Genomic DNA, 55,774 nt, shown 5'->3' with positions numbered 1-55,774 from the left:
GTAAGAGTGCGTTTTGACTCTTTAGTTGCTCGACTCGGCCAATCAGCAGTTCGAGTCTGGCCATCAGCGCTTGCAGGTCGGTGTCTTCCATTGTGTCCACGTGTTCGTCTGATGGGGATAGCTGGCGGACAGCCTTTAATAGTCTTGGCGAGTCTGTCGATGTAGGATACAAGGCCTTCATTCTAGACATAGCGCCGTCTGGCGCCTAGCTGCCCATGACCATTGCGAATTCCCCGTACCAAGCCTTTGCCACCCTGCTGACCTCCAGCGGCCACAACGTCTCGCCTGCCGAACTGCACGGCGTGCTGCTCGGACGCAGTTGCGCCGGTGCCGGCTTCGATAACGAAGGCTGGTTGATCGACGCCGCCGAACTGCTCGAAGGCGACATCCAGGACAACGTCCGCAACGCCCTGATCGGCCTGCAAGAGATGGTCAAAGGCGAGCTGACCGGCGACGACGTCACTGTCGTTCTGCTGCTGCCGACCGATGATGCGCCACTGGCCGACCGCGCCGCTGCACTGGGCGAATGGTGCCAGGGCTTCCTCAGCGGTTTCGGCCTGAACTGCCGCGACAGCAGCATGCTCAGCACTGAAGCCACCGAAGTGCTGCAGGATCTGGCCGCCATTTCCCAAGTGCAAGATGCCCTCGAAGAATCCGAAGACGGCGAGACCGACTACATGGAAGTCATGGAGTACCTGCGCGTCGCGCCGCTGCTGCTGTTCTCGGAAACCAAGAAAGCCGACGTGCCGCCAGCCGCCAAGCCGTCGCTGCATTAATCGCGTGCCAGGGAAAGCCATCTGCCCATGACCCATATCCCCAAAGCGGAATACAGCCGTCGCCGCAAGGCCCTGATGGCGCAGATGGAACCCAACAGCATCGCGATCCTGCCCGCCGCCGCGGTCGCTATTCGCAACCGCGACGTCGAGCACGTCTACCGTCAGGACAGCGATTTCCAGTACCTCAGCGGGTTTCCCGAGCCGCAAGCCGTCATCGTCTTGATGCCCGGCCGCGAGCACGGCGAGTACGTGCTGTTCTGCCGTGAACGCAACGCCGAACGCGAATTGTGGGACGGCCTGCGCGCAGGGCAGGAAGGCGCGATCCGCGACTTCGGCGCTGACGACGCTTTCCCGATCACCGACATCGACGACATCCTCCCGGGCCTGATCGAAGGCCGCGACCGGGTGTATTCGGCGATGGGCAGCAACCCCGAATTCGATCGCCACCTGATGGACTGGATCAACGTGATCCGCTCTAAAGCGCACCTCGGCGCCCAGCCACCGAACGAATTCGTTGCCCTGGATCATCTGCTCCACGACATGCGTCTGTATAAATCGGCGGCAGAAGTGAAGGTGATGCGTGAAGCCGCACGGATCTCGGCGCAAGCGCATATTCGCGCGATGCAGGCCAGTCGGGCCGGGCTCTACGAGTACAGCCTCGAAGCCGAACTCGATTACGAATTCCGCAAGGGCGGGGCGAAAATGCCTGCCTACGGCTCGATCGTCGCCGCCGGACGCAACAGCTGCATCCTGCATTACCAGCAGAATGACGCGCTGCTCAAGGACGGCGATCTGGTGTTGATCGACGCCGGTTGCGAGATCGACTGCTACGCCAGCGACATCACCCGCACCTGGCCGGTCAACGGCAAGTTTTCACCCGAGCAGAAAGCGATCTATGAGTTGGTTCTGGCCTCGCAGGAAGCCGCGTTCGCCGAAATCGCCCCGAACAAACACTGGAATCAGGCGCACGAGGCCACGGTTCGAGTGATCACCACCGGGTTGGTGAAGCTCGGATTGCTGCAAGGCGAGGTCGACGAGTTGATCGCCAGCGAAGCCTATAAAGCGTTTTACATGCACCGCGCCGGTCACTGGCTGGGCATGGATGTACATGACGTCGGCGAGTACAAGGTCGGCGGCGAATGGCGCGTGCTGGAAGTCGGCATGGCCCTGACGGTTGAGCCGGGCATCTACATCGCTCCGGACAATCAGACCGTCGCGAAAAAGTGGCGCGGCATTGGCGTGCGCATCGAGGACGACGTGGTCGTGACCAAAACAGGCTGTGAAATCCTCACCACCGGCGTACCGAAAACCGTCGCAGAAATCGAAGCGCTGATGGCACAAGCAAGGACCCACGCGGCATGAGTCGAGTCAATCTGGCAATCATCGGTGGCGGTCTGGTCGGCGCCAGTCTGGCGTTGGCTTTGCAGGCCGGGGCCAAGGCCCGTGGCTGGAAAATCGTGCTGATCGAGCCGTTCGCTCCGGGTGACAGCTGGCAGCCGAGCTACGACGCGCGCTCGTCGGCATTGTCCTTCGGTTCGCGGCAGATATATCAACGGTTGGGCGTGTGGCAGGAAATCTCCCGCCGCGCCGAGCCGATCAAACAGATTCACGTGTCTGATCGTGGTCGCTTCTCCACCGCGCGCTTGTCGGCGATGGAAGAGGGCGTGCCGGCACTCGGTTATGTGGTGGAAAACGCCTGGCTCGGCCAGTGCCTGTGGCAGCACATCGATAAAGACGTGATCAGCTGGCGCTGCCCGGCGGAAGTCACGCGCATGGAGCCGTTGCCCGACGGCTATCGCCTGACCCTCAACGATGAAGCCACGCTTGAATGCGACCTTGCGGTGCTCGCCGATGGCGGTCGCTCCGGTCTGCGCGAACAGTTGGGCATCAACGTGCGCAAGCGTCCGTACAATCAGAGCGCGCTGATCGCCAACATCACCCCGAGTGAAGCGCACAACGGCATGGCTTTCGAGCGCTTCACCGACGAAGGGCCGATGGCGCTGCTGCCGCTGCCGGAAAATCGCTGCGCTTTGGTCTGGACCCGTTTGGGTATGGACGCACAGCGTCTGGCCGATTTGAGCGAGCGTGATTTCCTCAGCGAATTGCAGGGCGTGTTCGGTTACCGTCTCGGCACGTTGAAACAGGTTGGCGCACGGCATTTGTATCCGCTGACGCTGGTCGAAGCCGAAGAACAAGTGCGTTCGCATCTGGCCGTGCTCGGCAACGCGGCGCACAGCCTGCACCCGATTGCCGGGCAAGGTTTCAATCTGTCGCTGCGCGATGCCGATGCCTTGGCGGCGGCGCTGTTGACCAGCGACAAACCGTTGGGCGACTTCGCCACGTTGCAGGCGTATCGCGAGCGCCAACGTCTCGATCAGGACCTGACCGTCGGCTTCTCCGATCAGGTCACACGCCTGTTCGGCAGCACGCAGCCGCTGGTTTCGCTGGGGCGCAACATCGGTTTGCTCGGCCTCGATTTGCTGCCGCCGGCCAAGCGCTGGTTTGCCCGTCAGGCCATGGGTTTGGGAACGCGTCCGGATGCTTAAGTGGTTGACGAATAGATTCGGCAAAGCGCGATTGATGCGCTGGGTGATGACGTTCTACCCGCCGTACCTCGGCGCCGGTGTTCGGGTTCGGCACATCAGCGATGACTTTCGCGATGTGCAGGTGTCGATGGGCCTCGGCTGGTACAACCGCAATTACGTCGGCACGCAGTTTGGCGGCAGTTTGTATTCGATGGTCGATCCGTTCTTCATGCTGATGCTCATGGAAAACCTCGGCTCGAAGTACATCGTCTGGGACAAGGCTGCCGACATCGATTTCATCGCGCCGGGCAAAGGCCCGGTGTTCGCCCGGTTCAGCATCGACGAGACACTGCTCGCCGAGATTCGCCGGCAAACCGCCAATGGCGAAAAATACCTGCCGCAGTTGCAGGTCGACATTCATGACGGCGCCGGCAACCTCGTGGCGCGGGTCGGTAAAACCCTTTATGTGCGGCTCAAGCCGCAAGCGAGACAGGCCTAAAGCATGGAAATGCGCGCAGATCTGCTGATTGTCGGAGCCGGAATGGTCGGCAGCGCCCTGGCGTTGGCGTTGCAGGACAGCGGGCTGGAAGTCCTGCTGCTCGACGGCAGCCCGCTGAGCGTCAAACCGTTCGACGCCGAAGCGGCGTTTGAACCGCGAGTCAGCGCGTTGTCGGCTGCCAGCCAGCGCATTCTCGAACGCCTCGGCGTGTGGGACGGCATTGCCAAACGCCGCAGCAGTCCGTACACCGACATGCATGTGTGGGATGGCAGCGGTACCGGGCAGATTCATTTCTCGGCGAGCAGCGTGCACGCCGAGGTGCTCGGCCACATCGTCGAAAACCGTGTGGTGCAGGATGCCTTGCTCGACCGTTTGCACGATTGCGATCTGGGCATGCTGGCTAACGCTCGATTGGAGCAGATGCGTCGCTCGGGCGATGACTGGCTGCTGACGCTGGCCGATGGTCGTCAGTTGCGTGCGCCGCTGGTGATTGCCGCTGACGGTGCCAACTCGGCGGTTCGCCGTTTGACCGGGGTGGCTACTCGCGAGTGGGATTATCTGCATCACGCCATCGTCACTAGTGTGCGCAGCAGCAAACCGCATCAGATGACCGCGTGGCAGCGTTTTACCGATCAAGGGCCGCTGGCATTCCTGCCGCTGGAGCGTGATGGCCAGCAGGATTGGTGCTCGATCGTCTGGTCGACCACGCCGAGCGAGGCTGAACGCCTGATGGCGTTGGATGAAGCGGATTTCTGCCGTGAGCTGGAACGTGCCTTTGAAGGTCGCCTCGGCGAAGTGATCAGTGCTGATCCGCGACTGTGCGTGCCGCTGCGTCAGCGCCACGCCAAACGCTATGTGGCTGAAGGCCTGGCGCTGATCGGCGATGCGGCGCACACCATTCACCCGTTGGCGGGGCAGGGTGTGAACCTCGGTTTCCTTGATGCGGCGGTGCTCGCCGAAGTTCTGTTGCAAGCAGCCGGGCGCGGTGAGCGTTTGGCGGATGTGAAAGTACTGAGCCGTTACGAGCGCCGGCGCATGCCGCATAACCTCGCGTTGATGGCGGCGATGGAAGGGTTTGAGCGGTTGTTTCAGGCGGATCCGTTGCCAGTGCGCTGGCTGAGGAATGCCGGGTTGAAGCTGGTGGAGCAGATGCCGGAGGCGAAAGCATTGTTTGTGCGCGAAGCCCTCGGGTTGACCGGTGATCTTCCGGCCCTCGCCAAAGCCTGACATTTTCGTTGCTGCTGATGGCCTCTTCGCGAGCAAGCTCGCTCCCACAGTGGTCGGTGTGAAACATCAATTTTGTGAACAGCTCAAACCCTGTGGGAGCGAGCTTGCTCGCGAAGGCGTCCAGAATCGACACCACTAATTTCAGCTTATGCAACATCTGGTAACTCCTTCAAAAAGAGTTCGATTGAGGTGGTAAATGTGAGTCCTTATCATTTGGCCCACATTTTCCGACCGAGAGACCACTCCCATGTTGGCACCGAAGCGTCTTCTGACCGCACTGGCCCTGACCCTGATCGGCAGCACAACGGCCCAGGCCGCTGATGAGGTGGTGGTTTACTCTTCGCGCATCGATGAGCTGATCAAGCCGGTCTTCGATGCCTACACCGCCAAGACCGGGGTGAAGATCAAGTTCATCACCGACAAGGAAGCGCCGCTGATGCAGCGCATCAAGGCCGAAGGTGAAAACGCCACCGCCGACCTGTTGCTCACCGTCGATGCCGGCAACCTCTGGCAAGCCGAGCAGATGGGCATTCTCCAGCCGTTCACCTCGAAAACCATCGACGCCAACATTCCCCTGCAATATCGCTCGTCGACTCACGCCTGGACCGGTCTGAGCCTGCGTGCGCGGACCATTGCCTACTCCACCGAACGGGTGAAGCCGGGCGAACTGACCACCTACGAAGCACTGGCCGACAAGAACTGGGAAGGGCGCTTGTGCCTGCGCACGGCGAAGAAGGTTTATAACCAGTCGCTGACCGCGACCATGATCGAAGTCCATGGCGCGGCGAAGACCGAGGAAATCCTCAAGGGCTGGGTCAACAACCTGTCCACCGATGTGTTCTCCGATGACGTAGCGGTGCTCGAAGCGATCAATGCCGGGCAGTGCGACGTGGGCATCGTCAACACCTACTACTACGGTCGCCTGCACAAGCAGAAACCGGAGCTGCCGGTGAAACTGTTCTGGCCGAACCAGGCCGATCGCGGTGTGCACGTGAACCTGTCGGGCATCGGCCTGACCAAGCACGCGCCGCACCCGGAAGCGGCCAAGGCTTTGGTCGAGTGGATGACCACGCCAGAGGCGCAGAAGATCTTCGCTGACGTGAACCAGGAGTTCCCGGCCAACCCGGCGGTGGCGCCTTCGCCAGAAGTGGCGGCGTGGGGCAAGTTCGTAGCCGATACCTTGCCGGTGGAAGTGGCGGGCAAGCGTCAGGCTGAGGCGATCCGGATGATGGATCGGGCGGGTTGGAACTGAGGCTTTTTCGATAAATTTGTCTGCTTCAAGATCCAGCCCCTCACCCCAGCCCTCTTCCCAAGGGAGAGGGGGAAAGGGAGCCGATCTGAGTTAGATTCAAATCCTGAGTTCGACTCGATGTTTCAGGTCGGCGTAATTTCCATAAACTACGCGGTCAGTCCCCTCTCCCCCCGGGAGAGGGCTAGGGTGAGGGCAACAATCCCAACCTGAAACACCCAAACCAAGAACACCCCAATCCCCCCAGAGACCCAAAAGTGGCCCACCCCGCCCAACGCCGCTGGTACCCCATCGTCTTCGCCATCGCCGCGCTGGTGCTCCTGCCCCTGAGCGTTCTGCTGCTCTCCTGGCAAACCATCGACCAGCAAATCTGGTCGCACCTGTGGGAAACCCAGATGCCGCGCCTGCTGGGCAATACCCTGACGCTGGTCGTTGGCGTCGGTGTCGGCGTAACGCTGCTCGGGGTCAGCCTCGCCTGGCTCACCAGCCTCTGCGAGTTCCCCGGGCGGCGATGGCTCGACTGGGCGTTGATGCTGCCGTTCGCCATTCCCGCGTATGTGCTGGCCTTCGTTTTCGTCGGCCTGCTGGATTTCGCCGGCCCGGTGCAAAGCCTGCTGCGCGAATGGTTCGGCACAGGCTTGCGCTTGCCCCGGGTGCGCTCCACCGGCGGGGTGATTATCGTGCTGGTGCTGGTTTTCTACCCGTACGTTTACCTGTTGGCGCGCACCGCGTTTCTCGCGCAGGGCAAAGGCTTGATGGAAGCCGCGCGGGTGCTCGGCCAATCGCCGTGGCAAGCCTTCTGGCGCGTAGCGTTGCCGATGGCGCGGCCGGCGATTGGTGCCGGAGTGGCGCTGGCGCTGATGGAAACCCTCGCCGATTTCGGTGCGGTGTCGGTGTTCAACTTCGACACCTTCACCACCGCGATCTACAAAACCTGGTACGGCTTCTTCAGTCTGCCGAGCGCCGCGCAACTGGCCAGCCTGCTGTTGCTGGTGGTGATGCTGGTGCTGTACGGCGAGCGTCGTGCGCGCGGCGCCAACCGGGCGAGCAACGAACGCCCACGGGTGAAAGCGCTGTATCACCTGCGCGGTCTCAAGGCCTTGGCGGCGATGAGCTGGTGCGGCTTGGTATTCGCCTGCGCCTTCGTCATTCCGGTGCTGCAATTGATCGTCTGGTTCTGGCAGCGCGGCCGTTTCGATCTGGATGAGCGCTACGCCGGGCTGATCCTGCATACCTTGTATCTGGGCGGCATGGCGGCGCTGATTACCGTCAGCGTTGCGCTGTTGCTGGCGTTCGCTCGACGGCTGGCGCCGACGCAGGCGATCAACTCCGGGGTTGGTCTGGCCAATCTTGGCTACGCCTTGCCGGGTTCGGTGCTGGCGGTGTCAATCATGCTGGCATTCAGTTATCTCGATCGCGAGCTGGTGATTCCGTTCTCCACCTGGCTGGGTGGCGCGGGCAGACCGTTGCTGCTTGGCAGTCTGGCGTCGTTGCTGATGGCGTATCTGGTGCGTTTTATTGCCGTGGCGTACGGCCCATTGGAAAGCAGTCTGGCGCGTATACGGCCATCTTTGCCCGAAGCGGCACGTAGCCTCGGTGTCAGTGGGCCGCGACTGTTTTTCAAAGTGTATCTGCCACTGTTGCTGCCCGGCACGCTGAGCGCGGCGTTGCTGGTATTCGTCGATGTACTCAAGGAAATGCCCGCGACCCTGCTGATGCGCCCGTTTGGCTGGGACACGCTGGCGGTGCGGATCTTTGAAATGACCAGCGAAGGCGAATGGGCGCGGGCGTCTTTGCCAGCGCTGACTCTGGTTCTGGTCGGATTGTTACCGGTCATCGGCCTGATTCGCCGCTCCGCCCATCGAAACACTTAGTAGTGAGTCCTGAATCATGCGGCTACAATGCGCGGCATTCGGTGCGGTTCGTCTGACAGATCTTTTCGCTGAAATTGGCTGAAAGCCCTCTATTGCAAGGCTTTCACGCTGTGCAGCGACTGTCCGCACCTTCGCCACGCCCGGAAGGAGAAACCCATGGGACAGCGTACGCCTCTCTATGACCTGCATCTCGCCCTTGGCGCGAAGATGGTCGATTTTGGCGGTTGGGACATGCCCCTGCATTACGGCTCGCAGGTCGAGGAGCACCACGAGGTGCGCCGCGATTGCGGGGTGTTCGATGTATCCCACATGACCGTGATCGATGTCACCGGGCCCCAGGCCAAAGCCTGGCTTCAGTATTTACTGGCCAATGACGTCGATCGCCTGCACCGCCCCGGCCGTGCCTTGTACAGCACCATGCTCAACGCGCGTGGCGGCATCGTCGATGACATGATCGTCTATCGCCTCGACGACGCTTATCGTCTGGTGTTCAACGCCTCCACCCGCGATCAGGATCTGGCCTGGATGAACGCGCAGCGCGGCGATTACGACGTGCAACTGCACGAACGCTCCGAGCTGGCGATGCTCGCCATTCAAGGTCCGCAGGCCCGGCACAAGATTGCCGAACTGGTCACCCAGTCGCGCGCCACGCTGATCCAGCACCTCAAACCCTTCGAAGGCTACACCGACGGCGACTGGTTCATCGCCCGTACCGGTTATACCGGCGAAGATGGTCTGGAAATCTGCCTGCCGGCCAGTCAGGCGCCGGGCTTCTTCAACGATCTGGTCGGTGCCGGCATTTCCCCGATCGGCCTCGGCGCTCGTGACACGCTACGGGTTGAAGCCGGAATGAACCTCTACGGTCAGGACATTCATCAGGACGTTTCGCCACTGGCGTCGAACATGGCCTGGAGCATTGCCTGGGAACCGGCCACGCGCCAGTTCATCGGCCGCGCTGCGCTGGAAGCGGAAAAAGCCGCTGGCGTTGCGCACAAACTGGTCGGTCTGGTGCTGGAAGAGCGCGGTGTTTTGCGCGCTCATCAAGTGGTTCGCATCGCCGATGTTGGCGAAGGGGAGATCACCAGTGGTAGTTTCTCTCCTACGCTAAGCAAATCGATTGCCCTGGCGCGTGTTCCGATGGCCACCGCCGACCGCGCCGAAGTGGAAATCCGTGGCAAGTGGTACCCGGTACGAGTGGTCAAACCGACCTTCGTACGCCATGGCAAAACTTTGATCTAACCTTTTCCGGCGGGCAGACCGCTGACAATTTCTCGAGGACACCGAAGATGAGCGATATCCCTGCCGAACTGCGTTTTGCCGAAAGTCACGAATGGGCACGTCTGGAAGCCGATGGAACCGTCACCGTGGGCATCAGCGATCACGCGCAGGAAGCGCTGGGCGATGTGGTGTTCGTCGAGCTGACCGAAGTGGGCAAGGTGTTCGCTGCCGGTGATCAATCCGGTGTGGTCGAGTCGGTGAAAGCCGCCTCCGACATCTATTCGCCGATCAGCGGTGAAGTCATCGCGATCAACGAAGAGCTGGGCGGCTCGCCCGAGCTGCTGAACTCCGACCCGTACGGAGCGTGGATCTTCAAGATCAAGCCAACCGACAAGGCTGAGCTGGACAAGCTGCTGGATGCTGCAGCGTACAAGACTGCCATCGGCGAGTAAGCGTTAAGCAACACCCCCAAAGCCCCGACTCGTCGGGGCTTTTTCATGGGCGATGATTTTCCCCTGTGGGAGCGAGCAGGCTCGCTCCCACAGGGGGAAAGCGGTTGCTCTGAAAATTGGTGGCGATGTGGGCTGCTATGCTGGTTTGACCGTGTTGCATTGACGCCGAGCGCCAGCCAAGAGAGAGCCCGTCATGTCCCAGTTGCCGTCCCTGAGCCAGTTACGCGATCCCGATGCCTTCCTGCGCCGTCACCTCGGCCCCGATGCCGCCGAGCAGCAGGCGATGCTCGACAGCCTCGGCCTCGGCAGTCGGGTCGAACTGATCGAGCAGACCGTACCGCCGGGCATCCGCCTCAACCGCGCACTCGACCTGCCGCCGGCGCTGGATGAACAAGCCGCACTGGCCAAACTGCGTGGATACGCCGAGCAGAACCAGGTCTGGACCAGCCTGATCGGCATGGGCTACCACGGCACCCTGACGCCGACCGTCATCCTGCGCAATGTGCTGGAAAATCCCGGCTGGTACACCGCGTACACGCCGTATCAACCCGAGATCGCCCAAGGCCGGCTCGAAGCGCTGCTGAATTTCCAGCAACTGACCATCGACCTCACCGGCCTTGAACTGGCCAACGCTTCGCTGCTCGATGAAGCCACGGCCGCTGCCGAAGCCATGGCGCTGGCCAAGCGCGTGGCGAAGTCGAAGAGCAATCTGTTCTTCGTCGATGAGAACTGTCATCCACAAACCATTTCCGTGGTGCAGACCCGCGCCGAAGGTTTCGGCTTCGAGCTGATCATCGACGCTGTGGATAACTTGAAACAGCATCAGGTGTTCGGTGCGTTGCTGCAGTATCCGGACACCCATGGCGAGGTTCGCGATCTGCGACCATTGATCGATCACCTGCATGCGCAACAGGCGCTGGCCTGCGTCGCCACGGATTTGCTGAGTTTGCTGTTGCTGACACCGCCGGGCGAGTTGGGCGCCGATGTGGTGTTCGGTTCCTCCCAGCGCTTCGGCGTGCCGATGGGTTATGGCGGCCCGCACGCAGCGTTCTTTGCCAGTCGCGAGGAATACAAACGGGCGATTCCGGGGCGGATCATCGGCGTGTCGAAAGATGCCCGGGGCAACGTCGCGTTGCGCATGGCATTGCAAACCCGCGAGCAACATATCCGCCGCGAGAAGGCCAATTCGAACATCTGCACTGCACAAGTCCTGCTGGCCAACATCGCCAGTTTTTACGCGGTGTATCACGGGCCGGAAGGGTTGAAACGGATCGCCCAGCGCGTCCATCGACTGACCTGCATTCTGGCGGCGGGACTTGAGCGAAAAGGCATCAACCGGGTCAATGCGCAGTTCTTCGACACGCTGACCCTGGACGTCGGCGGTGCGCAAACCGCGATCATCGAAAGCGCTCAAGCTGCGCAGATCAACCTGCGAATTCTTGGCCGCGGCCGTGTGGGGCTGAGTCTTGATGAGACAACCGATGAAATCACGGTGGCCAAGCTGTTCGATGTCCTGCTCGGTGCCGATCATGGGTTGAACGTTGGTGAGCTTGACGCTGAAACCCTGAGTTCGGGCATCCCCGACAACCTTCAGCGCAAAACCCCGTACCTGCGCCACCCGGTATTCAACGCCCACCACAGCGAAACCGAGATGCTGCGCTATCTCAAGCAACTGGAGAACAAGGATCTGGCGCTCAACCAGTCGATGATCCCGCTGGGCTCCTGCACCATGAAACTCAACGCCACCAGCGAGATGATCCCGATTACCTGGCCGCAATTCGCCAATCTGCATCCGTTCGTACCGAGAGAGCAGGCGGTCGGTTACACGCTGATGATCGAAGAGCTCGAGCGCTGGTTGTGCGCAATTACCGGGTTCGATGCGATCTGCATGCAGCCCAACTCCGGCGCTCAGGGCGAGTACGCCGGGCTGCTGGCGATCCGCAAATATCACGAAAGCCGCCAACAGGGCGCGCGGGACATCTGCCTGATTCCGTCCTCCGCTCATGGCACCAACCCGGCCTCGGCGCAGATGGCCGGGATGCGTGTGGTGATCGTCGAGTGCGACGAGGCCGGCAACGTTGATCTCGATGACTTGAAAGCCAAGGCTGCCGAGGCCGGGGCGAAACTCTCCTGTCTGATGGCGACTTATCCGTCGACCCATGGCGTGTACGAGGAGGGCATCAGCGAGATCTGCGAAGTTATCCACAAGCACGGCGGTCAGGTGTACATGGACGGCGCCAACCTCAATGCGCAGGTCGGGTTGGCGCGGCCGGCGGATATCGGCGCCGACGTGTCGCACATGAACCTGCACAAGACCTTCTGCATTCCCCATGGCGGCGGTGGTCCGGGCATGGGGCCCATTGGTATTCGTGCGCACCTGGCGCCGTTCGTCGCCAATCACCCGGTGGTGCCGATTGACGGACCATTGGCGCAGAACGGCGCCGTTAGCGCGGCACCGTGGGGCAGTGCGAGCATTTTACCGATCAGCTGGATGTACATCGCCATGATGGGCCCGCAACTGGCCGATGCCAGCGAGGTGGCGATTCTCGCGGCGAATTACCTGGCGCAGCATTTATCCGGTGCGTTCCCGGTGTTGTACACCGGGCGCAACGGGCGCGTGGCCCACGAATGCATTCTCGATCTGCGGCCGCTGAAGGCGCTGACCGGGATCAGCGAGGAGGACGTCGCCAAGCGTCTGATGGATTACGGCTTCCATGCACCGACCATGTCATTCCCGGTGCCGGGGACCTTGATGGTCGAGCCGACCGAGAGTGAATCCAAGGCTGAACTGGATCGCTTTATTGGCGCGATGTTGAGCATTCGTGCGGAAATCACCGAAGTGCAGAACGGCAACTGGCCGGCCGAGGACAACCCGCTGAAACGGGCGCCGCATACCTTGGCGGATATCACCGGGGTGTGGGAGCGGCCGTACAGCATCGAGCAGGGCATCACCCCGGATGCGCACACCAAGGCACACAAGTATTGGCCGGCGGTGAATCGGGTGGACAATGTCTACGGCGATCGCAACCTGTTCTGCGCTTGCGTCCCGGTGGACGATTACCGCTGACATTCAGACTGTATGCAGTCCTTGTGGGAGCAAGCTTGCTCGCGAAGACGGCGTGTCAGTCGCCGCATATTTCGGATGTGAAATTGCCTTCGCGAGCAAGCTCGCTCCCACAGGGTTTTGTGCTGGGGTCAGAAGACAGGCAAAAAAATGCCGCTCATTTGAGCGGCATTTTTTGTTACTCGGACGCCACCGCATTCTTCGCCAGAATCGCATTCGCCAATTCCATATCGGTCGCCTGCAGGCCCGGATTGTCAGCGCGGACTTTCTGCATCGCCGCTTCCAGATACGGCCCACGAATACCGCCGTCACTGGCAACAAAACTGCCAGCATCGTCCTGTGCGGCGATGATCAGCTTGTGATCCTTGAAGGTCAGGTAGGTCGAGCCGGTGGTAGCGCCGGACGAGATGACGTTACGCCAAAAGCTGTCCGCCATGGCCGAACCAACGGGAAGGGACAGCAAGGCCAGAGTGGCGACAGCAAGTTTGAGACGCATGATGAGATGACTCCTGGGGGTTAACTACGGCCTTGGATCGCCATTTCCCCGATCCGGTTCCGTGGTGGCTTATTTCTGCTCGCTCTGTGGCGTCACTCGCAACACTTCCTCTACCGTCGTCAGCCCTGCCGCAACCTTCTGCGCGCCGGACAGACGCAGACTGCGCATGCCTTCCTTGAACGCCTGCCGGCGGATTGCGATGAGGTCGGCGTCCGGGGTGATGAACGCCTTGAGACTGTCGCTCAGTTGCATGATTTCGTAGACCCCGGCGCGGCCGCGATAGCCAGTGTCACGGCATTCCACGCAACCGATGGCACGTTGCGCGTTGCCCGGCAGCGGCGCTTGCCATGGGCGGGTCAGGGTTTGCCAGTCTTCTTCTTCGAGCGTCAGCGGCGCCTTGCAATGCGGACACAAGGTGCGCACCAAACGCTGGGCCATCACGCCGAGGACGGTGGCTTTGATCAGGTAATGCGGCACGCCGAGTTCGAGCAAACGGCTGATCGCGCTGGGGGCGTCGTTGGTGTGCAGGGTCGACAGCACCAAGTGCCCGGTCAACGCAGCCTGAATCGCCATTTCAGCGGTCTCCAGATCGCGAATCTCGCCGATCATGATGATGTCCGGGTCTTGCCGCATCAGTGCGCGCACACCGGCGGCGAACGTCAGATCGATGTTGTGTTGCACCTGCATCTGGTTGAACGCCGGTTCGACCATTTCGATCGGGTCTTCGATGGTGCAGAGGTTGACCTCCGGCGTCGCCAGTTTTTTCAGCGTGGTGTACAGCGTGGTGGTCTTGCCCGAGCCGGTCGGCCCGGTGACCAGAATGATGCCGTTGGGCTGGCGGGTCATGTCTTGCCAGCGACGCAGATCATCGGCGCTGAAGCCCAGTTGGTCGAAATCCTTGAGCAACACTTCCGGGTCGAAAATCCGCATGACCATTTTTTCGCCGAACGCCGTCGGCAGTGTTGAAAGCCGTAGTTCAACTTCACCGCCGTCCGGGGTCTTGGTCTTGACCCGGCCGTCCTGGGGTTTGCGTTTTTCGGCGACGTTCATCCGCCCCAGGCTTTTCAGGCGACTGACTATCGCCATGGTCACCTGCGGCGGGAATTGATAGACGTTGTGCAGCACGCCATCGATGCGGAAACGCACGGTGCCTTGCTCACGCCGGGGTTCGATGTGGATATCACTGGCGCGCTGCTGGAAGGCGTACTGGAACAGCCAGTCGACGATGTTGACGATGTGCGCGTCGTTGGCGTCCGGCTCCTGATCGCTGGCGCCGAGGTTGAGCAGTTGTTCGAAATTGCCGAGGTTGCCGCCCTGAGCGTCGGCATTGCTCGCGCCGCTGACCGATTTGGCCAGGCGAAAGAATTCGACGCTGAAACGCTGGATGTCCGCCGGGTTGGCCACCACCCGTTTGATCGGCAGTTTCAACACGTGGGTGAGATCGGCCTCCCAACCGGTGACGTAGGGCTGGGCGCTGGCCACGGTGACCGAATCGCGGTCGACCGCCACGGCGAGAATCCTGTGCCGTTGCGCGAAGGCGTAGGACATCAGTGGGGTGATCGCGGCGACGTTGATCTTCAGCGGGTCGATGCGCAAATACGGCTGGCCGGCCTGCTGCGCCAGCCACAAGGTCAGGCTTTCCAGGTCGAGGTGTTTGCCTGGCCGGCTCAGGTCATCGAGTTGCTGGCTGGCGATGAATTCCAGCGGATGCATCTGACCGTGGGCGGCGTGGCGACGGCGGGCATTCAGCGCCTGCTCCGCCGCGTCCTGGCCGATAAAACCTTGGGCGACCAGTTCACGCAGCACCTCGTTGAGTTCCAGCCAGCGGTCCTGAGTGGCGAGTTGAACGGACATGCGGGCTTCCTTTTGAGCGACAGTGCGCAAAAGGATAGTCGCGGCCCCGCAAACCGTTGGGCCACTACCCGACGAAGCCGTTGCCGGATTTTTCAGCCGGCTGCTTGTGCGCGCGCATTCCAAGCACCGTCGGCGTTTTGCAGGTTCACCGAGCAAACGCTGATCAGGTTGCGAAGTTTTTCCGCGATCACTTGCGCGCGATGCCAGCTCAAGCCACCGATGAGCAGATCAATCGACAGCAGATCGTCCATGCGCTGCACGTTGACCTGTTCAGGCGTGAGGAATTGCAGGGCGAACAGATTCAGCACCCGCACCAGCAAATCCGGTTCGGCCTCGGCGAGGATTTGATACTGCGCCAGGCAATGGACGTTGCTGACGTTCCAGACATCGGCGCGGGTTGGCGGGGTGGTAATGGCTTCGAGGTGCGGCATAACAAGTCTCCAAAATCTCTGGAGGAATTTTTACATTCGGCTTGGGGTATTTCTTGGCTATGATCGGCGTTAATGACGGCTGATCGAAAAGATCAATTCGCATAATCCGGTTATTGAGGTTTTTCTATGCAAAGCGAGTTGGACAGCTACGACCGCAAAATTCTCGCCCTGCTGCAAGAGGACGCATCGCTCTCGAGTGCGCAGATCGCCGAGCAGGTCGGCCTGTCGCAATCGCCGTGCTGGCGGCGGATTCAGCGGATGAAAGAGGAGGGCATCATTCGTGGCCAGGTGACCTTGCTCGATCGCAAGAAGATCGGCCTGAATACGCAGATCTTCGCCGAGATCAAACTCAACGCGCACGGGCGTTCGAACTTCACTGAGTTTACCGAGGCGATTCGCGGCTTTCCGGAAGTGCTGGAGTGTTATGTGCTGATGGGCGCGGTGGATTTTTTGCTGCGGATTGTCGCGGCGGACATCGAGGCGTATGAGCGGTTTTTCTTCGAGAAGCTGTCGCTGGTGCCGGGGATTCAGGAAGTGAATTCGATTGTGGCGCTGTCGGAGATCAAATCCACAACCAGTTTGCCAGTTTGAGGTAAGACGGCTGGCCTCTTCGCGAGCAGGCTCGCTCCCACAAGGGATTGCATTCCAGTGTGGGAGCGAGCCTGCTCGCGAAAGCGGAATTACATGCGCAGGAGCATTTTCCACGCGCGATTCTGATAAACCGCAATCGCCTGCTGCTTGCGTGCGTCGAGCAGTTCGTCAGTGATCGTCGGTTCGTTGGCCAGTTGCGCCAACTTGTTCAGCTCGCCGTACAAGCGATCCATTTCCGGGATCTCCAGCACGTTACGTGCGTGGTGCAGCCAGACCTGAATACGCTCGATTCGCGGCAGTTGCTCAGCCAGATCTTCCGGCTGCTGCTGATAGCGCTGCAATTGCAGGGCCGTGGCTTCTTCGCCCAAGGTACGCGGCAGCCAGCTGTGCAACTGCGCGCCACCCTGACGGTTGCCACGCACGTTACGCTCGGCGGTCCAGATGCGGGCCAGCAACCAGCGTGAAGTGTTCAGCGAGAACAGGCCCCAGCGCGGATCGTCGAGTTCTTCGAGGAACTGCTCCGGCGCGGCTTTGCGTACGTCTTCGTCTTCGATACCGGCCTGGACCAATGGGCGCCAGTCTTCCAGCAACGCATCCAGGGCAGCGCGCAAGTCGTGGGTCGACTGACGCGGTGCGGCCTGGCCGAGGCTGCTGAGCAGGGCGCGCATTTCGGCGAGGTTCTCGACCCAGTCGAGCAGCAGGCGCCAGTGGCCGTTGAAACGGTACTGTTCCGCCAGACGCTGGCTGCTGCCGAGCAAGTGCCAGCTCAGTGCGGCGAAAGCGTCGTCGAGTTGGGTTTCCGCGGTCAACTCCGGCGCCGGCAGGCTCAGCGAATAGCTGTTGGCGTCGTACAGACGATAGCCGCGCTCAGCCTTGCTGATATCGCACGGCATCAGCGCCAGGGTTTCAGCCAGTTCGGCGGCCAGTTCCAGCAGCGCGGCAGGCTCGCCTTCGCGCAGTTCCAGCTCCAGTTCGCAGATTTCTTCTTTCTGTTTGCCGACTACAACGTGGCCCAGATCCAGCGCGGCTTCGATGACCACTTTGGATTTGCCACGGCCCCAGGCGATTTCGGCGCGCTCACGGACGAAATCGGTGGTGAAGATTGGCTTGAGGGTTTTCTTGTCCAGCTCGGCCAGCGACTCGGGCCAGCATTCGCCGTCGAGTTTCTTCACATCGAGCTTGGCTTTCGGCAACTTCCAGTCGTACTCGTTACGCTCGGACAGGCCGGCGACGCTCTGGCCACGGGTCTTGAGGGTCTGAATCACTTCGTCACCGTCCTTGCGCAGGCGCAGGGCGACTTTGGCCTGGGCCAGGTCGCGCTCGGGGGTGTCGAAATACTGGTTCATCAACTCACGGCGTTCCCAGCCACTTTTGTTGCGTTTTTTCAGTAGCGGGTGCTCGCGCAGGGCGGCGAGGGTTTCGCGGCTGACGCGGAGTTTGATTTCGGTTTCTTTCTGCATGGCCGGAAAATCCAGGATCGGGAGCGCAGCCGGGGAATATGTGGCTGCCAAGGCCGTGCAGTGTACAGGACTGATTCGTCCTACGCCCTGCGGCGGTTTATTCCTGACGCCGGATGGTTCTATGATGGACTTCAAATCGGGAGTTGGAGTCAGCGATGCCTTTGCCGTCCATGCAAGACCAGTTCGCTGCGCTGATTGCCGCGCCGTCGGTCAGCTGTACCCAACCGAACCTTGATCAATCCAATCGGGCAGTGATCGATTTGCTCGCCGGCTGGCTGGGGGATCTGGGTTTCAACTGCGATATCCAGCAGGTCAGCCCGGGCAAATTCAACCTGCTCGCCAGCTTCGGCAGCGGCCCCGGCGGGCTGGTGCTGGCCGGGCACAGCGACACGGTGCCGTACGACGATGCCTTGTGGCAGACCGATCCGCTGAAACTCACCGAAGTCGATGGCCGTTGGGTCGGCCTGGGCAGCTGCGACATGAAGGGCTTCTTCGCGCTGATCATCGAAGCGGTGCTGCCGCTGCTCGATCAACCGTTCAAGCAACCGTTGCTGATCCTCGCCACCTGTGATGAAGAAAGCTCGATGTCCGGCGCCCGCGCACTGGCTGAAGCCGGGCGTCCGCTGGGCCGCGCAGCGGTAATCGGTGAGCCGACCGGCCTCAAGCCGATCCGCATGCACAAAGGCATCATGATGGAGCGCATCGACATTCTCGGGCAGAGCGGCCATTCGTCGGATCCGCGCCTGGGCCACAGCGCCCTCGAAGCGATGCACGATGCCATCGGCGAACTGCGCGGTCTGCGCCTGTTGTGGCAGCGTGAATTCAACAACCCGCAGTTCAGCGTGCCGCAGCCGACGATGAACTTCGGCTGCATCCATGGTGGCGACAACCCCAACCGCATCTGCGGCCAGTGTTCTCTGGAGTTTGATCTGCGACCGCTGCCCGGCATGGACCCGAAAGTCCTGCGCGCGGAGATTCTGCGCAAGCTCAACCCGGTGGCCGAGCGGCATCAGGTGAAGATCGATTACAAACCGTTGTTCCCGGAAGTGCCGCCGTTCGAGCAGGATGCAGACGCCGAACTGGTGCGCATCGCCGAAAAGCTCACCGGTCACAGCGCCGAAGCAGTAGCGTTCGGCACCGAAGCGCCTTATCTTCAGCGCCTTGGTTGCGAAACCATCGTGCTCGGCCCCGGCGACATCGCCTGTGCGCATCAGCCCGGCGAATACCTTGAAATGTCACGTTTGCAGCCTACCGTGCATCTATTACGTCAACTGATTGAACATTACTGCCTGACCGCTGACGAACGATGATCCACCCCTGTGGGAGCGAGCCTGCTCGCGAAAGCGCCAGTTCAGACACCTCGATGTCGCCTGATACACCGCTTTCGCGAGCAGGCTCGCTCCCACAGGGGGATGTGTTTTATCCGATCGAACGCTGTAAATTGCCAGCAACCCAACCCGTATTCATGAGGAGAGCGCGCGTGTCGCCAAGCCTGTTCCGACGATAACCATCAGCCCGCTGTGCGTTTTCCGTTTCGCCCCTTTTTCGGCTGCTATTTATTACAGGCCCAGGTTCATGCCCGAATACGTCAATTGGCTTCGTCACGCGTCCCCGTACATCAATGCTCACCGCGATTGCACCTTCGTCGTCATGCTGCCCGGCGACGGCGTGGAGCATCCGAATTTCGGCAACATCGTCCACGACATCGTTCTGCTGCACAGCCTCGGCGTGCGCCTGGTATTGGTACACGGTTCGCGTCCACAGATTGAAACCCGCCTCGCCGCCCGTGGCCTGACCCCGCATTACCACCACGGCATGCGCATCACCGATGCCGCAACCCTGGAATGTGTAATCGATGCAGTGGGTCAGTTGCGCATCGCCATCGAAGCGCGGCTGTCGATGGACATGGCCTCGTCGCCGATGCAGGGCTCGCGTCTGCGCGTGGCCAGCGGCAACCTCGTTACCGCGCGGCCGATCGGCGTGCTCGAAGGCGTCGACTATCACCACACCGGCGAAGTGCGCCGGGTCGACCGCAAGGGCATCAATCGTCTGCTCGATGAGCGTTCCATCGTGCTGCTGTCGCCGCTGGGCTACTCGCCGACCGGTGAAATTTTCAACCTCGCCTGCGAAGACGTCGCCACCCGCGCCGCCATCGATCTGGGTGCCGATAAATTGCTGCTGTTTGGCGCCGACCTCGGTCTTATCGATGAAAACGGCAAACTGGTACGTGAGCTGCGTCCACAACAGGTACCGGCACACTTGCAGCGTTTGGGCAGTAACTATCAGGCAGAACTGCTCGATGCAGCCGCCGAGGCTTGCCGTGGTGGCGTGGCGCGCAGCCATATCGTCAGTTACGCCGAAGATGGCGCGCTGCTGACCGAACTGTTCACCCGTGACGGTGGCGGTACGCTGGTCGCGCAAGAGCAGTTCGAACTGGTCCGCGAGGCGGCGATTGAAGATGTCGGCGGCTTGCTCGACTTGATCAGTCCGCTGGAAGAGCAGGGGATTCTGGTGCGTCGGTCGCGCGAAGTGCTGGAGCGCGAGATCGAGCAGTTCAGCGTGGTCGAGCGTGAAGGCATGATCATCGCTTGTGCGGCGCTGTATCAGATTGCCGATTCCGATGCCGGCGAGTTGGCGTGCCTGGCGGTGAACCCGGAGTATCGCCATGGCGGTCGCGGTGATGAACTGCTGGAACGTATCGAGACCCGCGCACGGGCGCAGGGTTTGAAGACTTTGTTTGTCCTCACCACCCGCACCGCGCACTGGTTCCGCGAACGTGGGTTCGAGCCGAGCAGCGTCGAACGCCTGCCTGCGGCGCGGGCGTCGCTGTACAACTATCAGCGTAATTCGAAGATCTTCGAAAAGACCTTGTAACCGAGTTGCTCCATTCGCGAGCAGGCTCGCTCCCACTCCTGTGGGAGCGAGCCTGCTCGCGAAGCTTTTTACTGGGCGATGAACTTCGCGCTGACATACGGCGAGTAGTCCGGCAGCACCGTCTCAACCTTGCCCTGTTCCTTCAAAAACTTCGCCGTCTCGCCAATCGCCTTCGCCGTGCCGCCGTCCAGCAGCGCCGTGGTTTGCTGCGCCTTGGCATCCGGGAACGCCGAACCCGCGAGCAATTCCGGCACATCGGCGGCATTGGCACCGGTCAGTTTGGCGATTTTCTGCACCGGCTCCGAGTCAGCCGTCCAGCTGTCTTTATGCGCCGCGTAATCGGCAAATGAATCCAGCGTGACCTTGGCGAACTTCGCGACAACGTCAGGATGCTTGTCAGCGAAATCCTTACGCGCGACCCAGACTTCGAAGGTCGGCGTGCCCCACTGGCCGACCTGCGCCGCATCGGTCAGGGTCTTGCCGGTCTTGCGGATCTCCCCCAGCGCCGGCGACCAGACAAACGCGCCATCGATATCGCCACGCTTCCACGCCGCGGCGATCTCTGCCGGTTGCAGGTTCACCACTTTGACTTTCGAGCTATCCAGGCCCCAGTGCTTGAGTGCGCCGAGCAGGCTGTAGTGGGAGGTGGAAACGAAGGGCGTAGCGATGGTCTTGCCGACCAGATCCTGCGGAGTATTGATGCCGCTGCCATTACGCACCACCAAGGCTTCGGCGGCATTGATCTGTGCCGAAACAATGAAGGCCACGATGGGCAGATTGCGTGAAGCGGCGGCGGCCAACGGGCTGGAACCGAGGTTACCGATCTGCACATCGCCGGAAGCGATGGCTGTCACAACTTCCGGGCCGCTGTTGAAGCGGCGCCAGTCGATTTTCTCGCCGATGGTTTTCTCGTAGACGCCGTCAGCCTGGGGGACTTTGCTCGGGTCGATACCGGTTTGATAACCCACGGTGAGGGTGGCGGCATGGGCCGAAAAAGAAATCAGTGCTGACACACAAACTGTAACAAATTGACTAGATAGTGCGCGTTTGGCCATCATGGCGTCGCCTTTTCGATAGGGTTTGACGATTTGGGGTTGCGCCAAAGCTAATCGATATAAAAAAAGGCTAACAAATACCATTTAGGAATGAGCTTAGTCGCCGATACGCTGTATCGCGGCGGAGATGGCACGATAATGGCCATATTCCGAAATGATATGAAAAAGAATGAATAAATTCTTTTTGGGTTTATCAGGAAATCTTTACTCTGCACGGACCAAATCACTGCGATTAGACCTTGGTCGTAGACACACAAGGTTACGATTGACTTGTCAGTCACGGTCTGGCGCTAATCGCGCATCTTAGGACCCAGGGCATCAGACCCCGGGCCAGGAACACAAGAATTAGAAACGAGAGGAGCTTTACATGAACAAGTCCACCTTGGCCCTGGCTGTGGCCGTAGGGGTTATGGCGCAGCAGGCAGGCGCCGCCGGTTTCATCGAAGACAGCAAAGCTACCTTGGGGCTGCGTAACTTCTACATCAACACCGATAACCGTGATGGCGCTGGCGCCAACAAGAACGAAGAGTGGGGCCAAGGCTTCGATCTGCGTTTCATCTCCGGTTACACCCAAGGTACTGTTGGCTTCGGTATCGATGCCATCGGCCTGCTGGGCGTGCGCCTGGATTCGGGCGGCGGCACCAACGGCAACAGCGGCACCGCTTACGGCGGCACTGTGTTCCCTAGCGAGTCCAATGGCAAAGCCGTGGACAACTTCTCCAGCCTGGGTCTGACTGCCAAAGCCAAGATCTCCCAGACCGAACTGAAGCTGGGTACTCTGCAGCCGAAGAACCCGGTCATCGTGACCAACGACGGTCGTCTGCTGCCACAAACCTGGCAGGGTGGCCAGATCACTTCCGGCGAAATCAAGGACCTGACCCTGGTCGGTGGTCAGATCGAAGCCGTGAAAGGTCGTAACTCCAGCAACAACGAGAACCTGTCGATCGGTGGTGCCAACAGCCGTGGCACTGCGTTCCGTGACAGCAACAAGTTCATCTACGCCGGTGGTGACTACAAAATCACCAAGGACCTGACTGCCCAGTACTACTACGGCAACCTGGAAGACTTCTACAAGCAGCACTTCCTGGGTCTGGTTCACAACTGGGCCATCGGCCCGGGCGTATTGAAGTCCGACTTCCGTTACTTCAACAGCTCCGATGACGGCAAGAACGGCACTGATTCGGCTTACTACAGCAGCGGTAACTACACCGGTTTCCGTAACGGTCGTGGCGAAGTCGACAACAACCTGTACAGCGGCCTGTTCCTGTACACCGTTGAAGGTCACACCTTCGGCGGCGGCTACCAGGTTTCCAACGGCAGCAGCGACTTCCCTTGGCTGAACCAGGGCGACGGTTCGTCGAACTACACCATCACCGACATGCAGATTCAGAAGTTCGGTCGTGCCGGTGAGAAAACCTGGCAGGCTCGCTACTCGTATGACTTCGCTAAAGTTGGCGTACCTGGCCTGACCGCCGGTGTCGTTTACCTGAAAGGCGATTCGATCGACACCGTTGGCACCAACGGTCGTGAGAACGCTTCGAACCGTTCCGAGTGGGAACGCGACTTCACCATCGGTTACGTTGTTCCGGAAGGCCCGTTCAAGAACGTCGGCCTGATGTGGAAAAACGCTGTCTGGCGCACCGACCTGCCGAACACCCGTTCGCAGGACGAAAACCGCCTGATCGTCAGCTACTCGATCCCGCTGCTGTAATAGCGCGTCTCGATTCGTTGACGTAAAAAAAGCCCCGTCCGGCATCGCGCCGGACGGGGCTTTTGCGTTTTCGAGTCAGGCCCACCCCCGTAAGCCCTCCCCGAATTTCCCTCTTTACTGCAACTCAAGGCCTTCTCGAACCTTGCGACCGATGTTCGTCGGGATGCCGTTCAGCGTCCAGTGAACAGATGTTTAATATTCACTTATGATCTAGATATCTGATTATTTATTCTTTTTCATGATGGCAAATCCCGAGCTACAGTTGAGGTCTCCAACAACTCATCAGGAGCAGCACCATGAGCCTCAGACTCGGCGACATCGCCCCCGATTTCGAACAGGATTCCAGCGCCGGCAAGATTCGTTTTCACGAATGGCTGGGCGATAGCTGGGGCGTACTGTTCTCCCACCCGGCGGACTTCACCCCGGTGTGCACCACGGAGCTGGGCTTCACCGCCAAGCTCAAGGATGAGTTCAGCAAGCGTGGCGTCAAGGCCATTGCGCTGTCGGTCGACCCGGTGGACTCGCACCACAAGTGGATCGAAGACATCAACGAAACCCAGAACACCATCGTCAACTTCCCGATCCTGGCCGATGCCGATCGCAAGGTCTCGGATCTGTATGACCTGATCCACCCGAACGCCAACGACACGCTGACCGTGCGTTCGCTGTTCGTGATCGATCCGAACAAAAAGATTCGCCTGACCATCACGTATCCGGCGAGCACCGGGCGCAACTTCCACGAGATTCTGCGGGTGATCGATTCGCTGCAGCTCACCGACAACTACAAGGTGGCCACCCCGGCCAACTGGCAGGACGGTGAAGAGGTAGTGATCGTGCCTTCGTTGAAGGACGAGGAAGAGATCAAGCAGCGCTTTCCGAAGGGCTATCGCGCGGTGAAGCCGTACCTGCGCCTGACGCCACAGCCGAACAAGTGATCTCACCGGGCAGATCGTTCCCACGCTCCGCGTGGGAACGATCAGTGGTAGCTACTAAGCAGGGGATTTCAGGCCGTTTCGACGGCCTTTTTTTTCGCCTGAATAAACTCGAATTGCATATCTCTAAAATGCATAACCAAATGAATAAATATGATTTATGGATATATAAATCAGCTGGTAAGGTCACTCCCATCGAAGCGAGATCGCAACCCGCGAATCGCCTGTAACGCTTAAGGAATTGTCTCAATGCTGGTCGTCTCACTCGGTGGCAGTCCCAGCCTGCGCTCCCGTTCCGGGGTGCTGCTGGAACGCTCGCAACGCTGGTTGCAACAGCAAGGGGTGGAAGTGGTGAGTTATCAGGTGCGGGATTTCCCGGCCGAGGATTTGCTCCATGCCCGCTTCGACAGTCCGAAGGTGCTCGACCTGCTGCAACAGATTGAAAACGCTGACGGCCTGCTGATCGCCACACCGGTTTACAAAGCGTCGTTCTCCGGCGCCCTGAAAACCCTGCTGGATCTGCTGCCCGAACGCGCCCTGAACCACAAGATTGTCTTGCCGATGGCTACCGGCGGCAGCATCGCCCACATGCTGGTGGTCGATTACGCGCTCAAGCCTGTGCTGTCGGCATTGAAAGCCCAGGAAATGCTTCAGGGAATTTTCGCCGAGGACAGCCAGATCGCTTACGGCGAAGGCAGTGCCGCCGCACAACTGGCTCCGGCGCTGGAGCAGCGTCTGCATGAAGCGCTCGATCAGTTTGTCGGCGCCATGGCCCGCCGCCCGAAACCCCTGGAACCGGGCCTGTTGAACGAACGTTTGTTGAGTGCTCGCTGGAGCATTTAAGCCTCACCCGAACTTGATGTACTTCACCTTACTCAGCCGCTAACGGCCAAGCAGGTGCAGCCAAAACCCAACAGCAAAAAGGAGAGCGCTATGCGCACTGTATTTTTGCGTCGTGGTCTGGTCGCTCTGTTTGCTGCGGCTGTCACCTTCGGCGCCATCACTCAAGCTCAAGCCGAGACCCTTCGGATCGGTTATCAGAAGTACGGCACGCTGGTGCTGCTCAAAGCCAAAGGCACTTTGGAAAAACGTCTGGCCGCTCAGGGCGTCGACGTGCAATGGACTGAGTTCCCCGGTGGCCCGCAGTTGCTCGAAGGTCTGAACGTCGGCTCGATCGACTTCGGTGTCACTGGCGAAACCCCACCGGTCTTCGCCCAAGCAGCTGGCGCCGATCTGCTTTACGTCGCCTACGAACCGCCTGCGCCGAACAGCGAAGCGATCCTTGTGCCGAAAGACTCGCCGATCAAATCGGTGGCCGATCTCAAAGGCAAGAAAGTCGCCCTGAACAAAGGCTCCAACGTCCACTATCTGCTGGTGCGTGCACTGGAAGACGCCGGCCTCAAATACTCCGACATTCAAACCGTATTCCTGCCACCCGCCGATGCTCGCGCCGCGTTCGAGCGTGGCAGTGTCGACGCCTGGGTCATCTGGGATCCGTACCAGGCCGCCGCCGAGAAACAACTGCAAGCGCACACCCTGCGTGATGGCAAAGGCATCGTCGACAACCACCAGTTCTACCTCGCGACCAAACCTTACGCGCAGAAAAATCCCGAGGTGATCAAGACCCTCGTTGAGGAAGTGCGCGCGGTCGGCGAATGGTCGAAAGCCAATCCTGAAGACGTGACTCAACAAGTCGCGCCACTGCTCGGCCTGCCGGCGGACATCACCCTGACCTCGGTGAAACGCCAAGGCTACGGCGCGTTGTTCCTGACCCCGGAAGTGGTCGCCGCGCAGCAGAAAATCGCTGACACGTTCTTCCAGCTCAAGCTGATTCCCAAGCCGCTGAGCATCAAGGACGTGATCTGGACACCACCGGCCGCTGTGGCTAAAGCGCAGTAATTCGAATTCCTAAGGAGACCACTCCATGAGCCTCAATATCTTCTGGTTCCTGCCCACCCACGGCGACGGCCATTACCTTGGCACCGCCGAAGGCGCGCGCGCCGTCGACCACGGTTATCTGCAACAGGTCGCGCAAGCGGCGGATCGTCTGGGCTTCGGCGGTGTGCTGATTCCTACTGGCCGCTCTTGCGAAGATTCGTGGCTGGTGGCGGCGTCGCTGATCCCGGTGACCCAGCGCCTGAAGTTCCTCGTTGCCCTGCGTCCCGGGATCATTTCCCCGACGGTCGCGGCGCGGCAGGCAGCCACGCTCGATCGTTTGTCCGGCGGTCGTGCTCTGTTCAATCTGGTCACCGGTGGCGACCCCGAAGAATTGGCTGGCGACGGTCTGTTCCTCAGCCACGAAGAGCGCTATCAGGCTTCGGTGGAATTCACCCGCATCTGGCGTCGTGTGCTGGAAGGCGAAACCGTTGATTACGATGGTCAGCACATCAGCGTGAAGGGCGCGAAGTTGCTCTATCCGCCGATCCAGCAACCGCGTCCGCCGCTGTACTTCGGTGGCTCGTCGGAAGCGGCGCAAGATTTGGCCGCTGAACAAGTGGAAATGGTCCTGACCTGGGGCGAGCCACCGGCAGCGGTGTCCGAGAAGATTGCCCAAGTCCGGGCCAAAGCCGCCAAGCTTGGCCGCACCGTGCGCTTCGGTATTCGTCTGCACGTGATCGTCCGTGAAACCAACGCTGAAGCGTGGCAAGCGGCGGATCGTTTGATCTCGCATCTGGATGACGACACCATCGCTCGCGCTCAGGCTTCGCTGGCACGTTTCGATTCGGTCGGCCAGCAACGCATGGCCGCGCTGCATGGCGGTAGCCGCGACAACCTCGAAGTCAGCCCGAACCTGTGGGCCGGCGTCGGTCTGGTGCGCGGCGGTGCCGGTACGGCGCTGGTCGGCGATGGCCCGACCGTCGCAGCGCGCGTGAAGGAATACGCCGATCTGGGCATCGACACGTTCATCTTCTCCGGTTATCCACACCTCGAAGAATCCTATCGCGTCGCCGAACTGCTGTTTCCGCACCTCGACATCGAGCGTCCGGAGCTGCCGAAAAGCGCCGGTTATGTCAGCCCGTTCGGCGAGATGGTCGCCAACGACATTCTTCCCAAAGCCGCGTCGCAGAGCTGAGGCGCGCCATGAAGAAAATCATCCACAGCCTCGCGCCCTGGGCGTTGCCGGTGTTGTTGCTGGCGGTGTGGCAGTTGTCGGTGTCGGCCGGTTGGTTGTCGACGCGGATTCTGCCGGCACCGGTGGCGGTGATCGAAGCCGGCGTGAGCCTGGTGCGCAGCGGCGAAATCTGGACGCACCTGGCGATCAGTGGCTGGCGCGCGGCGCTGGGTTTCACCATCGGCGGCAGCATCGGTCTGGTCTTGGGCTTCATCACCGGCCTGTCGAAATGGGGCGAACGCCTGCTCGACAGCTCGGTGCAGATGATCCGCAACGTGCCGCACCTGGCGCTGATTCCGCTGGTGATCCTCTGGTTCGGCATTGACGAGTCGGCGAAGATTTTTCTGGTGGCGTTGGGCACCTTGTTCCCGATCTACCTCAACACTTATCACGGCATCCGCAATGTCGACCCGGCGCTGGTGGAGATGGCGCGTAGTTACGGCTTGAGCGGTTTCAGCCTGTTCTGGCAGGTGATTTTGCCGGGTGCGCTGCCTTCGATTCTGGTCGGTGTGCGCTTCGCTCTGGGCTTTATGTGGCTGACGCTGATCGTCGCGGAAACTATCTCCGCCAGCTCCGGCATCGGCTATCTGGCGATGAACGCCCGGGAGTTTTTGCAGACCGACGTGGTGGTGCTGGCGATCCTGCTTTACGCGGTACTCGGCAAACTCGCCGACCTCGCGGCCCGTGGACTTGAGCGTGTGTGGTTGCGCTGGCATCCGGCCTATCAGGTTGCCAAAGGAGGTGCGGCATGACCGCTCAACAACCTCCACGCCTGTTGCGCGGGATTCCGCTGGCGGTGCGCAACCTGCAGAAAACCTTCGGCACGCGGCAGGTGCTGCGTGACATCGATCTGCACATTCCGGCGGGGCAATTCGTCGCCGTGGTCGGGCGCAGTGGCTGCGGCAAAAGTACCTTGCTGCGCTTGCTCGCCGGCCTCGATCAACTGACTGGCGGCGACTTGCTGGCCGGTTCTGCGCCACTCAGCGATGCGCGGGAAGACACCCGATTGATGTTCCAGGAAGCACGTTTGCTGCCGTGGAAAAAGATCATCGACAACGTCGGCCTCGGGCTTAAAGGCAACTGGCGTCCGCAGGCATTGGATGCATTGGAAGCAGTCGGTCTGGCGGATCGCGCCAATGAGTGGCCGGCGGCTTTGTCCGGTGGACAGAAGCAACGCGTTGCGCTGGCTCGGGCGCTGATCCATCAGCCGCGCCTGCTGTTGCTCGACGAACCGCTCGGCGCGCTGGACGCGCTGACCCGCATTGAAATGCAGCAACTGATTGAGCGCCTCTGGCAGCAACACGGCTTCACCGTGCTGCTGGTGACCCACGACGTCAGCGAAGCGGTAGCGATTGCCGACCGGGTGATTCTGATCGAGGACGGCGAAGTCGGCCTCGACCTGCATGTCGAACTGCCGCGGCCGCGAGTGCGTGGTTCGCACAGACTGGCGGCGCTGGAAACCGAAGTGCTTAACCGTGTTCTCTCCCTGCCTGGCGAACCGCCAGAGCCGGAACCTGTTTCACCACTGCCTACGCAACTGCGTTGGGCGCAATGAAGCAGCTGCGAGCTTCAAGCTACAAGCTACAAGTAGACGCGCTGTGCTTTTGCTTGCCGCTTGATGCTTGCCACTTGCCGCTTATTTCGACCTCAGGAGAAATATCATGACTATCAAAGCCATCAACGTCCGTAACCAGTTCAAAGGCTCGATCAAGGAAATCGTCCTCGGTGACGTGCTGTCGGAAATCGACGTGCAGACCGCTTCGGGCATCGTTACTTCGGTGATCACCACCCGCTCGGTCAAGGAGCTGGAACTGGTGGTCGGCAGCGAAGTGATTGCCTTTGTGAAATCCACCGAGGTGTCGATCGCCAAGTTGTAAGCCTGTGAGTAAAAAACAACCCCGGAGGGCGTGAGCCCTTCGGGGTTTTTTGTTATCTGCATCAGCTCGATCGTTCCCATGCTCCGCGTGGGAATGCCTCTAGGGACGCTCCGCGTCCAGTGACGCGGAGCGTCACGGGCTGCATTCCCACGCAGAGCGTGGGAACGATCATGGCTCAGCGCTTGGGTAGATACGGCGGCAAATACAGCCCAATGTAAGCATCAAACACGCGCATCCCTTCCTCGGCCATGCGCGGCGTAATCTGTCCATGTTGCTGCACCGAACGCGCATAAACCCGGTCACCCAACTCCATCGCCAAGGCAAACACATCGACATCCTCCGGCAGCCTTGGCAACTCGAAGTGATGGTCGAACAGCTTGTGCATCAAGTCGCCCAGTTCGATGTCGTGCTGGCGGTCAGCCTGGGTCACTTCGGTCAGGCCATGCTGAGCAAGGATCAACTGGCGCGCCGCCGCGTCTTCGTCGTAGATCTCCAGCATGCGCTGTTCGACCAGTCGCGACAGATCACGCCAGTCACGCAGCGCCTCATGGTCGATCGGTGCTTGCAGGCAGGCGCGAAATGCTGCGTGGACATCCGCCGTCAGTGCTTCGAGCAACGCCGGGACGCTCGCGAAGAAGTGGTACACGGAGGAGGGCGGAATCTGCGCACGCTCGGCGACACTGTAGATCGACAGACTCGCCACGCCCTCGGCGGCCAGCAGCGTGCGCGCGGCGTCGAGTATCGAGTCGATGCGCGCCTGGCTGCGGGCACGGGGTTTGCGGACGGGGGCGGGTCGCGTCATGGAAGTCTCCTGCGGGGCTGCGGGCATTGTACGAGCCGGCTTGTGCGTTGTCTTGTCGGCCGCTTCGCGAGCAGGCTCGCTCCCACATTTGATCTCCAGTGAACTTGAGTATTTGTACACACAGCCCCCTGTGGGAGCTAGCCTGCTCGCGAACCGCCGCAGGCGGCCATAAAAAAACGCCGTTGGCTGAATCAGCCAACGGCGTTTTTTCCTGAAGCTACAACCGCTTAAACGGTATGCAGATACCAGTTGTACTCAAGGTCGGAGATGGAGTGTTCGAACTCCTCCAGCTCGCTTTCCTTGCAGGCGACGAAGATATCGATGTATTTCGGATCGATGTACTTGGCCATCACCTCGCTGTCGTCCAGCTCGCGCAGGGCATCGCGCAAGTTGTTCGGCAGGCTTTGTTCGTTCTGCTCGTAGCTGTTGCCTTCGACAGGCGCGCCCGGTTCGATCTTGTTGGTCAGACCGTGGTGCACGCCGGCCAGAACCGAAGCCATCAGCAGGTACGGGTTGGCGTCGGCACCGGCCACGCGGTGTTCGATACGCACGGCATCGGACGAGCCGGTCGGTACGCGAATCGCCACGGTGCGGTTGTCCAAGCCCCAGCACGGCGAGTTCGGCACATAGAACTGTGCGCCGAAACGACGGTAGGAGTTGACGTTCGGGCAGAGGAAAGCCATCTGCGCGGGCAGGGTCTCGAGCACACCGCCGATCGCGTGACGCAGCGCGGCGTTCTGCTCGGGATCCTCGCTGGCAAAAATGTTTTTGCCTTCTTTATCCAGAATCGAAATGTGTACGTGCAGACCATTACCTGCCTGGCCCGGGTACGGCTTGGCCATGAAGGTGGTGTCCATTTCATGGTCGTAGGCGATGTTCTTGATCAGACGCTTGAGCAGTACCGCGTAGTCGCACGCCTTGATCGGGTCGGCAACGTGGTGCAGGTTCACTTCGAACTGCGCCGGGGCACTTTCCTTGACGATGGCGTCGGCCGGGATGCCTTGCTCTTTGGCACCTTCCAGAATGTCCTGGAGGCAGTCGACGTATTCGTCGAGGTCGTCGATCAGGTAGACCTGCGTCGAGTGCGGGCGTTTGCCGGAGATCGGCGAGCGTGGCGGCTGAGGGCGGCCGTTCACGTTTTCCTGGTCGATCAGGTAGAACTCGAGTTCGAAAGCCGCGCAGATGGTCAGGCCCAGCTCGTCAAACTTTGCAACAACTTGACGGAGCACTTCGCGCGGATCGGCGAAGAACGGGTCGCCTTCGAGTTCGTGCATGGTCATCAACAGTTGCGCGGTCGGGCGCTTCTGCCATGGCTCGTTGCACAGGGTATCGGGGATCGGATAGCAGATACGATCGGCGTCGCCGATGTCCAGGCCCAGGCCGGTGCTTTCCACCGTTGAACCGTTGATATCCAGAGCAAATAGAGAGGCCGGCAGGTTGATGCCTTTCTCGTAAACCTTGTGGAGGCTGGTGCGTTCAATGCGCTTGCCGCGCACCACACCATTCATATCCGCAATCAGAAGGTCAACGTACAGAACCTCAGGATGTTCCTTAAGGAACGCGTTCGCTTCGTTAAGCTGAACGGCACGCGGGGGTACCGACATGATGCAACACCTTTGTTGTTAAAAATATCAATCATTGATCTTTTCTGGTTTCAGTCAACCCGAACGGCCTGCCGAAGTCAAGCGAGGCCTTTTTTGCCCTAAAAAAGCGCTGTGAGGGCATTTATGGGGCACTTTGGGGCGGTTTTTAGTCCTTGTGACGCTGGGCACCCGCGGGCTTGAGCAGGCCGTGTTGTATTTTTTACGGGGGTGTTGTGTAAAAAAATGAACAAGGCTAAGCTCCGATCAAACCCATAACAGCAATAATACCGGGGTGCTTCATGTCTCGCCTGCCGTTAATCGGCATCACCGACTGCTCGCAACAGTCCGGTCTGCATGCTCATCACATCAGTGGCGACAAATCCGTCCGTAGCGCAGCCAGCATGGCGCGCAGTCTGTCGACGAACTTCTCGTCAGCAGCAGGCGAAACGGCAGCGTCCGATATTCTGGACGTACGGGAAAGCATCCTGTTTATGGCGTCTCCTTCCAATATAGATCTCTTTCACTGCCAAAGCCTGTGCCGCTTGCCAAGCCGTGCTCATGATTCTGCACGCCTGGACTGTGCACAGGAAATGCAACGCCAGCGTAAAGGGCAGGTAAGCTCCTCTTTCATTGTCTATGCGCGGTGCCGGGCGTAAGCCGGTACTGCGCGAGCAAGCCCCCTTTAACGCGACGCTCAAAGCGTCAAACTTTGCCTGACATCATGTCAGGAGACTCAGCCCAGAGGCATTTATGAGTAACAACCTCGACCAGCTCACCGATTGGTTGAAAGACCACAAGATCACAGAAGTCGAATGCATGATCGCCGACTTGACCGGTATCACCCGGGGCAAGATTTCGCCGACCAACAAGTTCATCGCCGAAAAAGGCATGCGTCTGCCAGAAAGCGTGCTGTTGCAGACCGTGACCGGCGACTACGTCGAAGACGACATCTATTACGAACTGCTCGACCCGGCCGACATCGACATGATCTGCCGCCCCGACCAGAACGCTGTGTACATGGTGCCGTGGGCCATCGAGCCGACTGCGCAGGTGATCCACGACACCTACGACAAGCAAGGCAACCCGATCGAGCTGTCGCCGCGCAACGTCCTCAAGAAAGTCCTCAAACTCTATGCCGACAAGGGCTGGCAGCCAATCGTGGCGCCGGAAATGGAGTTCTACCTGACCAAGCGCAGCGACGACCCTGACTATCCGTTGCAACCGCCGATCGGTCGCTCGGGCCGGCCGGAAATCGGTCGTCAGTCGTTCTCCATTGAAGCGGCGAATGAATTCGACCCGCTTTTCGAAGACGTCTACGACTGGTGCGAACTGCAGGAACTGGATCTCGACACGCTGATCCACGAAGACGGCACGGCGCAGATGGAAATCAACTTCCGTCACGGCGACGCGCTGTCGCTGGCCGACCAGATTCTGGTGTTCAAGCGCACCATGCGTGAAGCGGCGCTCAAGCACGATGTGGCTGCGACCTTTATGGCCAAGCCGATGACGGGCGAGCCGGGCAGTGCGATGCACTTGCACCAGAGCATCATCGACATCGAAACCGGCAAAAACGTCTTTTCCAATGACGACGGGACCATGAGCCAGCTGTTCCTGCACCACATCGGTGGCCTGCAGAAACTGATTCCCGAGCTGTTGCCGCTGTTCGCGCCGAACGTCAACTCGTTCCGCCGCTTCCTGCCGGACACCTCGGCACCGGTCAACGTCGAGTGGGGCGAAGAAAACCGCACCGTCGGCCTGCGCGTACCGGATGCCGGCCCGCAGAACCGTCGCGTCGAAAACCGTCTGCCGGGCGCTGACGCCAACCCGTATCTGGCGATCGCCGCGAGCCTGCTCTGCGGTTACATCGGCATGGTCGAAGGCCTTAACCCGAGCGCACCCGTCGTTGGCCGTGGTTACGAGCGCCGCAACCTGCGCCTGCCGCTGACCATTGAAGACGCGCTGGAACGTATGGAAAACAGCGCGACCATCGAGAAGTACCTGGGCAAAACGTTCATCACGGGCTACGTCGCGGTAAAACGGGCCGAGCATGAAAACTTCAAGCGCGTGATCAGTTCCTGGGAGCGTGAGTACCTGCTCTTCGCCGTCTGATACGCCAGGCGCGGCCCTGAAAAGCCGCGCCTTCACCGATAACAAGGAGAATTGGCATGACCAGCAACAACCCGCAAACCCGCGAGTGGCAAGCACTCAGCAATGATCACCACCTGGCGCCGTTCAGCGACTTCAAACAGCTGAAAGAGAAGGGCCCGCGGATCATCACCAACGCCAAGGGCGTTTACCTGTGGGACAGCGAAGGCAACAAGATCCTCGACGGTATGGCCGGTCTCTGGTGTGTGGCCATCGGTTATGGTCGCGATGAGCTGGCCGACGCGGCCGCCAAACAGATGCGCGAACTGCCGTACTACAACCTGTTCTTCCAGACCGCGCACCCGCCGGCACTGGAACTGGCCAAGTCGATTGCCGACGTGGCGCCGGAAGGCATGAACCACGTGTTCTTCACTGGTTCCGGCTCCGAAGGCAACGACACCATGCTGCGTATGGTTCGCCATTACTGGGCGATCAAAGACCAGCCAAACAAGAAAGTTATCATCAGCCGCAAGAACGGTTATCACGGTTCGACCGTGGCCGGCGCGAGCCTCGGTGGCATGACCTATATGCACGAGCAGGGCGACTTGCCGATCCCGGGCATCGTGCACATCGCGCAGCCGTACTGGTTCGCCGAGGGTGGCGACATGTCCCCGGAAGAATTCGGTATCTGGGCGGCCAATCAGCTGGAAGAGAAGATTCTCGAAGTCGGCGTCGACAACGTCGGTGCCTTTATTGCCGAGCCGATCCAGGGCGCCGGCGGCGTGATCATTCCGCCCGACACTTACTGGCCGCGCATCAAGGAAATCCTTGCCAAGTACGACATCCTGTTCGTGGCGGACGAAGTGATCTGCGGTTTCGGCCGTACCGGTGAGTGGTTCGGTAGCGATTTCTACGACCTCAAGCCCGACATGATGACCATCGCCAAAGGCCTGACTTCCGGCTACATCCCGATGGGTGGCCTGATCGTTCGTGACTCCGTTGTTGCGGTGCTCAACGAAGGTGGCGATTTCAACCACGGCTTCACCTACTCCGGTCATCCGGTGGCAGCAGCAGTGGGCCTGGAAAACATCCGCATCCTGCGCGATGAAAAAATTATCGAGAACGCCCACAACGAAACGGCACCGTATTTGCAGAAACGTCTGCGGGAACTGAACGATCACCCGTTGGTGGGTGAAGTTCGCGGAGTTGGTCTGTTGGGCGCGATCGAGCTGGTGCAGGACAAGGCCACGCGCACGCGTTACGAAGGCAAGGGCGTCGGCATGATCTGCCGCCAGTTCTGCTTCGACAACGGCCTGATCATGCGCGCTGTGGGTGACACCATGATCATCGCGCCGCCGCTGGTGATCAGCAAAGCCGAGATCGATGAGCTGGTTACAAAGGCACGCAAGTGTCTGGACCTGACCCTCAGTGCATTGCAGGGCTAAGTGCTAGGCTTTGAGCGGGAGAGCCGTGGCGCTCTCGCGCAAAGCTGTCAGAAAGGCTGGTCTTTTCTTGAAAGACCGCCTCGGATCTTGCCAGACTAGCCGCGGTTCCAGTTGTCCGGGTTCGGCCGCTGAACAAAGTGGTTCAAAAAAGAAAAATTTGGAGCATTAACGCATGAAGGCATTAGGCAAAAAGCTCGCTGGCAAGACTCTGCTCGCCATGTCCCTGATGGGAGTCATGGCGGCTGCGGCGCAGGCCGACGACAAGGTGTTGCACGTCTACAACTGGTCCGACTACATCGCCCCGGACACCGTGGCCAATTTCGAAAAAGCCACCGGGATCAAAGTCGTCTACGACGTCTTCGACAGCAACGAAACCCTGGAAGCCAAGCTGCTGGCCGGCAAGTCCGGTTACGACATCGTGGTGCCTTCCAATAACTTCCTCGCCAAGCAGATCAAGGCCGGTGTTTACCAGGAGCTGGACAAGTCCAAGCTGCCGAACTGGAAGAACCTCGACGAAGACCTGCTCAAGGCTGTTGGCGATGCCAGCGACCAAGGCAACAAGCACGCGTTCCCGTACATGTGGGGCTCGATCGGCATCGGCTACAACCCGGCCAAGGTCAAGGCTGCGCTGGGCATCGACAAGATCGATTCCTGGGATGTGGTGTTCAAGCCTGAAAACATCGAGAAGCTCAAAAGCTGCGGCGTAAGCTTCCTCGACGCACCGACCGAAATGATTCCGGCGGCGTTGCACTATCTGGGCAAGCCGACCAACAGCAAGGACAAGGCTGACCTGAAGGCCGCCGAAGACCTGTTCCTGAAAATCCGTCCTTCGGTTGCCTACTTCCATTCCTCCAAGTACATCTCCGACCTGGCCAACGGCAACATCTGCGTCGCCGTCGGTTACTCGGGTGACCTGGAACAATCCAAGACCCGCGCCCAGGAAGCCGGTGACAAGGTCAAACTGGCCTACACCATTCCAAAAGAAGGTGCCGGTACTTTCTACGACATGGTCGCCATTCCCAAGGATGCCGAAAACGTCGAAGCCGCCTACAAGTTCATGAACTACCTGCTTGAGCCGCAAGTGATGGCCGGCATTACCAACGCCGTGCGTTTCCCGAACGGCAACAAAGCTGCCACGCCACTGGTGGACAAGGACATCACCAGCGATCCGAGCATCTACCCGTCGGCTGAAGTGAAGAAACAGCTCTATGCGATCAGCGATCTGGATGCAGCGACCCTGCGCCTGATCACTCGCAGCTGGACCAAGATCAAATCCGGTAAATAAGCCGGTTTGAAGCAACAACCGCTGGCCGTCGACCCCGCGAAGGCGGCCAGCGGATCAATTAAATGACAGGAAGTTTTGCAGGAACGGTTTTTCGAGGGTAAGTTGCGCGCCGGTTTTGTTGCCAGGCAGCCATGGCTGTCATGCAGCGCGGGGCAACTTGGGCCCAACTAATTTAGAGGACCTCCACTTGCCTATTTTTTCTTCTTTGCGCAAAGCCCTGCTGGCCACTGCCGGCCTGACGATTGCTGTCGGAGCCCAGGCCGCCGGTACGGTGCATATTTATAACTGGTCCGATTACATCGGCGAGACCACCCTGGCTGACTTCCAGAAAGCCACCGGGATCAAACCGGTCTACGACGTCTTCGATTCCAACGAAACCCTGGAAGGCAAACTGCTGGCCGGGCGTACCGGTTACGACGTGGTCGTGCCGTCGAACCACTTCCTCGGCAAGCAGATCAAGGCGGGCGCGTTCCAGAAGCTCGACAAGTCGCAGCTGCCGAATTATTCCAATCTCGACCCGGCGCTGCTCAAGCGTCTGGAGCAAAACGATCCGGGCAACCTGTACGCCGTGCCGTACCTGTGGGGCACCAACGGCATCGGTTACAACGTCGATAAAGTGAAGGCCGTGCTGGGTGTCGACAAGATTGATTCGTGGGGCGTTTTGTTCGAGCCTGAGAACATCAAGAAGCTGCAAAGCTGCGGCGTGGCATTCCTCGATTCGGCGGATGAAATGATGCCGACCGTGCTCAACTATCTGGGCCTGAATGCCAACAGCACCAATCCGAAGGACTACGAAAAAGCCACCGACAAATTGCTCGCGGTGCGTCCTTACGTGACCTACTTCCACTCCTCGAAATACATCGGTGATCTGGCTAACGGCGACATCTGCGTGGCCATCGGTTTCTCCGGCGATATCTTCCAGGCGAAGAACCGCGCAGCGGAAGCCAAGAAGGGTGTGAACATCGCCTACGCGGTGCCGAAAGAGGGCGGCGCGTTGTGGTTCGACATGCTGGCAATCCCCAAGGATTCGTCGAACGTGAAGCAGGCCCATGCCTTCATCAACTATCTGCTGAAACCTGAGGTGATCGCTCAGGTCAGTGATTACGTCGGTTATGCCAACCCCAACCCGGGTTCGGACAAGTTGATGGAGCAATCCATCCGCACCGATGCGTCGGTGTATCCGCCGCAGGCCGTTATCGACAAGGCTTATGTGTCGACCGAGTTGCCACCGAACATTCAGCGCCTGATGACCCGCAGCTGGACCAAGGTCAAGTCGGGGATGTAAGGCACACACTATCCTGGGTTCGCCTTGCGGGGCGAACTGCATTGTTTTTTTCTGGGAGTTTCGTAAATGGCAGTTGCCTCCGGCGCCTATAAGAAAGCCCTCGAGGGCGACCAGACACCGAAACAGGTGTTGGTCAAAATCGACCGGGTCACGAAGAAGTTCGACGAGACGATTGCCGTGGACGATGTGTCCCTGGAAATCAAAAAAGGCGAAATCTTCGCCTTGCTCGGCGGTTCGGGATCGGGCAAATCCACTCTGCTGCGGATGCTGGCAGGGTTCGAACGGCCCACGGAGGGGCGCATTTTTCTCGACGGCGTCGACATCACCGACATGCCGCCGTACGAACGTCCGATCAACATGATGTTCCAGTCGTACGCCTTGTTCCCGCACATGACCGTCGCGCAGAACATTGCCTTCGGCTTGCAGCAGGACAAGATTCCCAAGGCCGAGGTCGACGCCCGCGTGGCCGAGATGCTCAAGCTGGTGCAGATGAGCCAGTACGCCAAGCGCAAGCCGCATCAACTGTCTGGCGGTCAGCGCCAGCGTGTGGCGCTGGCGCGTTCGCTGGCCAAGCGGCCGAAGCTGCTGCTGCTCGATGAGCCGATGGGCGCACTGGACAAAAAGCTGCGTTCGCAGATGCAACTGGAGCTGGTGGAAATCATCGAGCGCGTCGGCGTGACCTGCGTGATGGTGACCCACGACCAGGAAGAGGCCATGACCATGGCCGAGCGCATCGCGATCATGCACCTGGGCTGGATCGCCCAGATCGGCAGCCCGATCGACATCTACGAAACCCCGACCAGCCGTCTGGTCTGCGAATTCATCGGTAACGTCAACATCTTCGAAGGCGAAGTGATCGACGACGCCGAAGGCCACGCGACCATCACCTGCAAGGACCTCGACCGGCAGATCTACGTTGGTCATGGCATCAGCACCTCGGTGCAGGACAAGTCGGTCACCTACGCGATCCGTCCCGAGAAGCTGCTGGTCACCGCTGACCAACCAACCTGCGAATACAACTGGTCGAGCGGCAAGGTCCACGACATCGCCTACCTCGGCGGGCACTCGGTGTTCTACGTTGAATTGCCGAGCGGCAAACTGGTGCAGTCGTTCGTCGCCAACGCCGAACGTCGCGGCGCGCGTCCGACCTGGGGCGATCAGGTTTACGTGTGGTGGGAAGACGACAGCGGCGTGGTACTTCGCTCATGAACATGCGCAAATTCAAACGCCGCATCAACCGAATAATCCCCAATGGCCGCCAACTGGTCATCGGGGTCCCGTTCATCTGGCTGTTCCTGTTCTTCATGCTGCCGTTCTTCATCGTCCTGAAGATCAGCTTCGCCGAAGCCGACGTGGCCATCCCGCCGTACACCGAGATTTACACCTACGCCGAGCAGAAGCTGCAACTGCTGCTGAACCTGGGCAACTACGCGATGCTGGCGGGCGACGAGTTGTACATCGCCGCTTATCTCGGCTCGTTGAAGATGGCATTTATCAGCACGCTGTTGTGCCTGTTGATCGGCTACCCGATGGCCTACGCCATCGCCACCGCCCGTAAAGAGCTGCAAACGGTGCTGGTGCTGCTGATCATGATGCCGACCTGGACGGCGATCCTGATCCGCGTTTACGCGTGGATGGGCATTCTCAGCAACAACGGTTTGCTCAACGGTTTCCTGATGAGCATGGGCTTGATCGACGAGCCGCTGCAGATTCTCAACACCAACCTCGCGGTGTACATCGGCGTCGTTTACTCGTACCTGCCATTCATGATCCTGCCGCTGTACGCCAACCTGGTGAAGCACGACAACAGCTTGCTGGAAGCCGCTTCCGACCTCGGTTCGAGCACCTTCAACAGCTTCTGGAAAATCACTATTCCACTGTCCAAGAACGGGATCATCGCCGGCTGCATGCTGGTGTTCATTCCGGTGGTCGGTGAGTTCGTGATCCCGGAACTGCTCGGCGGTCCGGAAACCCTGATGATCGGTAAAGTGCTCTGGCAAGAGTTCTTCAACAACCGTGACTGGCCGGTGGCGTCCGCGCTGGCGGTGGTGATGCTGGCGATCCTGATTGTGCCGATCATCCTGTTCAACCGCAGTCAGGCCAAGGAAATGGAGGGTAAAGAATGAAGCGCTTCCGTTTCTCCAGCCTGATGCTGGTTTTGGGTTTGCTGTTCATCTACCTGCCGATGTTGATCCTGGTGATCTACTCGTTCAACGCCTCGAAACTGGTGACGGTGTGGGGCGGCTGGTCGATCAAGTGGTACGTCGGCCTGCTCGACAACACGCAACTGATGGGCTCGGTGCTGCGTTCGCTGGAAATCGCCTGCTACACCGCGGTCGCCGCGGTGGCGCTGGGCACGCTGGCCGCATTCGTGCTGACGCGCATCACCCGCTTCAAGGGCCGCACGCTGTTCGGCGGTCTGGTCACCGCGCCGTTGGTGATGCCGGAAGTGATCACCGGTCTGTCGCTGTTGCTGCTGTTCGTGGCCATGGCGCAGATGATCGGCTGGCCGCAGGAGCGTGGCATCGTCACCATCTGGATCGCTCACACGACGTTCTGTGCGGCGTATGTGGCGGTGGTGGTGTCGGCGCGTCTGCGTGAGCTCGACCTGTCGATCGAAGAAGCGGCAATGGACCTCGGTGCCAGGCCGTGGAAGGTGTTCTTCCTGATCACCATCCCGATGATCGCGCCATCGCTGGCGGCGGGCGGCATGATGTCGTTCGCGCTGTCGCTGGATGACCTGGTGTTGGCGAGCTTCGTGTCCGGTCCGGGTTCGACGACCCTGCCGATGGAAGTGTTCTCGGCGGTACGTCTGGGCGTGAAACCTGAGATCAACGCCGTGGCCAGCCTGATTCTGCTGGCGGTGTCGATCGTGACCTTCATGGTCTGGTTCTTCAGCCGCCGTGCCGAAGAAGCGCGCAAGAAGGCCATCCAGCAAGCCATCGAAGAAAGCGCTGCCGATTCGTGGAAACAGCCGGACGTGCGCCGCGCACCGGCGCCGGAAGCGGCGTAAGCCAAAGGGGTTGATCACAGATCTGTGATCAACCCAAATCCATGTGGGAGCGAGCTTGCTCGCGAAGAGGGCGTGTCAGTCGACTGAAATGTTGGCTGACCCACCGCATTCGCGAGCAAGCTCGCTCCCACAGGTTTTTTGGTGGTATTCAAATCCAGGGAGAGTTGCGGATGACCTCAACAAAGTTCATCGGCTTGAACCCCGGCTCCTGATCCACCAGTACATCCGTCTTCACATTGCCGAACGTGGTCTGCGGACGATGGCGCAAGCCTTCGGCAAACGCGCAGATGATGCATTCCTTGAAACCTTCCCCACGCGGGTGTGCATGCACCACGGCCTCACGCTGCACGCTGCTGAACGCGGCGTAATCCATGCCCAGAACGTCCATCTCCACACCGGCGGTCACCAGCGCTACGGTCGGACGCAGATGCTTCGGCACACCCGGCGTGGTGTGCAAGGCAATCGACAGCCACACCTGTTCGATGTCGTCATCACTCAGCCCGTACGGTTTGAGAAACGCCGCTGCTGCATTGGCACCGTCGACCTCAAAACGCTCGTCATCGCTGCGATGGCCTTCGATCAGACCGAGGTCGTGGAACATCGCGCCGACGTACAACAGCTCCGGGTTGTAGGCCAGTTGCTGGCGCTCGCCACTCAATGCGCCAAACAGAAAAACCCGGCGCGAGTGGTGGTAGAGCAGGTCGGATTCGATGTCGCGGATGTATTCGGTGGTGGCGCGGGCGAGGGCGCTATCGGGGATTTTGATGCCTGCGATGGTCGTGGTCATGGACGGTTCCTCACTGAAACGCCGTGGTGGCGCTGATGGGGAAAGTCTGTTCCCGACGCTGAAAGCGAACAATCGATGCATGGCTGCGATCCTTGCCAATCCGCCTGCAAATCGTGCCAACTCGGCTCAGATCCCCAAAGGAGCTTCGCAGCCATGAACAAAACCGTCGCCATCGTCGTGTTCGCCGGCGTGCAGTCGCTGGACGTCAGCGGCCCGATGGACGTGTTCGCCGAGGCCAATCGTTTCCTGGCGCCCGAGGATCACTATCGGCTTGAGGTGATTGGTGTCGAACACGGCCCGATGGCCTGTTCCAATGGTTTGAACTTGAATGCCCATCGGCATTTCAGCGAGGCACTCGACGCCTACGACCTGCTGCTGGTCGCCGGAGGCCCGCAATTGCCGTTCATGGATTTTGGTGCGGCGTTCGATGATTGGCTGCGTGAGGCCTGTTCATGCTCGCAGCGTTTCGGCTCGATCTGCAACGGCGCGTTCATGCTGGCGCGGGCAGGGTTGCTGGAAGGGCGCACCGTCACCACGCACTGGAATGATGCCGAGGCGTTGGCCCAGTTGTGCCCGTCGACGCGGGTTGAAGCCGATCGGTTGTATGTCGAGGACGGCGCGCTCTACACCTCGGCCGGGGTGACGGCGGGGATCGATCTGTCGTTGTACTTGCTGGCGCGTGATCACGGTGCTGAAGTGGCGCTAAGCGTGGCCAAGCGCTTGGTAGTGTTTACTCAGCGCTCCGGTGGCCAGTCGCAGTTCAGTCCGTTCCTGACGCCGCATGCGGAGCCGACGTCGGCGGTGGCGATGGTGCAGTTGTATGTATTGGCCAATCTGACTGGCGATCTGACGATTGCCGATCTGGCCAACGCGGCGAACATGAGTGCGCGCAATTTCTCTCGAGTGTTTGCGCGGGAAGCCAAGGTCACGCCGGCGGAGTTCGTCGAGCGGGCGCGGGTGGATGCGGCGCGGGTGATGCTGGAGAGTACTGCGGCGCCGTTGAAGACGGTGGCGTATCAGTGCGGGTTTCGCGATGCGCAGCATATGCGTGGGGTGTTTAACCGGCGATTGGGGGTGACGCCGCAGCAGTTTCGGCTGAATTTTGCGGTGATGGTTTGACCCTCACCCCAGCCCTCTCCCGGAGGGAGAGGGGGCCGACCGCAGTGTCTGGCGTGATACATCGACCTGAAAGACCTTATCGATTATGGGTTCGGTAAAGCAGTGTCAGGTCGGTGCATGCCTCGAGCATCCCCCAATCAGTCCCCTCTCCCTCCGGGAGAGGGCTAGGGTGAGGGGCTCTTAAGGTTTCGCCCGCATCGGCAACAGCTTCAACGTGCTATGCGTATTCGCCGTCACCTCTTCCTCACTAAAGTGCGCCTGCACATAAATCCCATCAACATACGCCTCAGCCTGATCGTCATAGTGGCTATCAAACGGCACACCACTCTGCCCGACCGGGTTGATCGTCAAGCCATGCGCCGGATCGGCAAAATCCACCAAGCGCCGCGTCGACGGCCCATAAGTCACCGGCCACGGCGCAGGCCCGATCTTCGCCGAAAGATTGTTCGGCACCTCATGACTGCCCGGCGCCGCAAACGGCCCGACGTTGAAAATCCGTTCCAGCGGCTTCTGCTGCCCCAACGGATGGCCATGGGTCAGCGTGTGCGCCGCGCCCCATTTCCATTCTGCAGAATTGTCGCCGAGGGTCAGCTTCAGGTGCTGCATGCTCGCCGCCCACGCCGTACGCACGACATCAGCGCGAGTCTCTTTGACCGGTGTGTTGCGGTTATCCCACCACGGTGAATCGGCATTCGCCGCCAGACGTGGCAGTGCTGCATCGATCACCCGCGTCGACAGCAGTGTCTCGAAAAAGTCATTGCCCAACTCATCACGCATCGCCGTATCGGCAAGGTCGTAGAGGAACTGGTTGAAGACCGTCGCGCTGACCGAATCCAGCGGATAGTCGCCTGGCCACTGCGCCAGTTGCTCGACCAGTTTCAGTTGCGCCGGATCGCTGACCACCTCACGCAATACCGGCAGCAATGGCGCCAGCAGTCGCGAGCCATAACCGGTCGCCGTGCCCAGTTGCAGTTTCTGGTTGGCTTCGTTGGTCCACTTCACGCTCTTGTCGCTGAGCTGACGATTCAGTTGCTGACCGCGATCGGCGAGGTTGTAGTAACCGGGAATCTCCATGCCCGTCGGCGACACGGGCTGGAAGTTGGCCGAGACGATGTAGCCGCGTGCCGGGTTCTCCTCCTGCGGGTTGGCGCTGAACGGGTAGAAACCGTCCTTGTCGGCCTGATTGCTGCTGCCGTCGAGAATGAATTCCGGCCGCACCCCGGTCGGGCGCTTGGGCAGCAATGCCGAGGCCCACCAGGCGATATCGCCCTTGGCGTTGGCGTAGACGAGATTCAGCCCCGGTGCCTGAACCTTGGCCGCTGCGGCGCGAGCCTTGGCCAGGGTGTCGGCACGGTTGAGCTGGTAGAAGCCTTCGAGGATCGGGTTCGGTGTTTCGAGGAATGCCCACCACATGGCGATCGGCGTTTTGCCGGCAGCGGTGCCGAGGGCATCGTTGACGATCGGACCGTGGGGCGATTGGCGCAGGGTAAGGGTCACCGGCGTCTGGCCTTTCACATTGATCTGCTGCTCGGTGACGACCATGTCGGTCCACTGGCCGCGATACCAGACCTGGTTCGGATTGTCCGGGTTGACCTTCTCGGCGATCAGATCGAGATCGTCGTTCTGGAACATGGTCAGGCTCCAGCCGAAATCGAGGTTGTGACCGAGGAAGGCGAAAGGCACCAGCGCCTGATGATGACCGTACAACTCGAAGCCCGGCGCCGACAATTGCGCCTCGTACCACACCGACGGCACCGAGAAGCGAATATGTGGATCACCGGCCAGCAGCGGTTTGCCGCTCTGGCTGCGGCTGCCGGCGATGACCCAGGCGTTGCTGCCTTCGAACTGTGGCAGGCCGTTGTCGATCAGCGCTTGTTCGCTGAGGCGGGCGAGGGCATTGAGGTCTTTCCAGTCGCCGGCAGCGAGGGCCGGCGTCGGTTTGGCGTGACCGTTGACCAGCACACCTTTGGGCTGCCAGTCGAGGTCGAAGACGTTGAGGTAGTCCGCGCCGAGTTGATCGCGCACATAGGTCAGCAACGGTTCGGTGCGGAACGCGGCGGCAAAGCTGTAGGCCATGTACCCGGCGACGCTGATGCTGTCTTCGGCGGTGAACGGCCGCTTGGGGATGCCCAGCACGTCGAACTCGATTGGCGCGGCGTGCGTGTCCTGATATTGGTTGATGCCATCCAGATAGGCTTGCAGGCCCTTCCACGCTGGCGACTGTTTATCGAGACTGGCGACATAACTGGCGGCGCGCTCACGGATGCGCAGGCTGCGGAACAGTTTGTCGGTGTCGAGCAGTTTCGGCCCGAGCACTTCCGCCAGTTCACCACGGGCGAGGCGGCGCATGGCTTCCATCTGGAACAGCCGGTCCTGGGCATGCACATAACCGAGGGCGCGGTAGAGGTCGGTTTCGTTCTCGGCGCGAATGTGCGGCACACCGCGCTCGTCGTAGCGCACGGTCACCGAGCCCTGCGGGTTGCGCAGCTCGACCTGGCCCTGGCGCGTCGGTTGTTTGCTGTAGACATACCAGCCGACGCCGGCGAGCAGAACAACGATGAGCAAGCCAAGTACGGTGAACACGCGCTTCATGGTGACTCCTTGTGCATACGGGATTGCCGCCCGTCGGGCTGCAAACAATTAGCACAGACCTTCCGTGCCGTGCAGCGCTGTCCTTGAAAAGTCCGGAATGCCTTACGGCGTCTCCACAGGCCACGGGCAGTAACAACCGACCGCCAGGGTGTGCGTGGCATTGACCGGGCGATCTTCCGTCAGGGCATGCAAAATCGGTTCGATAAAACTGTTGCTGGAGTTGCAGGTCAGGCCTTCGCTGTACGGGCCGAAGTAGGCCAGTTTGCCGCTGCGGTCCCAGATCGCCACGGCCGGGCTGGCGGGCACCTGTTCGGAGCCGGGCAAAATCGTGATGGTTTTCAGACTGCTGAGGGTGGCGGGTAACTGGCCGTGGCTGCCGGTTTTTTGCACGGCGAAGAATTCAACGCCTTTGGCGCCGAACTGCTCGACCATCTCGGTCAGATGCTGTTGGTTGCCGACATTGCACGGGCAGGCCGGGTCCCAGAAGTGCACCAGGCGGATCTTGCCGGGACCGGCGAGATTGTCAGGAAGGCGCAGTGGGTCACCGGAAAACACCGCCGTGTGTTCGCTGAACGCGCGCAGGTAACGCCCCTGAAACCAGTCATACGCGGCCCACAGCACCCCGGCGCAATTCAGCGCGAGCAGGCTGGCAAACAGTGCGGTGCGGTAGGGCGAGCGCATGGTTTTCGATCCCGAAAAGGTGGGCTAGCTTGCCATGCTTGCCGCAACAGATGAATATCGCAGGCCGATAAAGTCTGTTTACCGCTTTGGAATTCCCGCATGCCTGCCACTTTCGACCCCGATCACATCCGCGCCAGCCTCAAGCCTTTGGCCGAGTGGCAGCCGTTGTCGGACGAGGCCAAGGCGTATCAGCAGTTTTATAAAACCGATTTTCCCCATCGCGATGTCTGGCGTGGCATGGGCCGTTTCGAAGTCGATGGCTATGAGCTGGTCAGCCACTGCTGGTGGCCGGAGAAGGTCAAGGCGACGCTGTTTCTGCTGCACGGTTACTACGACCACACCGGGCTGTATCGGCATGTGATCGAGTGGGCGCTGGATCAGGATTTTGCCGTGATCGCCTGCGACTTGCCGGGGCATGGCCTGTCGAGCGGGCCGCGCGCGAGCATTCGCGATTTCTCCGAGTACCAGGACGTCCTGCAAGCGTTGTTCGCCGAGGCGCAGTCAATCGCGCTGCCGCAACCGTGGCATTTGTGCGGGCAGAGTACCGGCGGGGCTATTGTCGTCGATCATTTGCTCAATCATGCGGAAAACAGCCCGGCGCAGGGCCAGGTGATTTTGATGGCGCCGCTGGTGCGACCACGGGCGTGGGGCTGGTCGCAGCTGAGCTATTACCTGCTCAGGCCTTTCGTCAGAGGTGTCGCGCGACGTTTCAGCGAGAACTCCAACGATCCGGATTTCCTGCCGTTTCTGCAGGCTGACCCGCTGCAGCCGCGACGCTTGCCGACCAAATGGGTGGGGGCGTTGTCGCGCTGGATCATTCGCGTCGAGCACGCGAAAAAAAGTCCGCGACGGCCACTGATCATTCAGGGGCAGGCGGACATGACGGTCGACTGGCAGCACAATTTGCAGGTATTGAAATGGAAGTTTGATCGGCCGCAGATCTTGTTGTTGGCCGAGGCGCGGCATCATCTGGCGAATGAGACGGTGGAGATGCGTGAGGAGTATTTCGAGTTCTTGAGCAAGCGCATCAGGGGCCGGAATCTGTAGCGTCTGTGAGGGCCTCTTCGCGAGCAGACTCGCTCCCACAGGGATTTCGGGGGACTCACAAATTTTGTGTTCGCTGAAGATCCAATGTGGGAGCGAGCCGGCTCCGGGCGGCGTTCCGACGAAGGCGGCCGGTCAGGCGCTAAAGATCATTGTCCGACCGCAAGCCCTGCACGAATCGCTGCCAACGCTGCCTGGTAATACGCCTTGCCCTCAGTCGATTCAGCAAACGTCGCAAACTCTTCCAGCTCTTCATCCGACAAATCGCGATAGACATAGAGCAACGTATTGTTCATGTCCGCGCCGATCTGATCCATCAAGCGCTGGCGCTGACCATTCAACATTCCTTGCGCCTGACCACCGCCGAGCAATCCCGGAATCATCGAACTCAAACTGTCCGCCGCCACACCGGCAATCGCCAGGCTCACTTCGGCGCCGGCTTCGCGGGCCGGCAAGGCTTGCGCGAGGTGGCCGATGATCAGCAGACGGCTGTCGCTCGCCTGCATCTTCGGCAGACCCTTGGCATTTTTCGCCAATTGATCGCGACGGGTTGCGAGCAATTCAGCGGCGACGATTTTCTTGCCCAGTGGCGATTGAAAGAACGTCAGCGCCGGTTTCGGATCGGCAAGCTTCTGCCGCAGTTGCGCTTCGGCGCGTTGATCCACGGCCTGCGGGGCAAAGCGCTGGTTGCTGTTGTTGACCAACGCTTGAAACACGGCGGGCGGCAGACTGTTCTGATAGCGCTGCTGTGCGGCACTCAGGGCATCATTGAAATGCGCACGTTGATCTGGCCAGCCGGCGACCTTGTACAACTGATCGTGGCCGTCCGCCCAGGCGGGCAACACGCAGAACATCAACAGTGAAAAAAGCAAACGGCGCATAGGGACTCCTGTCAGCAACGGACTATTCTCCGTGCGGTGCCGGTACTTGTCGAGAATTCGTAGCAAGCCGCCGCGTGGCTCTGTCGGATTTCTTGCCGCCGACATACTATGCGCGCCATGCAAATATCCTCTGAACACCCACTGCTATTACGTATTGTCGACGACCTGGCCGAACACGGCTGGTCGCAGCAGAACATATTCCTGCCCGCCGGTTTGACCCGCGAGCTGGCGGCCGAGTGCCGCAAACGTGAGGCCGAAGGCGAACTGGCGCCGGCGGCGGTGGGGCGTGGACCGTTTTCGGAGATCCGTGAGGGGATTCGTGGCGACCACATTCAGTGGATCGACCCCGGCCAGGCCGAGGCCAGTGACCGCTATCTGAATCTGATGGAGAGCCTGCGCGAGGCGCTCAACCGAGGCCTGTTTCTGGGTCTTGAGGACTTTGAATGCCATTTCGCGCTGTATCCGCCGGGTGCGTTTTATCGCAAGCACGTCGACCGTTTTCGCGACGACGACAAGCGCATGGTCTCGGTGGTGGTCTACCTCAATGACGCATGGCTGCCGGAGGATGGCGGTCAGTTGCGTATGTATCTGAATGAGGAGCGCGTGCACGACGTGCAACCTACTGGCGGTTGTCTGGTGGTGTTTCTCTCCGGTGAAGTGCCGCATGAAGTGTTGCCGGCGAACCGCGAGCGCTTGTCGCTGACCGGTTGGTTCCGCCGCCGTGGCAACGAGCCGTTCTGAGATGGACAGGATTCTGGTCAGTCGCTGCCTGTTGGGTCATCGCGTGCGTTACGACGGCGGTGCGAGCGGGCCGTTTGATTTGCTTGAGCAGTGGATTGCCGAAGGGCGGGTGGTGCCGTTGTGTCCGGAGGTGGCGGGGGGATTGCCGACGCCTCGGGCAGCGGCGGAGATCCCGGGCGGGCAGGGTGGTGAAGTGCTGGATGGTGTCGCGGCGGTGATCACCACCGAGGGCGAAGATGTCAGTGCGCAGTTTCTCGATGGCGCGCGGCAGGCGCTGGCGTTGGTGCAGAAGCACGGGATTCGTGTGGCGGTGCTCAAGGCCAACAGTCCTTCTTGCGGGAATCTGCTGACGTATGACGGGACGTTCAGTGGTGTCAAAGTCAGTGGCGAGGGTGTGACGGCTGCGTTGCTCAAGCGCCATGGGGTGCAGGTATTCAGCGAGCTTGAACTGCCGCAGGCTGCGGTGGCTCTGGCGGGTTTGGACTGATCCGGAATCGTTGCCCTCACCCCAGCCCTCTCCCAAGGGGAGAGGGGGCCGACCGAAGTGTCTGGCGCTATTCATCGACCTGAAAGACCTTGTCGATTATGGATCCGACACAGCCATGACCGATCGATTATGGACTCGACAAAGCCATGACCAGTCGATTTCGGATTCGGTATAGCCATCCCAGGTCGGCGTATCTCTAAAGCAACCCCCAATCAGTCCCCTCTCCCTCTGGGAGAGGGCTAGGGTGAGGGGCTTTCAAGGTTTCAACCACTTCTCGGTCAACGCCGCCAAACGCCCATCCGCCCTGATCCGCTGCATCGCACTCGCAAGGCTAGCCTGAAACGCTGGATTACCCTTCTGAAACGGAATCGCCAAATCCACTGGCTCCGCCGCTTTCGGCTTCTCTTCAGTCAATGCCTGCACCAGCACCATCGGCCGTGGCTGCTCATCCTTCTTCGCCAGCAACTGCGCATCGACCTTGCCGTACGGCTCGCTGAAGTCGAAACGATCCTTGAGTTCGGGTGTCAGTGCTATGTGGTTGAGCGCAACGTCGTATTTGCCGCTTTCAACGCCCTGAAGCAGATCGGCCTCGTCAGTGACGATGAAGTCGGCGCGCACATCCAGCTCGTTGGCCAGCAGTTGCCCAAGCTCGACCTCGAACCCCGTGAGTGTGTCGCCATCCTTGAAATTGAAGGGCGGTGTATTCGCCTCAAGGGCTATGCGCAGCTCGCCACGGTCGTTGACGTCATCAATCAGTTCGGCGTGAGCCAAAGGGCTCAAAAGGGGTAGCAGGCAGATCAGGCCAGGCAGAAAACGCATGGTCACTCCTTTGAAATCATTATCGCGATGCTCTGATTCAGGCTCGCTTTGCTATGGTTGTCGAGTGCCTTCGACAACGAATGGTCATGAAGTTGTCATGACCGTGCGGATTTTACGGAAAAACTGGAGAAGAAAATGAAAAGCTTTATGTCACGTGCAGCGTTCGCAGGTGTGCTGATGGGCGTTTCGGTGCTGGCCAGTGCGGCGACGCCGGCCCCCAAAGGCGCCGAAGTGTTCATCGTTTCTCCCGAAGACGGGGCCACGGTTTCGCAGACCTTCACCGTCAAGTTCGGGACCAAGGACGTCGCACTGGCACCGGCCGGTGACGTCACCAAGAACACCGGTCACCATCACCTGCTGATCGACGCCAAGGAAATCGTTCCTGCCGGTTCGGTCGTCCCTACCGATGCCAACCATATGCACTTCGGCAAGGCGCAGACCCAGGCTGACATCAAGCTCGCCCCGGGCAAACACACCTTGCAGCTGGAACTTGGCGACAGCGGTCACATGGCATTCGATCCGCCAATCGTCTCGAAGAAAATCACCGTCAACGTCGAATAAAAAAAGGGAGCCCTTTCGGGGCTCCCTTTTTTTATCAGCGGCGAGTTGCGAGCTTCGAGCTTCAAGCAAAAGCACAAGCGAACATCACTTGTCGCTTGTCGCTCGCGGCTTGTAGCTGTTCTTAGAAAAGAACCCGGCTACGGATAGTGCCGTTGATGTGCTGCAGCTTCTCTTGCGCCAGATCCGAGTACTCGGCGTCGACGTCGATCACCACGTAGCCAACCTTCTCGTTGGTCTGCAGGAACTGGCCGGAGATGTTGATGCCGTTTTCGGCGAAGACCTTGTTGATCTCGCTCATCACACCCGGGATGTTCTCGTGGATGTGCAGCAGGCGGTGTTTGCCAGGGTGAGCCGGCAGGGCCACTTCCGGGAAGTTCACCGACGAAACGGAGGTACCGTTGTCGCTGTACTTGACCAGTTTTTCTGCCACTTCCAGACCAATGTTGGCTTGCGCTTCGGCGGTCGAGCCACCGATGTGCGGGGTCAGGATCACGTTGTCGAGGCCACGCAGCGGGCTTTCGAACTCTTCGTCGTTGGAGCGTGGCTCCACCGGGAATACGTCGATGGCCGCGCCGATCAGGTGCTTGTCCTTGATCGCGTCCGCCAGGGCGTCCAGCTCGACCACGGTGCCGCGCGCCGCGTTGATCAGGATGCCGCCCTTCTTGATGGCGCGGATTTCCTTCTCGCCGATCATCCACTGGGTCGCAGCGGTTTCCGGAACGTGCAGGGTGACGATGTCGGACATGCCCAGCAGTTCGGTCAGGCTACCGATCTGAGTCGCGTTGCCCAGCGGCAGCTTGGTCACGGTGTCGTAGAAATACACCTGCATGCCCAGGCCTTCAGCCAGAACCGACAACTGAGTACCGATCGAGCCGTAGCCGACGATGCCGAGTTTCTTACCGCGGATCTCGAAGGAGTTGGCTGCGGACTTGATCCAGCCGCCACGGTGGCAGGAAGCGTTTTTCTCCGGGATGCCGCGCAGCAGCAGGATCGCTTCGGCCAGCACCAGCTCGGCAACGGAGCGGGTGTTGGAGTACGGCGCGTTGAACACGGCAATACCGCGCTCGCGGGCAGCACTCAGGTCAACCTGGTTGGTGCCGATGCAGAAACAGCCGACCGCTACCAGCTTCTTCGCGTGATCGAAGATCTCTTCGGTCAGTTGGGTGCGCGAACGAATGCCGATGAAGTGAGCGTCAGCGATCTTTTCCTTGAGCTGGGCTTCCGGCAAGGAACCTGTCAGGTATTCGATGCTGGTGTAGCCCGCCGCCTTGAGGACGTCGACAGCCGATTGGTGGACGCCTTCGAGAAGAAGGAACTTGATCTTGCTCTTATCGAGAGAAGTCTTGCTCATCTGCGTAAACCTGTATCCCGGAGAAAAATGGCAGGAAATGGTCAACAGACGCTGACCCGGACGACAAGAAAGTCGTCTCCGCGGATCTGGCCTGGGGCACTGTCCTGCGGGGTCGATATGCTAGCATAGCCTCCCCGCTAAACACTCATTCCTGCGACGTGAAGCGTTCTCAGGATGACCATGAATTGTTCGAGAGTTCTGTCGATGACCAATCCTGCCCTGATTGATGAACTGAAGACCCTGGTCGAGCCTGGCAAGGTCCTGACCGACGCCGACTCCCTGAATGCGTACGGCAAGGATTGGACCAAGCACTTCGCCCCGGCGCCCAGCGCCATCGTGTTTCCCAAGACTATTGAGCAGGTGCAGGCGGTGGTCCGTTGGGCCAATCAACACAAAGTCGCGCTGGTGCCATCGGGCGGGCGCACCGGGCTTTCCGCCGCTGCCGTGGCGGCGAATGGCGAAGTGGTCGTCTCGTTCGATTACATGAATCAGATTCTCGACGTGAACCTCACCGACCGCACCGCCGTTTGTCAGCCGGGCGTGGTCACTGAGCATTTGCAGAACGTTGCCGAAGAAAAAGGCCTGTACTACCCGGTCGACTTCGCGTCTGCAGGTTCCAGCCAGATTGGCGGCAATATCGGCACCAATGCCGGCGGAATCAAGGTGATTCGCTACGGCATGACCCGCAACTGGGTCGCCGGCATGAAAGTCGTCACCGGCAAAGGTGATGTGCTGGAACTGAACAAAGACCTGATCAAGAACGCCACCGGTTACGACCTGCGTCAGCTGTTCATTGGCGCTGAAGGCACCCTCGGCTTCGTCGTCGAAGCGACCATGCGTCTTGATCGTGCGCCGAAAAACCTCACCGCCATGGTCCTTGGTACCGCCGATTTCGACTCGATCATGCCGGTGCTGCACGCTTTCCAGGGCAAGCTCGACCTGACCGCGTTCGAATTCTTCTCCGACAAGGCCCTGGCCAAAGTCATGGGCCGTGGCGACGTGCCGGCGCCGTTCGAGACCGATTGCCCGTTCTATGCGTTGCTGGAATTCGAAGCGACCACCGAAGAAGTGGCCAACAGCGCCCTGGAAACCTTCGAGCATTGCGTCGAGCAGGGCTGGGTGCTGGACGGTGTGATGAGCCAGAGCGAAACCCAGTTGCAGAACCTGTGGAAGCTGCGCGAGTACATCTCCGAGACCATTTCGCACTGGACGCCGTACAAGAACGACATCTCGGTCACCGTGTCGAAAGTGCCGGCATTTCTGAAGGAAATCGACGCGATCGTCGGCGAATACTACCCGGACTTCGAAATCGTCTGGTTCGGCCACATCGGTGACGGCAACCTGCACCTGAACATTCTCAAGCCGGATAACCTGAGCAAAGACGAGTTCTTCGCCAAGTGCGCGACCGTCAACAAGTGGGTGTTCGAAACCGTCGAGAAGTACAACGGTTCGATTTCCGCCGAACACGGCGTGGGCATGACCAAGCGTGACTACTTGACCTACAGCCGCTCGCCGGTTGAGATCGAGTACATGAAAGCGGTAAAAGCGGTGTTCGACCCGAACGGCATCATGAACCCGGGCAAGATCTTCGCGGTTTGATCTGTAATCTTTGATGAATCAATGAAGGCAGGAGTCGGTAAATGAGCTATCAGCACCAATACGTCGACGGCACGCGCATCCACTTCCCGATCGGGAAAGTCGTGTGCATTGGCCGTAATTACGCCGAACACGCCAAGGAACTGGACAACCCGGTGCCTACCGAGCCGTTGCTGTTCATCAAGCCGGGCAGTTGCGTGGTTGAGCTGGAAGGCGGTTTCGCCATTCCGACCGAGCGCGGTTCGGTGCACTACGAAGCGGAAATCGCCGTGTTGATCGGCAAGCCGTTGTCGACCAAACCGAGCCGTGAAGAAGTGCTCGACGCGATCTCCGGTTTCGCCCCGGCGCTGGACCTGACCCTGCGCGACAAGCAGGCCGAGCTGAAAGCCAAGGGCCTGCCGTGGGAAATCGCCAAGTCGTTCGACGGCGCAGCGGTGATCGCTCCGTTCGTGGTTGGCAGCACCTTTGCTGACCTGACGGACATTGGCATTCGCCTGACCATCAACGGCGAAGTCCGTCAGGACGGTAATAGCAGCGCGATGCTCAACCCGATCGTGCCGATGATCCAGCACATGGCCGGCTGCTTCTCGCTGCAGGCTGGTGACGTGATCCTGACCGGCACGCCGGTGGGTGTGGGCCCGCTGAACGTGGGCGATGACATTGTCCTCGAACTGGTCGGCGCGAGCAGCTTCACCAGCAGCGTGCGCTAACCGCAACACTGCAAATCCCCTGTGGGAGCGAGCTTGCTCGCGAAAGCATTTTTTCAGTCAACGAAAATGTCGACTGACACTCCGCCTTCGCGAGCAAGCTCGCTCCCACTTTGTTTTGTAGTGCCCTGAAGATCGCTGACAACACACGACAATCCCGCCATTTGCCGTTTTTTTCACATCCTGTACGGATAATTCCTCTCATTCTGGCGTCTGAGCCGGCCTCTTTGTGCTATTACCCTTAGCCTGATTTTTCGGAACGCGTCCCTCGATGTCATCTCAAACTCAGCTCAAACCCACTCGTCGTTCACGTTTCGCCCTGCGTTGGTATGTCTGGCTCTTGCTGGTGGTTGCCGCCGCTTATGCCTTGGCTTTTGCCATGCATTGGGATGATCGCGGTGTGCTGTGGGTGCAGGAGCGCTTTGAGAGCCAGGCTGAGCAGAAAGAAAGCGTCTGGCTGCCGGATTATCGAGTGGTGATAGATGCCAAGCCGCTCAAGGGGATGGAGAAGGACGAAGCTTCGGATCTGGCGTACAACCCGCAGACCAAAACGCTATTCTCGGTGATGGGCAAAAACCCGTTTCTCGCTGAACTGACTTTACAAGGTGATGTACTGCGCAAGATGCCGCTGGTGGGCTGGAGCAATCCGGAAGGCCTGACGATGATGGAAAACGGCCTGATGGCCATCGTCGATGAGCGCCAGCACATGCTGTCGATCGTCAAGGTCGACGCCGGGACCCGCGAATTGAACATCGCCGACTTCCCGAAATACGACCTCGGCCCGTCGAAAGACCAGAACAAAGCCTTCGAAGCCATTACCTGGGATGCGCACAACCAGCAATTGCTGCTGGGCGAGGAGCGGCCACCGGCGCTGTTTACCTGGAAAAGTGATGGCAGCCAGACCCTCAAGGGCGACAAGCAGAAACTTGCCAGTGATGAACTGGATATTCGCAACCTCTCAGCCTTGGCGATTGACCCGCGCACCCAGCACACACTGGTGCTGTCCGCCGATTCACACCTGCTGCTGGAGCTGGACGAGAAGGGCGAACAGGTCAGCTTCATGACCCTGCTCGGCGGTTTCAATGGCCTGAAAAACACCATCCCCCGCGCCGAAGGCGTGACCATGGACGAGGCAGGCACGCTGTATATGGTCAGCGAGCCGAACCTGTTTTATCGCTTCGAAAAACAGCAATAACTGTCCTCGCGGCAATTTCAGACAAGTCTGATTGTCCTGACAGGCAAGTGGCCATTAAGCTTCAGTTCAGACGGGCGTGATATTTCATCCGCCTGTCTTGATCCCGAGCCTACCCGAATGCGTCGACTTGCCCGTCCAAAGCCTCTGATTATCATCCTGGCGGTAATTGCCCTGATCGCGTTGATCGCGATCGGCCAATACATGCGTCTGTTCGAGCGCGCCTGGTTCAACCTGCATACCCTGTGGCAACCGCAGAGTAGCGAGTCGATTGGCCTGGACCAGTATCGCGTGGAGATTGAGGCGCGAGTGATTGACGGGCTGGAAGACGATGTCTCGGCGCTGACCTTCGATCCGGTGCGCAAAAGCCTGTTTACCGTGACCAACAAGAATTCCGAACTGGTCGAGCTGTCGCTGGAAGGCAAGATCCTGCGGCGCATT

52 protein-coding genes (2 of these 52 cut by a window edge) are annotated in these 55,774 nt (G+C 60.0%); 38 read left to right on the top strand and 14 right to left on the bottom strand.

Annotation, left to right across the window (positions count from 1 at the left end; translation table 11 throughout):
* Positions 1-91, bottom strand: partial view of a TIGR02449 family protein gene (locus ACZZ0G_RS10340; protein WP_007911197.1) — the 5' end (the start) only. The gene continues 119 nt to the left of window position 1, outside the view; only the first 91 of its 210 coding nucleotides appear in the window; it begins with the start codon at positions 89-91; its stop codon lies beyond the left edge, outside the window.
* A 124-nt stretch (positions 92-215) separates the two neighbouring features.
* On the opposite strand from ACZZ0G_RS10340, the gene ACZZ0G_RS10335 reads away from it, so the two are divergent.
* The 10 genes from ACZZ0G_RS10335 to gcvP all read left to right on the top strand — a co-directional run bounded on the left by ACZZ0G_RS10335 (position 216) and on the right by gcvP (position 12,887).
* Positions 216-776 (top strand): YecA/YgfB family protein, encoded by a 561-nt coding sequence (locus tag ACZZ0G_RS10335; RefSeq protein WP_007911199.1) that lies wholly within the window; start codon positions 216-218, stop codon positions 774-776.
* 27 nt (positions 777-803) lie between these two features.
* On the top strand, positions 804-2,138 hold the full coding sequence (gene pepP, locus ACZZ0G_RS10330; protein ID WP_463556082.1) for a Xaa-Pro aminopeptidase: 1,335 nt from the start codon (positions 804-806) through the stop codon (positions 2,136-2,138).
* The gene (ubiH, locus tag ACZZ0G_RS10325) at positions 2,135-3,322 is read left to right on the top strand and encodes a 2-octaprenyl-6-methoxyphenyl hydroxylase (protein WP_463556081.1); all 1,188 of its coding nucleotides are present in this window, start codon (positions 2,135-2,137) and stop codon (positions 3,320-3,322) included. Before pepP ends, ubiH begins: the two co-directional genes overlap by 4 nt.
* A complete protein-coding gene (locus tag ACZZ0G_RS10320; protein ID WP_463556080.1) occupies positions 3,315-3,800 on the top strand; it encodes a DUF4442 domain-containing protein in 486 nt (161 codons plus the stop codon). Before ubiH ends, ACZZ0G_RS10320 begins: the two co-directional genes overlap by 8 nt.
* Positions 3,801-3,809: 9 nt before the next feature.
* A complete protein-coding gene (locus ACZZ0G_RS10315) occupies positions 3,810-5,027 on the top strand; it encodes a 2-octaprenyl-3-methyl-6-methoxy-1,4-benzoquinol hydroxylase (RefSeq protein WP_463558839.1) in 1,218 nt (405 codons plus the stop codon).
* Positions 5,028-5,274: 247 nt separating this feature from the next.
* Positions 5,275-6,279: an extracellular solute-binding protein gene (locus ACZZ0G_RS10310; protein ID WP_463556079.1), complete on the top strand. Its 1,005-nt coding sequence runs from the start codon at positions 5,275-5,277 to the stop codon at positions 6,277-6,279.
* A 254-nt stretch (positions 6,280-6,533) separates the two neighbouring features.
* Complete coding sequence (locus tag ACZZ0G_RS10305) at positions 6,534-8,150, top strand: ABC transporter permease (protein WP_463556078.1); 1,617 nt, start codon at positions 6,534-6,536, stop codon at positions 8,148-8,150.
* A 156-nt stretch (positions 8,151-8,306) separates the two neighbouring features.
* Entirely contained in the window at positions 8,307-9,389 is a 1,083-nt protein-coding gene (gene gcvT, locus ACZZ0G_RS10300; RefSeq protein WP_463556077.1) for a glycine cleavage system aminomethyltransferase GcvT, read from the top strand.
* 47 nt (positions 9,390-9,436) lie between these two features.
* A complete protein-coding gene (gcvH, locus tag ACZZ0G_RS10295; RefSeq protein WP_463556076.1) occupies positions 9,437-9,820 on the top strand; it encodes a glycine cleavage system protein GcvH in 384 nt (127 codons plus the stop codon).
* 193 nt (positions 9,821-10,013) lie between these two features.
* Positions 10,014-12,887: an aminomethyl-transferring glycine dehydrogenase gene (gene gcvP / locus ACZZ0G_RS10290; protein ID WP_463556075.1), complete on the top strand. Its 2,874-nt coding sequence runs from the start codon at positions 10,014-10,016 to the stop codon at positions 12,885-12,887.
* A 175-nt stretch (positions 12,888-13,062) separates the two neighbouring features.
* Here gcvP and ACZZ0G_RS10285 read toward each other — a convergent pair whose 3' ends face one another.
* The 3 genes from ACZZ0G_RS10285 to ACZZ0G_RS10275 form a co-directional block, all read right to left on the bottom strand.
* Positions 13,063-13,383, bottom strand: coding sequence for a DUF2388 domain-containing protein (locus ACZZ0G_RS10285; RefSeq protein ID WP_171057234.1), 321 nt, complete (start codon positions 13,381-13,383; stop codon positions 13,063-13,065).
* A gap of 66 nt (positions 13,384-13,449) precedes the next feature.
* Complete coding sequence (gene tfpB / locus ACZZ0G_RS10280; RefSeq protein WP_463556074.1) at positions 13,450-15,234, bottom strand: type IV pilus assembly ATPase TfpB; 1,785 nt, start codon at positions 15,232-15,234, stop codon at positions 13,450-13,452.
* Positions 15,235-15,326: 92 nt separating this feature from the next.
* The gene (locus ACZZ0G_RS10275; protein ID WP_463556073.1) at positions 15,327-15,665 is read right to left on the bottom strand and encodes a hypothetical protein; all 339 of its coding nucleotides are present in this window, start codon (positions 15,663-15,665) and stop codon (positions 15,327-15,329) included.
* Positions 15,666-15,791: 126 nt separating this feature from the next.
* Here ACZZ0G_RS10275 and ACZZ0G_RS10270 point away from each other — a divergent pair, with 126 nt between their 5' ends.
* Positions 15,792-16,256 carry an Lrp/AsnC family transcriptional regulator gene (locus tag ACZZ0G_RS10270; RefSeq protein WP_463556072.1) on the top strand — a complete coding sequence of 155 codons (465 nt, stop codon included), beginning with the start codon at positions 15,792-15,794 and terminating at the stop codon, positions 16,254-16,256.
* Between the two features lie 89 nt (positions 16,257-16,345).
* On the opposite strand, the gene ACZZ0G_RS10265 is transcribed toward ACZZ0G_RS10270, so the two are convergent.
* Positions 16,346-17,716 carry a CYTH domain-containing protein gene (locus tag ACZZ0G_RS10265; RefSeq protein ID WP_463556071.1) on the bottom strand — a complete coding sequence of 457 codons (1,371 nt, stop codon included), beginning with the start codon at positions 17,714-17,716 and terminating at the stop codon, positions 16,346-16,348.
* Positions 17,717-17,871: 155 nt separating this feature from the next.
* On the opposite strand from ACZZ0G_RS10265, the gene argE reads away from it, so the two are divergent.
* Together argE and argA are read left to right on the top strand one after the other, a co-directional pair.
* Positions 17,872-19,026 (top strand): acetylornithine deacetylase, encoded by a 1,155-nt coding sequence (gene argE / locus ACZZ0G_RS10260; RefSeq protein ID WP_430946216.1) that lies wholly within the window; start codon positions 17,872-17,874, stop codon positions 19,024-19,026.
* Between the two features lie 265 nt (positions 19,027-19,291).
* Positions 19,292-20,590 (top strand): amino-acid N-acetyltransferase, encoded by a 1,299-nt coding sequence (gene argA, locus ACZZ0G_RS10255; protein WP_064389470.1) that lies wholly within the window; start codon positions 19,292-19,294, stop codon positions 20,588-20,590.
* A gap of 68 nt (positions 20,591-20,658) precedes the next feature.
* Here argA and tauA read toward each other — a convergent pair whose 3' ends face one another.
* A complete protein-coding gene (tauA, locus tag ACZZ0G_RS10250) occupies positions 20,659-21,648 on the bottom strand; it encodes a taurine ABC transporter substrate-binding protein (RefSeq protein WP_463556070.1) in 990 nt (329 codons plus the stop codon).
* Between the two features lie 364 nt (positions 21,649-22,012).
* Here tauA and ACZZ0G_RS10245 point away from each other — a divergent pair, with 364 nt between their 5' ends.
* The 8 genes from ACZZ0G_RS10245 to ACZZ0G_RS10210 all read left to right on the top strand — a co-directional run bounded on the left by ACZZ0G_RS10245 (position 22,013) and on the right by ACZZ0G_RS10210 (position 29,277).
* Complete coding sequence (locus tag ACZZ0G_RS10245) at positions 22,013-23,356, top strand: OprD family porin (protein ID WP_463556069.1); 1,344 nt, start codon at positions 22,013-22,015, stop codon at positions 23,354-23,356.
* Positions 23,357-23,652: 296 nt separating this feature from the next.
* The gene (locus ACZZ0G_RS10240) at positions 23,653-24,291 is read left to right on the top strand and encodes a peroxiredoxin (RefSeq protein ID WP_077574963.1); all 639 of its coding nucleotides are present in this window, start codon (positions 23,653-23,655) and stop codon (positions 24,289-24,291) included.
* A gap of 246 nt (positions 24,292-24,537) precedes the next feature.
* Positions 24,538-25,131, top strand: coding sequence for an NADPH-dependent FMN reductase (gene ssuE, locus ACZZ0G_RS10235; RefSeq protein WP_034151973.1), 594 nt, complete (start codon positions 24,538-24,540; stop codon positions 25,129-25,131).
* Between the two features lie 90 nt (positions 25,132-25,221).
* The gene (locus ACZZ0G_RS10230) at positions 25,222-26,187 is read left to right on the top strand and encodes a sulfonate ABC transporter substrate-binding protein (protein ID WP_007913834.1); all 966 of its coding nucleotides are present in this window, start codon (positions 25,222-25,224) and stop codon (positions 26,185-26,187) included.
* Between the two features lie 25 nt (positions 26,188-26,212).
* Positions 26,213-27,361, top strand: a complete 1,149-nt coding sequence (gene ssuD, locus ACZZ0G_RS10225; RefSeq protein WP_463556068.1) for an FMNH2-dependent alkanesulfonate monooxygenase — start codon at positions 26,213-26,215, stop codon at positions 27,359-27,361.
* A gap of 8 nt (positions 27,362-27,369) precedes the next feature.
* Positions 27,370-28,152, top strand: coding sequence for an aliphatic sulfonate ABC transporter permease SsuC (ssuC, locus tag ACZZ0G_RS10220; protein WP_003229260.1), 783 nt, complete (start codon positions 27,370-27,372; stop codon positions 28,150-28,152).
* A complete protein-coding gene (gene ssuB / locus ACZZ0G_RS10215) occupies positions 28,149-28,955 on the top strand; it encodes an aliphatic sulfonates ABC transporter ATP-binding protein (protein WP_463556067.1) in 807 nt (268 codons plus the stop codon). The genes ssuC and ssuB overlap by 4 nt, the downstream gene beginning before the upstream one ends.
* Before the next feature lie 106 nt (positions 28,956-29,061).
* Positions 29,062-29,277: a TOBE domain-containing protein gene (locus ACZZ0G_RS10210; RefSeq protein WP_003229256.1), complete on the top strand. Its 216-nt coding sequence runs from the start codon at positions 29,062-29,064 to the stop codon at positions 29,275-29,277.
* A gap of 175 nt (positions 29,278-29,452) precedes the next feature.
* Here ACZZ0G_RS10210 and ACZZ0G_RS10205 read toward each other — a convergent pair whose 3' ends face one another.
* Both ACZZ0G_RS10205 and ACZZ0G_RS10200 read right to left on the bottom strand, forming a co-directional pair.
* Positions 29,453-30,079, bottom strand: coding sequence for a TetR/AcrR family transcriptional regulator (locus ACZZ0G_RS10205; RefSeq protein ID WP_034151970.1), 627 nt, complete (start codon positions 30,077-30,079; stop codon positions 29,453-29,455).
* 227 nt (positions 30,080-30,306) lie between these two features.
* Positions 30,307-31,683, bottom strand: coding sequence for a glutamine synthetase family protein (locus ACZZ0G_RS10200; protein ID WP_007913842.1), 1,377 nt, complete (start codon positions 31,681-31,683; stop codon positions 30,307-30,309).
* A gap of 278 nt (positions 31,684-31,961) precedes the next feature.
* Here ACZZ0G_RS10200 and ACZZ0G_RS10195 point away from each other — a divergent pair, with 278 nt between their 5' ends.
* From ACZZ0G_RS10195 to ACZZ0G_RS10160, 8 genes are all read left to right on the top strand, one after another.
* Positions 31,962-32,318 (top strand): gamma-glutamyl-gamma-aminobutyrate hydrolase family protein, encoded by a 357-nt coding sequence (locus tag ACZZ0G_RS10195; protein WP_463556066.1) that lies wholly within the window; start codon positions 31,962-31,964, stop codon positions 32,316-32,318.
* Positions 32,319-32,412: 94 nt separating this feature from the next.
* Positions 32,413-33,771, top strand: coding sequence for a glutamine synthetase family protein (locus ACZZ0G_RS10190; RefSeq protein ID WP_122596641.1), 1,359 nt, complete (start codon positions 32,413-32,415; stop codon positions 33,769-33,771).
* Positions 33,772-33,827: 56 nt separating this feature from the next.
* A complete protein-coding gene (locus ACZZ0G_RS10185; protein WP_463556065.1) occupies positions 33,828-35,192 on the top strand; it encodes an aspartate aminotransferase family protein in 1,365 nt (454 codons plus the stop codon).
* 172 nt (positions 35,193-35,364) lie between these two features.
* Entirely contained in the window at positions 35,365-36,477 is a 1,113-nt protein-coding gene (locus tag ACZZ0G_RS10180; RefSeq protein ID WP_007913851.1) for a polyamine ABC transporter substrate-binding protein, read from the top strand.
* 187 nt (positions 36,478-36,664) lie between these two features.
* Complete coding sequence (locus ACZZ0G_RS10175; RefSeq protein ID WP_368968311.1) at positions 36,665-37,762, top strand: polyamine ABC transporter substrate-binding protein; 1,098 nt, start codon at positions 36,665-36,667, stop codon at positions 37,760-37,762.
* Between the two features lie 66 nt (positions 37,763-37,828).
* On the top strand, positions 37,829-38,971 hold the full coding sequence (locus tag ACZZ0G_RS10170; protein WP_034151965.1) for an ABC transporter ATP-binding protein: 1,143 nt from the start codon (positions 37,829-37,831) through the stop codon (positions 38,969-38,971).
* Between the two features lie 35 nt (positions 38,972-39,006).
* Complete coding sequence (locus ACZZ0G_RS10165) at positions 39,007-39,888, top strand: ABC transporter permease subunit (RefSeq protein WP_185036840.1); 882 nt, start codon at positions 39,007-39,009, stop codon at positions 39,886-39,888.
* On the top strand, positions 39,885-40,775 hold the full coding sequence (locus ACZZ0G_RS10160) for an ABC transporter permease subunit (protein WP_093429780.1): 891 nt from the start codon (positions 39,885-39,887) through the stop codon (positions 40,773-40,775). Before ACZZ0G_RS10165 ends, ACZZ0G_RS10160 begins: the two co-directional genes overlap by 4 nt.
* A 148-nt stretch (positions 40,776-40,923) precedes the next feature.
* Here the strand turns inward: ACZZ0G_RS10160 and ACZZ0G_RS10155 are convergent, their stop codons facing one another.
* Entirely contained in the window at positions 40,924-41,562 is a 639-nt protein-coding gene (locus tag ACZZ0G_RS10155; protein ID WP_463556064.1) for an HD domain-containing protein, read from the bottom strand.
* A 153-nt stretch (positions 41,563-41,715) separates the two neighbouring features.
* Between ACZZ0G_RS10155 and ACZZ0G_RS10150 the strand changes: the two genes are divergently transcribed.
* Positions 41,716-42,681: a GlxA family transcriptional regulator gene (locus ACZZ0G_RS10150; RefSeq protein ID WP_463556063.1), complete on the top strand. Its 966-nt coding sequence runs from the start codon at positions 41,716-41,718 to the stop codon at positions 42,679-42,681.
* A gap of 180 nt (positions 42,682-42,861) precedes the next feature.
* Here the strand turns inward: ACZZ0G_RS10150 and ACZZ0G_RS10145 are convergent, their stop codons facing one another.
* On the bottom strand, positions 42,862-45,273 hold the full coding sequence (locus ACZZ0G_RS10145) for a penicillin acylase family protein (RefSeq protein ID WP_463556062.1): 2,412 nt from the start codon (positions 45,271-45,273) through the stop codon (positions 42,862-42,864).
* 102 nt (positions 45,274-45,375) lie between these two features.
* The gene (locus ACZZ0G_RS10140) at positions 45,376-45,954 is read right to left on the bottom strand and encodes a DUF6436 domain-containing protein (protein WP_463556061.1); all 579 of its coding nucleotides are present in this window, start codon (positions 45,952-45,954) and stop codon (positions 45,376-45,378) included.
* A 99-nt stretch (positions 45,955-46,053) separates the two neighbouring features.
* On the opposite strand from ACZZ0G_RS10140, the gene bipL reads away from it, so the two are divergent.
* A complete protein-coding gene (gene bipL, locus ACZZ0G_RS10135; protein ID WP_463556060.1) occupies positions 46,054-47,001 on the top strand; it encodes a phospholipase BipL in 948 nt (315 codons plus the stop codon).
* 146 nt (positions 47,002-47,147) lie between these two features.
* Here the strand turns inward: bipL and ACZZ0G_RS10130 are convergent, their stop codons facing one another.
* Complete coding sequence (locus ACZZ0G_RS10130) at positions 47,148-47,879, bottom strand: DUF2059 domain-containing protein (protein ID WP_463556059.1); 732 nt, start codon at positions 47,877-47,879, stop codon at positions 47,148-47,150.
* A 108-nt stretch (positions 47,880-47,987) separates the two neighbouring features.
* Here ACZZ0G_RS10130 and ACZZ0G_RS10125 point away from each other — a divergent pair, with 108 nt between their 5' ends.
* Positions 47,988-48,620 carry a 2OG-Fe(II) oxygenase gene (locus tag ACZZ0G_RS10125; protein ID WP_463556058.1) on the top strand — a complete coding sequence of 211 codons (633 nt, stop codon included), beginning with the start codon at positions 47,988-47,990 and terminating at the stop codon, positions 48,618-48,620.
* Position 48,621: 1 nt separating this feature from the next.
* Positions 48,622-49,107, top strand: coding sequence for a 2-thiouracil desulfurase family protein (locus ACZZ0G_RS10120; RefSeq protein ID WP_463398425.1), 486 nt, complete (start codon positions 48,622-48,624; stop codon positions 49,105-49,107).
* A 255-nt stretch (positions 49,108-49,362) separates the two neighbouring features.
* On the opposite strand, the gene ACZZ0G_RS10115 is transcribed toward ACZZ0G_RS10120, so the two are convergent.
* Entirely contained in the window at positions 49,363-49,926 is a 564-nt protein-coding gene (locus ACZZ0G_RS10115) for a transporter substrate-binding domain-containing protein (protein WP_463556057.1), read from the bottom strand.
* Between the two features lie 135 nt (positions 49,927-50,061).
* Between ACZZ0G_RS10115 and ACZZ0G_RS10110 the strand changes: the two genes are divergently transcribed.
* On the top strand, positions 50,062-50,487 hold the full coding sequence (locus ACZZ0G_RS10110; protein WP_397484414.1) for a DUF4399 domain-containing protein: 426 nt from the start codon (positions 50,062-50,064) through the stop codon (positions 50,485-50,487).
* A 121-nt stretch (positions 50,488-50,608) separates the two neighbouring features.
* Here the strand turns inward: ACZZ0G_RS10110 and serA are convergent, their stop codons facing one another.
* A complete protein-coding gene (gene serA, locus ACZZ0G_RS10105) occupies positions 50,609-51,838 on the bottom strand; it encodes a phosphoglycerate dehydrogenase (RefSeq protein ID WP_008085296.1) in 1,230 nt (409 codons plus the stop codon).
* A 204-nt stretch (positions 51,839-52,042) separates the two neighbouring features.
* Between serA and ACZZ0G_RS10100 the strand changes: the two genes are divergently transcribed.
* The 4 genes from ACZZ0G_RS10100 to ACZZ0G_RS10085 all read left to right on the top strand — a co-directional run.
* Entirely contained in the window at positions 52,043-53,437 is a 1,395-nt protein-coding gene (locus tag ACZZ0G_RS10100) for an FAD-binding oxidoreductase (protein ID WP_463556056.1), read from the top strand.
* Positions 53,438-53,478: 41 nt separating this feature from the next.
* A complete protein-coding gene (locus ACZZ0G_RS10095; protein WP_008085293.1) occupies positions 53,479-54,144 on the top strand; it encodes a fumarylacetoacetate hydrolase family protein in 666 nt (221 codons plus the stop codon).
* Between the two features lie 268 nt (positions 54,145-54,412).
* Positions 54,413-55,336 (top strand): SdiA-regulated domain-containing protein, encoded by a 924-nt coding sequence (locus tag ACZZ0G_RS10090; protein WP_463556055.1) that lies wholly within the window; start codon positions 54,413-54,415, stop codon positions 55,334-55,336.
* A gap of 117 nt (positions 55,337-55,453) precedes the next feature.
* A protein-coding gene (locus ACZZ0G_RS10085) for an SdiA-regulated domain-containing protein (RefSeq protein ID WP_463556054.1) crosses the window boundary here: on the top strand, positions 55,454-55,774 show its 5' end (the start). 597 nt of this gene lie beyond the right edge of the window; 321 of the gene's 918 nt are visible here — the first part of the coding sequence; the start codon lies at positions 55,454-55,456; its stop codon lies beyond the right edge, outside the window.

The sequence above is a fragment of the Pseudomonas sp. AC169 genome (genome assembly GCF_979258515.1).
Note: the sequence above shows the minus strand (reverse complement) of the source record. Positions and strands in the feature narration are given on the sequence as shown.

What these genes read in the sequence shown, in the direction of transcription:
- ACZZ0G_RS10335 (WP_007911199.1), top strand. Translation starts at nt 216, where the DNA reads ATGACCATTGCGAATTCCCCGTACCAAGCCTTTGCCACCCTGCTGACC.
- pepP (WP_463556082.1), top strand. Translation starts at nt 804, where the DNA reads ATGACCCATATCCCCAAAGCGGAATACAGCCGTCGCCGCAAGGCCCTG.
- ubiH (WP_463556081.1), top strand. Translation starts at nt 2,135, where the DNA reads ATGAGTCGAGTCAATCTGGCAATCATCGGTGGCGGTCTGGTCGGCGCC.
- ACZZ0G_RS10320 (WP_463556080.1), top strand. Translation starts at nt 3,315, where the DNA reads ATGCTTAAGTGGTTGACGAATAGATTCGGCAAAGCGCGATTGATGCGC.
- ACZZ0G_RS10315 (WP_463558839.1), top strand. Translation starts at nt 3,810, where the DNA reads ATGCGCGCAGATCTGCTGATTGTCGGAGCCGGAATGGTCGGCAGCGCC.
- ACZZ0G_RS10310 (WP_463556079.1), top strand. Translation starts at nt 5,275, where the DNA reads ATGTTGGCACCGAAGCGTCTTCTGACCGCACTGGCCCTGACCCTGATC.
- gcvT (WP_463556077.1), top strand. Translation starts at nt 8,307, where the DNA reads ATGGGACAGCGTACGCCTCTCTATGACCTGCATCTCGCCCTTGGCGCG.
- gcvH (WP_463556076.1), top strand. Translation starts at nt 9,437, where the DNA reads ATGAGCGATATCCCTGCCGAACTGCGTTTTGCCGAAAGTCACGAATGG.
- gcvP (WP_463556075.1), top strand. Translation starts at nt 10,014, where the DNA reads ATGTCCCAGTTGCCGTCCCTGAGCCAGTTACGCGATCCCGATGCCTTC.
- tfpB (WP_463556074.1), bottom strand. Translation starts at nt 15,234, where the DNA reads ATGTCCGTTCAACTCGCCACTCAGGACCGCTGGCTGGAACTCAACGAG.
- ACZZ0G_RS10275 (WP_463556073.1), bottom strand. Translation starts at nt 15,665, where the DNA reads ATGCCGCACCTCGAAGCCATTACCACCCCGCCAACCCGCGCCGATGTC.
- ACZZ0G_RS10270 (WP_463556072.1), top strand. Translation starts at nt 15,792, where the DNA reads ATGCAAAGCGAGTTGGACAGCTACGACCGCAAAATTCTCGCCCTGCTG.
- ACZZ0G_RS10265 (WP_463556071.1), bottom strand. Translation starts at nt 17,716, where the DNA reads ATGCAGAAAGAAACCGAAATCAAACTCCGCGTCAGCCGCGAAACCCTC.
- argE (WP_430946216.1), top strand. Translation starts at nt 17,872, where the DNA reads ATGCCTTTGCCGTCCATGCAAGACCAGTTCGCTGCGCTGATTGCCGCG.
- argA (WP_064389470.1), top strand. Translation starts at nt 19,292, where the DNA reads ATGCCCGAATACGTCAATTGGCTTCGTCACGCGTCCCCGTACATCAAT.
- tauA (WP_463556070.1), bottom strand. Translation starts at nt 21,648, where the DNA reads ATGATGGCCAAACGCGCACTATCTAGTCAATTTGTTACAGTTTGTGTG.
- ACZZ0G_RS10245 (WP_463556069.1), top strand. Translation starts at nt 22,013, where the DNA reads ATGAACAAGTCCACCTTGGCCCTGGCTGTGGCCGTAGGGGTTATGGCG.
- ACZZ0G_RS10240 (WP_077574963.1), top strand. Translation starts at nt 23,653, where the DNA reads ATGAGCCTCAGACTCGGCGACATCGCCCCCGATTTCGAACAGGATTCC.
- ssuE (WP_034151973.1), top strand. Translation starts at nt 24,538, where the DNA reads ATGCTGGTCGTCTCACTCGGTGGCAGTCCCAGCCTGCGCTCCCGTTCC.
- ACZZ0G_RS10230 (WP_007913834.1), top strand. Translation starts at nt 25,222, where the DNA reads ATGCGCACTGTATTTTTGCGTCGTGGTCTGGTCGCTCTGTTTGCTGCG.
- ssuD (WP_463556068.1), top strand. Translation starts at nt 26,213, where the DNA reads ATGAGCCTCAATATCTTCTGGTTCCTGCCCACCCACGGCGACGGCCAT.
- ssuC (WP_003229260.1), top strand. Translation starts at nt 27,370, where the DNA reads ATGAAGAAAATCATCCACAGCCTCGCGCCCTGGGCGTTGCCGGTGTTG.
- ssuB (WP_463556067.1), top strand. Translation starts at nt 28,149, where the DNA reads ATGACCGCTCAACAACCTCCACGCCTGTTGCGCGGGATTCCGCTGGCG.
- ACZZ0G_RS10210 (WP_003229256.1), top strand. Translation starts at nt 29,062, where the DNA reads ATGACTATCAAAGCCATCAACGTCCGTAACCAGTTCAAAGGCTCGATC.
- ACZZ0G_RS10205 (WP_034151970.1), bottom strand. Translation starts at nt 30,079, where the DNA reads ATGACGCGACCCGCCCCCGTCCGCAAACCCCGTGCCCGCAGCCAGGCG.
- ACZZ0G_RS10200 (WP_007913842.1), bottom strand. Translation starts at nt 31,683, where the DNA reads ATGTCGGTACCCCCGCGTGCCGTTCAGCTTAACGAAGCGAACGCGTTC.
- ACZZ0G_RS10195 (WP_463556066.1), top strand. Translation starts at nt 31,962, where the DNA reads ATGTCTCGCCTGCCGTTAATCGGCATCACCGACTGCTCGCAACAGTCC.
- ACZZ0G_RS10190 (WP_122596641.1), top strand. Translation starts at nt 32,413, where the DNA reads ATGAGTAACAACCTCGACCAGCTCACCGATTGGTTGAAAGACCACAAG.
- ACZZ0G_RS10185 (WP_463556065.1), top strand. Translation starts at nt 33,828, where the DNA reads ATGACCAGCAACAACCCGCAAACCCGCGAGTGGCAAGCACTCAGCAAT.
- ACZZ0G_RS10180 (WP_007913851.1), top strand. Translation starts at nt 35,365, where the DNA reads ATGAAGGCATTAGGCAAAAAGCTCGCTGGCAAGACTCTGCTCGCCATG.
- ACZZ0G_RS10170 (WP_034151965.1), top strand. Translation starts at nt 37,829, where the DNA reads ATGGCAGTTGCCTCCGGCGCCTATAAGAAAGCCCTCGAGGGCGACCAG.
- ACZZ0G_RS10160 (WP_093429780.1), top strand. Translation starts at nt 39,885, where the DNA reads ATGAAGCGCTTCCGTTTCTCCAGCCTGATGCTGGTTTTGGGTTTGCTG.
- ACZZ0G_RS10155 (WP_463556064.1), bottom strand. Translation starts at nt 41,562, where the DNA reads ATGACCACGACCATCGCAGGCATCAAAATCCCCGATAGCGCCCTCGCC.
- ACZZ0G_RS10150 (WP_463556063.1), top strand. Translation starts at nt 41,716, where the DNA reads ATGAACAAAACCGTCGCCATCGTCGTGTTCGCCGGCGTGCAGTCGCTG.
- ACZZ0G_RS10145 (WP_463556062.1), bottom strand. Translation starts at nt 45,273, where the DNA reads ATGAAGCGCGTGTTCACCGTACTTGGCTTGCTCATCGTTGTTCTGCTC.
- ACZZ0G_RS10140 (WP_463556061.1), bottom strand. Translation starts at nt 45,954, where the DNA reads ATGCGCTCGCCCTACCGCACCGCACTGTTTGCCAGCCTGCTCGCGCTG.
- bipL (WP_463556060.1), top strand. Translation starts at nt 46,054, where the DNA reads ATGCCTGCCACTTTCGACCCCGATCACATCCGCGCCAGCCTCAAGCCT.
- ACZZ0G_RS10130 (WP_463556059.1), bottom strand. Translation starts at nt 47,879, where the DNA reads ATGCGCCGTTTGCTTTTTTCACTGTTGATGTTCTGCGTGTTGCCCGCC.
- ACZZ0G_RS10125 (WP_463556058.1), top strand. Translation starts at nt 47,988, where the DNA reads ATGCGCGCCATGCAAATATCCTCTGAACACCCACTGCTATTACGTATT.
- ACZZ0G_RS10120 (WP_463398425.1), top strand. Translation starts at nt 48,622, where the DNA reads ATGGACAGGATTCTGGTCAGTCGCTGCCTGTTGGGTCATCGCGTGCGT.
- ACZZ0G_RS10115 (WP_463556057.1), bottom strand. Translation starts at nt 49,926, where the DNA reads ATGCGTTTTCTGCCTGGCCTGATCTGCCTGCTACCCCTTTTGAGCCCT.
- ACZZ0G_RS10110 (WP_397484414.1), top strand. Translation starts at nt 50,062, where the DNA reads ATGAAAAGCTTTATGTCACGTGCAGCGTTCGCAGGTGTGCTGATGGGC.
- serA (WP_008085296.1), bottom strand. Translation starts at nt 51,838, where the DNA reads ATGAGCAAGACTTCTCTCGATAAGAGCAAGATCAAGTTCCTTCTTCTC.
- ACZZ0G_RS10100 (WP_463556056.1), top strand. Translation starts at nt 52,043, where the DNA reads ATGACCAATCCTGCCCTGATTGATGAACTGAAGACCCTGGTCGAGCCT.
- ACZZ0G_RS10095 (WP_008085293.1), top strand. Translation starts at nt 53,479, where the DNA reads ATGAGCTATCAGCACCAATACGTCGACGGCACGCGCATCCACTTCCCG.
- ACZZ0G_RS10090 (WP_463556055.1), top strand. Translation starts at nt 54,413, where the DNA reads ATGTCATCTCAAACTCAGCTCAAACCCACTCGTCGTTCACGTTTCGCC.